Origin of the sequence: Robinsoniella sp. KNHs210 (assembly GCF_000686105.1) — a bacterium.
GTDB classification, from domain to species: Bacteria; Bacillota; Clostridia; order Lachnospirales; family Lachnospiraceae; genus Robinsoniella; species Robinsoniella peoriensis.
In genome coordinates this window covers 1231887-1289557 of the sequence record NZ_JMLZ01000002.1, presented here as the reverse complement: position 1 = coordinate 1289557, position 57671 = coordinate 1231887, and the positions used below count along the sequence as shown (strand labels likewise).

The window sequence follows — 57671 nt, the reverse complement described above, 5'->3', positions numbered from 1 at the left end:
TAAGAAATATCTATAAACGACTGGAGGTAAATTTAATGACATTAACAGAAAACTTTTTAATTCAATTTCTTCAAAGATTTGATGAATATCCCTTTTTAGTAAAGCTAAAAGAAGAAGAACATCTAATCGGTGACGGGACCCCCGCCTTTACGGTCAAATTGCAAAATGATATTCCAAAACAGGAACTGCTAACAAGCACTTCACTCGCCTTAGGCGAAGCATACATGCGGGGTGATCTCGATATAGACGGAGACCTGTTTGATGCACTGGACCACTTTTTGGGGCAGATGGGGAAATTTTCCACAAATCATTCTGCGCTGAAAAAACTAATCTTCTCTTCACACTCGAAAAAGAATCAGCAAAAAGAAGTATCTTCTCATTACGATATCGGTAATGATTTCTACAGCTTATGGCTGGATGACACCATGAGCTACTCCTGCGGCTATTTCAAAAACGCGAATGATACCCTGTACGATGCACAAGTAAATAAAGTTGATTACATTCTCGAAAAGCTTTACCTGCAAAAAGGTATGAGCCTCCTTGACATTGGCTGCGGCTGGGGATTTCTGCTAATTGAAGCTGCTAAAAAATATGGTGTATCCGGACTTGGAATTACACTCAGCAAAGAACAGCAGAAAAAATTTCAGGACAGGATCAAAGAAGAAGGCCTGACCGGGCAGATTTCTGTAGAATTGATGGATTACAGAGATCTGGCTAAGAGCGGCAGAACTTTTGACCGCGTTGTAAGTGTAGGCATGCTGGAGCACGTAGGACGTGACAACTACGAACTGTACATTAAAAATGTAGACTCCGTTTTGAAAAAGGGCGGGCTGTTCCTGCTGCACTATATCAGCGCGCTGCAGGAACATCCCGGTGATCCATGGATTAAAAAATATATTTTCCCCGGAGGTACTGTGCCAAGTCTGCGGGAAATGATTCATATCCTGGGTGATTATAATTTCTACACCCTGGACGTAGAAAGTCTCCGCCGTCACTATTTTAAAACCCTTCGCTGCTGGAGCCAGAATTTCAACGAACACCGTGATACGATCAACGAGATGATGGGCAGTGAATTCACCAGAATGTGGGATTTGTATTTAAATGCGTGCGCTGCCACATTCCACAATGGTATCATCGACCTGAACCAGATCTTAATCTCAAAAGGCATCAATAATGATCTTCCAATGACCAGGTGGTATTAGTCCATTCATAAATAGAGTGGCTATACCACTCTATTTTGCTTTTTACTGGATGCCTGTATTATTAATGATCTGATTACTGATTTCCTGCACAGTTGCTGATGGGGTATAGCTTTCCCCGCTGAATAAAAACTGATGAAGCTGAACAACATTATTTGCAAGATTTTTAGGAACCACACAGTCTCCCGCTGATGGAATATCCGCAGTATCTTTATCCATTGGAAAACCTGTGGTTTCTCCCATGTTATAACCGGATATACCTGTTGCCAGCTTTAATATTTCCGTATTAGAAAGGCTTGTAAGGACCATAGGCAGAATTGTATCGATCGCTTTATTTAATGTGAGCAAATCGGTTGTTTTTGCCTTCTGCATCAGCTGTTCTAATACTTTTCTCTGGCGTTCCGTACGTTCATAATCAAGTCCGATGTAACGGATACGGCTGTATGCCAGCGCCTGCATACCATTTAAATGCTGCATGCCCGGTCCCGGAACATCGGGTGTTTCTTTTCCCACAACTTCCCGTCCCTCAACCAGATAACCATTCAGCCACTGTACTTCACCTTCCGTCAACTCTATATCAACGCCGCCTAACAAATCAACTGCTTCTACAAGTGCCTGAAAATCAACGGTAATATAATCACTCAGATTCAAATCCAGGTTTTTGTTCAGCATATTTAAAGACTGCTTTGGTCCTCCAATGGAATATACTTCTGTTGCTTTCTGATATCCTCCCTGGGTATTATCCAGGTAACTGTCACGATAAACTGATGCCAGTTTGATTTCTTTTGTTTTATTGTTGATACTGCATATCATAATCGTATCGCTGTTTGCCCCTGAAGAAAGACTTCCTTCACGGGAATCCACACCAAAAAATGCAATATTGGTATAGCCGGACATATTTTTAAGTTCAGCCGGATCCAGATTTGTATTGATAACCAGATCCTCTTTCGGGATATCATTACGCTGGATCTTCGCAAATTTCACAAGAACAAACACTGCTGCTGCCCCAATGAGTAAAAGCAATACTAATAAAATAAACGGCCATATTCTTCTTTTCTTTTTCCGCTTAGGCATCCTGCCATTTTGCGGATATCCTCCATATTGGTTATTGTACTGATCTCTTGAATAACTCATAATTTTCTCCTCTCATAAAAGCGGATCATTCAATGCTAAAACTGATGTCTGTGGTATTATAACATTTTTTGACTGCATTCGCTGAGATTTAAAGAAAGATTAAGAAAGCTTAATGAAAATTACCGTTTCAAATGGTCAGCGTACAATCTGGCTTCCGTATGTGAAAATTGTGTTCAGGGCTTCGTTTAATTTTTCAGCTTCCGCCCGGTTTCGTGCCATACAATAAAGCTTATACCTAGTGTCATGATCCAAAAGGATATGCTGCATCACGCACAGCTTCTCCACCGGTTTCAATTTGTCCAGCTCCTGATAGAACTGTTCATGAATAAATAAATATTCATTATCATGTTCATCCATAATTCACATTCTCCCCATATCTTTTATTATTTGCAATAAATGATTATAAATTAATATTTTACTATAATGCTCATTATTTTTCAATTATGCTGGTAAAATTTGAAAAATAATCTTATATAATATCCATGTTTTTTTAAGATTCCTGTATCATTTGCACATGGTAAAAACCGAAAGCAGGGTATATAATAATTTTGCCAATTTTTACTACAGGGAGATGAGAAGATGAAAAAAAAGGTCAGCTTAACACTGGAAACAAATGTAATTAAAAAGCTACGGCAATTAGCTGATTCTGATGAGCGCTCTTTATCACAATACATTAACATTGCGCTCAAAGCACACATCAAAAATCTGGGTATCGATTGATAAAAAAAGGAACGGTACCGCTTTTCAGCTTTCCCGTTCCTTTCCAGATCTCATATTTAATTATAACGTTCTCATAGCCGCTTCCACCACATGTCCTACCAGAACGGAAGTTGTTACACTACCTACTCCGCCCGGAACAGGTGTGATTGCTTCTACAATCGGTTCTGCTTCATCGTATTTTACATCGCCGCAGAGCTTGCCTTCCTCATTCACATTGATTCCAACATCAATTACAGTCTGTCCTGCTGACAAATAAGAACCATCTACTACACCCGCACGTCCTGCAGCTACAATCACAATGTCGGCTTCTTTTACAACAGAAGGCATATCCACTGTTCTTGTATGACAGATCGTTACAGTAGCATTCTTCTTAATCAGCATCATAGCCGCGGGTTTTCCTACTACCAGGCTTCGTCCCACAACAACCGCTTTTTTACCGGTACAATCGATTTTATAGTGATCCAGTATTTCCATACATGCCTGTGGAGTACATGGAGGGAATCCCTGTTTTGTTCCGGCAAACACACCCACCATAGAACCATCTGTAATTCCGTCTACATCTTTCTCCGGATTCAAAGCTTTAATAACTGCATCTTCGTCTAAATGCTTTGGCAATGGACGGAAGATCAAAATCCCGTGGATTTTCTCATCTTTATTCACCTTATCTAAGGTTTCCATTAATTCTTCCTGTGATACATCTGCAGGAAGTAAGAATTTTTCATAAGATACGCCCAAAGTTTCACAGCGTTTTGTTGCACCTCTTTCATAAGAGACATCATCCGGTCTTTCCCCAACACGGATAATTCCAAGAGTAGGATTAATTCCTTTTCCTTTTAGCGCTTCTGCATCTGCTTTGATTTTTTCATTTAAAGCTGCCGTTACTTCTTTTCCAAGTAATTGTTTTGCCATTTTTATACCCATTGCATATTGCAGATTTCCTGCAATACTGCCACAATTAAAACAAGTTGAAAGAATTACAGCGTGGCTTCCTTTCTATTTCATAATTTTCTTCCAACTTTCTCTTTCTCCTATTTCAGTCTTCCAAGCACACTCTGAAAGATTTCGTCTGCAAGACTTGTATATTTCTCTAACATCTCATCTGCCTTTTTATTTAGTTCTTCGGCATACTCTCTGTTCTTCATCGATTTCGTATTAATATATACGTTTAAGCTGGCACCTTCTAATGCTGCTTTGCAAAATGCTGCGCCAACACCAGCATCACTGATGGCAAGTGTACTTCCTTTTGCTGCAAATTCTACAATAATATCAATTGCTTCACAGCATTTTTCCATGATTTCCATGGGTACGGAACAGGCATCTTTTAAAACAATTTCCATTACACGTGCTTTTTCTGCTTTTTCTTCTTCGGTTTCACGGGGCATACCGTATGCTTTGGAAAGGGGCTCAAAAACTTCCGCATCTCTCTCGATTAATGTTAAGAAATCTTTCTGAAGCTGGTCGGATTTTGCTTTTAACGCATACATTTCCTCTTCCACTTCTGCATACTTCTTCTTACCTACAGTTAAACTTCCCACCATATTTCCCAGTGCTGTGCCAATGGCACCCACTAATGCTGATGCTCCGCCACCGCCCGGAACCGGAGCTTTGGATGCTAATACTTCTACAAATTCATTACATGGTACAGTTGAAAATCCCATAATACCCTCCTACATGTTTTTTAATATGGGGCGTAATATATGAAATACTACGCCCCATTTCGGACTTATCAATATAAATTCCTGCAAATCAAAGCTTTTCCAAGCTTTATCCATTGATTCTAAAGATTGTCTGAAAATTGCTTTCTGTCAGCTGCGCGGAAATGAATTTTCAAACACGCTCTAGAACAATCCGGAAATCTTTCCTGTCTCGTCTACGTCGATTCTTTCTGCTGCCGGTACTTTTGGAAGTCCTGGCATGGTCATGATCTCTCCTGTGAGGGCTACGATAAAGCCTGCTCCTGCGGAGATCTTTAAGTTACGTACTGTTACTTCAAAGTCTGTCGGTGCGCCAAGCTTTGTCTGGTCATCTGTCAGACTGTACTGTGTCTTAGCAACACAGATCGGGCAGTTCCCGAATCCAAGGTTTTCCAGTTCTTTCGCCTGCTTCTGAGCATTTGCTGTGAGAACTGCTTTCTTTCCGCCATATACTTTCTGTACGATTGCATTTAATTTATCTTCGATACTTCCTTCTAATTCATAAGAATAGTGGAATTCGCTTGGCTCTTCTACCAAACGGATTACTTCTTTTGCAAGAGCTTCGCCGCCTTCGCCGCCTTTTGCCCATACTTCAGAAAGTGCTACGTTTACACCAAGTTCTTTACATTTTGCTTCTACCAGGTCTAATTCAGCCTTGGTATCAGTTGGGAATGCATTGATTGCCACTACGCATGGAAGTCCGTATACATTTTTGATGTTGCTTACATGTTTCAGTAAGTTTGGCATACCGTTTTCCAGTGCTTCTAAGTTTTCGTTATTCAAGTCAGCCTTTGGAACGCCGCCATTGTATTTTAATGCACGCACGGTTGCTACGATAACAACTGCGGAAGGGGTAAGCCCTGCCATACGGCATTTGATATCCAGGAATTTCTCTGCTCCAAGGTCAGCGCCGAATCCTGCTTCTGTGATTGCGTAATCACCCAGTTTTAATGCCATCTTTGTTGCAATTACAGAGTTACAGCCATGTGCGATATTGGCAAATGGTCCGCCGTGAACGATTGCAGGCACGTGTTCCAGAGTCTGAACCAGGTTTGGTTTCAGAGCATCTTTTAACAGTGCTGTCATAGCGCCCTGTGCATTTAAGTCGCCTGCGGTTACCGGTTTCTGCTCTGCAATTTTTCCATATGTATATCCAACGATAATCTTGGAAAGTCTCTCTTTTAAATCTGTGATATCTTTTGCCAGACATAATACTGCCATAATTTCAGATGCAACGGTGATATCATATCCGTCTTCTCTAGGCATTCCGTTTGTCTTTCCGCCCAGTCCGTCTATTACATTACGAAGCTGGCGGTCATTCATATCCACACATCTTCTCCAAGTGATCTTTCTTGGGTCGATGTTTAATGCATTGCCCTGGAAGATATGGTTATCCAACATCGCTGCCAGTAAGTTGTTGGCTGCACCGATAGCATGGAAATCACCTGTAAAGTGAAGGTTGATGTCTTCCATCGGAACTACCTGTGCATAGCCGCCGCCTGCTGCGCCGCCTTTTACGCCGAATACCGGTCCTAAAGATGGCTCACGAAGCGCAACCATAACGTTCTTGCCCAGTTTTTGTAAACCATCAGCCAGACCTACGGTAGTTGTCGTTTTTCCTTCACCTGCCGGAGTCGGGTTGATTGCTGTTACAAGAACTAATTTTCCGTTTGGAGCATCACTTTCTTTTAAAAGGTTGTAGTCAATTTTCGCTTTGTATTTACCATATTGCTCCAGATATTTTTCGTCAATACCTGCTTTTGCTGCAATTTCTGTAATTGGGGACATGGTAGTCTCCTGTGCAATTTCGATGTCTGATTTGTAACCCATAGAAATATCTCCTTTCAAAACTATCCGTCCAATGTTTTCCTGACACTTTAACGGATTTTAGATTTTTTTTAATGTGCCGATGGACACATCTCCAACAACTGCCAGATCCTCTGCTTCAAAGGATAGTGGAAAATTATCAGAAAATAGTATTTGGGATGACGGTGGAAACTCATCATCCCCAGCCCATAGAATAAATCGTACAAAATATCCATTTATGAATTCAAACTCGTAAGATACATCGCCAAGCTCTAATCTTACGGCGCCCACTTTTTCCATTTGTGCCTGAAAAAGTTCTAACTTTGAACCGTAGGAAAATGCCAGACGCATCAGGCATCTGCCCTGAAACTGTCTGAAATAAACCTCACCCCAGGGCACTTCACGATAAGTCAGATACTTTCCGGTTGTCTCAGATGCTGTGCCTTTTGTCAAAAAACGGATTGCAATAATCTTTGCAGATATTTCTTCCATAAGGGCACCATATGTCTCATCATCAGTCTCTGCTTTTTCCACACTGAATTCCGGATAAGATATCAGATAACTTTTCTGCATCATCCGCAGCGTAAATACCTGCTTTTCTTCATCAAAGGGAACTCCTGTGCGTCTGCTTGCTTCAATCGGATCTATTTTGCGATATTCTTCAAGGTAATGCTCGAACGGGATTCGTTCTTTGTTGTCTTTTTCGTACTCAATATTCATATGTATCCCCATTGCTTCCTTTCAATATCCCAATTTAGTTAGTCTTCAAATAGTGTCGTATCTGTATGCGGCAAGAAACATGCTGCAACAAACTCATCCATATACTGAGGGATTGCACTTAATTCCAGATAAGTCATATTTCTTGCAACTTCATATACTTTCCGCTCAGCCTGAGTAGAGCAAAGCATTGCATATGCCCCTGACAGGGATGAATTTCCAATATACTGGTACAATTCCAAAGGAACTTTCGGGAACATCCCAATATGAATTGCATTTTCCATATTGATACCGCTCCCAATGCCACCTGCTACATAAACATGTTCTATCATTGAAATATCAAAATCACAATAAGATAACATTGTCCGGATTGCAGAGAAAATTGCTCCCTTTGCACGGATAAAATTATCGATATCAACTTCTGAAATCTCCACATCCTTCACAGATCCTGCTTCTGACTCAAATGCCAGCACATAGCTGCCCATATCAAATTTATCGTGTCTTACGCGTTTTCCTTCACGGACAAATTTACCTTTAGGGTTAATAATGCCGCAACGGAATAACTCACTGATAATATCAATGATACCGGAACCGCAGATTCCAATCGGTTTCGTCCCCTCATCTCCAATTACAGAGAGATTTGGCTCCATTGTTTCTTTATCTATGGTACAAGCTTCAATTGCTCCATCTGTAGCCCGCATGCCACAGCTGATATCCCCTCCTTCAAATGCCGGTCCTGCTGAGCAGGCACAACTCATTAAAAAGTCAGAGTTACCAAATACAATCTCGCCATTGGTACCAAGGTCAATAAACAAGGAAAACTCCGGTTTATTCCACAGTGCACTTACAAAAGCACCTGCTGTTATATCTCCGCCTACATAGCTTCCAATATTTGGAGCTATAATAATATGGGAATCCGGATTAATATGAATTCCAATATCAGATGCATACAGTGAATTCGTTTTAAAGAAGGTTGGAATGTATGGTTCCATACGAAGAGGATCAGCATTGATACCCATTAATAAATGGTTCATAGTGGTATTACCTGCAATACACATACGATATATACTCATAGGATCCAGTTTCGCCTGTCTGCACATGGTCTGGATCAACGGATTAATCGTCTCTTCAATAACTGCTTTTTGCAGTCTCTCCTTGCCGCCTGGTTTTGCCGATTCAATTATACGATTAATTACATCGGCACCGTAACGGATTTGTCCGTTTCCGGAAGAACCTTTTGCAAGAATAGATCCGTCCAGCATATTAATCAGAATTGCTGAAACCGTTGTTGTTCCGATATCAATTGCAATTCCACCTACAATCACTTCTTCATTCTCCGGGAAAACATCATATACAAATATATTTGTTTCAATTTTTCTTACAATTATTTTGACACGAAAATTGCTTTCCCTAAGCACATCCGGCAATTTCTTCAAAACCGAATATGGAACACGGATCTTTTCAATACCGGTTATTGCCGTAATTGCGCGGGTAAACCGCTCATTGTCAGGCATGGTATCATCCAAAGTAGGCTCATCCATAGATACATTCAAAATCTCTAATGTATTCTTCAGTTCAATACCTGCTTCTAAAATCTGTTCTTTTGCATCGGAAAAAATCTTTAATTCTTCCGGCGAACTTAGATCTGCCACTTTCATACGGCTTCTGTAAGCAGAGGCAATATCCGGCACCAGTACTTCCACATCCGCATTTATGGTACTGACACAGGCGAGACGCCAGCCTTCGGCATAGTCCTCATCCGTAATATGACGCGTCTTTTTTGATTCTAATTCACCGCCAACGAGCTTTACTCTGCATTTCCCGCAAGATGCATTTCCTGAACACGGTGCATCGATAGCTACGTTTGTTTTTCTCGCTACCTCAAGAAGGCTTTCACCGAAAGCAGCGAAGACAATAATATCTTCGCTGTTTTCAAACTTAAAAGTAACTTTATGCATATATTAGATCTCCAGATAGGAATCCGCATATAAGGTATTGTTTTTAAATACATCACAGGATTTGATTGTTTCCATCAATCTTAAATCACAAGGATTTACGATAGCGGAAGTCAAACCATTCATCATAGCCATAGCTACTAAAGCAGAATCCATGATCGGACGGATATGTTTTGGCATACCGTTAGAGTTATTGGATAATCCACCTGTAGAGTTTAATCCCATATCGCTGAACATTTTAATTGCTTCTAAAACGTCCATCTGCTTGTCCTGCATTCCTTTAACAACAAGGAATAACGGGTCAAACCAGAGATCAGTAGGTTCCATGCCAAGTTCCAGACCTCTCTCTAACATGTTCTGGCAGTGCATCATACGTTCGTCATTATCAGATGGAACGCCTTCTGCGGAACATAATGCGATAACAATTGCATCATTTGCTGCAGCTAAATCGATATTTTCGATTCTGTCTCCGGCATCTGCAGAGTTAACGATTGGTTTTCCTTTTGAACGGTTATATACGGAAATACCAGCTTCAATCGCTTTTTTATTAGCGGTATCCAGTGCCAGCGGTACATTGTCGAATTCATTCTGAAGCAGCTGAACAGCCCATTTCATTAATTCTTCGCCATCGCTTTCAGCCGGTCCGATATTTACATCTAAGTAAGTTGCGCCTGCATCAAGCTGCTCTTTTGCACGCTGAATGATAGGAGCTCCGTCTCTTTCTGCCATTGCTTTACGGATAACTGGGGAAATACAGTGGATTCTTTCACCAATTGTTACGAATTTTGCCATTGTTTAATCTCCTTCTCTAATTGAAATTGTTGTAACATTTCAGACAGGTCTGCGCATTTACTGCGCCGACCGTATGAAAACCTGGAGCCTGCAGACATCCAGCCCTTCGCCGCAGGCGAATTTCAATGGGCTGGATGTGTAACAGTTCATGCTGTCTGAACTGTTACATATTGTTAGTAAAATCATTTACTGATTTCTGCCATACTATATTAGTATAGAGAAAATTACTGCATATCTTTTAAGAATTTCACAAGCTGTACAGCTTCATTTGGTCCTACAATGACATCCCATCCCGGAAGTTTCGCTTCTACTTCACCTTTTAAAACAGCTACTTTACCTGGAAGAATTAATTTTCTGTTTTTGATCTTGCCTTCGATATCAGCTTCTCCAAAATATTTAGCAATAGAACTTGCAGATAATTTACCTGCTGCCCATGCTGTCAGAACGGATAATCCGCCTGCATCACTGATAATCAGATTACAAGGAACTCCGGAACGCTCTAACTCGCCGGATACTACGAAATATGTAAGTGCAAAGTCTACAGTTGTAAGACAAACTGAATTCTCATCTGCTCCATTGATTGGGTAAATACCCGGTTCTACTTTCATTGGCTTCTGAGGATCTGTAAATACGTTCTGTCTTAAACCATATAACGGCAATGCCTGAGCATAAGTCATTTCTTCCATTACTATGATAGAGCCATATTTAATTGTAAACATAGATGCTAAAGCTGCCTGCATGTGGATATCTCCCTTTGCAAGTGCTGCTACATTTACGATTGACGGATAACCAAATGTTCTGTCACTGTCTTTAACTGCTGCTTTTCTCATCTGAACTGCTGTTGCAAATGCATCTTTAATGGATTTACATCCCGCATCCAGGATCAGGTTCTTGTTTCCAAGTCCTTCTAATTTAGCAACTGTATCATATAATTCATTTATATCTGCTCCACGAACACCAAGTACAACACCTGCTGCAACAGCTATTGCACTCATAGCTTCATAATTGGAAGCATCTGCTCCATTTAATACTGGTTTGCTGTCTTTGCATACTTCAAGAGCTGCTTTTGCAACTTCAACATCTGTACATCCTAAAATTAAAGTTCTGTTCAGAGCCGCTGCTTTTTTTACAAGCTCTACATAATCACTGACTCCATCAGCGCTGTAGTTAACATAGACCATCTCTACAAACATTCTTTCGCCGATACGTTCGTAATCAACCTTAGGAATTGCTGCAAGCTTAGCGTCAATTGCTGCTTCATCCATACAATTGCAAAGAGCAACTGCATATCTTGTCTTACTTACAAAAGTTTTTTCGTGTCTTTCAAGAACAGTTTCTCCGCCTAAAGTAAATTCATTTTCGCCTGTTCCGACTTTAATTGTTTTCATTGGTGGTGCAGTAGCCTCTGATAAAGTTGCTAATGCATCCGGTGAGAAATGCGGACATGCACTGATATCCATAGCGCCCTGTGCAACCTTCATTGAGAAAGCCATACATGTTGGGCATCCACACTCCTTACAGTTTTTCTTAGGTGATAATTTAAATATATCAAGACCTTTAAGTGCCATAATTCTTTTTCCTCCTTAAGCAGCAATTATACTAATTCTTTGACTAATTTTGAAATAGTTGCAACTGATACAGGATGTTTTAAAATAACTGCATTTGATCCGGAAACTAAAACTGCTGCTGCTGTCTCTACTTCCATATCAATACCGCGCTGTTCAACATCTCCCCATTCAGGCATATCAGCTTCTGAAGCCATTGATTCTTTTACGCCCCATGTTTCAGATGCTACCGGTGTTATAATCGGCATCTGTAACATTCCATCATTCTGAGATAAAGCTGCTGCTTTTACTCTCTGCATGGTGGAAACAACATATTCAAAACCATAACCTGCTGCTGCAGTACCTACGTTCATAACAACGTTAGAACTGCTGACACCTAACTGTGACAATAATACATTTAACTGTTTTGCAAGGTTGATATCAACTGCTGATTCAGCACCTACTACCTGCTTATAAGCCAGGCCTGCTGCTGCACCAACTGTCTTGTAGTTTTCTTCCTTTGCTGCTAAAAGCATTGCATTTCTGCCTTCCAGTACTTCGGCAGCTTTGCTTAAAAGTTCTGCATCTTTTTCAACGTTCTTGCATCCCGCAATAACAAGTGGCACGTCTACTGCTGCTGCAACATCTTTTACGATTTGAATTAATTCCTCTGTAGATTTGTCAGCTCCGTTGGGATCTCCGCCTTCTAATCTCAGGCAAAGGAAATCAGCACCTTCCATAGCTGCGGCTTTTTTAGCCATATCAGCTACAGTTGCACAGCCTTCATAATATTTCTGAATAAATTCCGGTTCATTTTCTAAACCGAAGTCTGTGATCTCAACACCTACTTTTGGTGCGTTTTCGATAGGAGCATCGAAGGTATAAAATGGTAATACATTTTCTCCGCCTATGGTAATTTTCTTGTCCCCGCATCCAATTTCAACAGTGTTAATATTTGCGCTGAACTTTCCTGATTTTGCATTAAATGGCATTTCTAATAAACCTCCTTCATGTTTTTAGACTGTTGTAAAACATAATTATATTTTACAACAGTCTGCCTTAAAAATCCATAAAATCTTTGTACTTCTTTAAGAACACTCCCATTAAAAACCCTTGAATTTACTGAATATTTATAGATATCTCCGGTATAAACAAAAGCTTTGGTGATTCTTAAATCAAATTACATCATTGGTTCCATGCTAAGTGCCGGATGACCTTTTTCTTCTAAGTATGCTAATAATGTTTCCGGATCTTCTGCTACTGTTTCATCACCGATCATATCAACAAAGTTATCGATATTATATAATTCTTTCGCGGTAGCATTTAACTTCTCAGCAACCTGATCTTTTAAGTCTTTTGGCATCCATACGATTCTGCCAACACCGCCTTCTGCTTTCATGAACTTCTTAGAAGCGATGAAGTGTTTACCATGTCCCATGAAACCTGGTGTCTGAACACCGCCGCCTGTCATGGAAGCTAATTCAGGGAATGTCATACCGATTGGTGTCATTCCTGCATATTCACGGTTCGCAATACATACACCATTGGATAATGGCTCAATACCACAGATACACTCAAAACATCCACAAGATGTCATAGGATCTTCAATGATAGAATATAAGGTTACTGTTTCAAGCGCACCCTGGGAATATTTCTTAACCGCATCGTTAACATCCTGGTAAGATCCGGTTCTTTCATCAATTAAGCCGCCTTTTGTGATAACCTGGCATGGTCCCTGAGGATCAAGTTCGTTGGTAGCCTTTGCATCCAGCCATGAAACAGCACCGCAAAGTCCAAGTCTTTCAGGTGTAACAACACATACGTGAGACGGTGAGAATGCCTGACACATAATACAGCTGTAGTATACGTCAACACCTTCATCTGTTAATGTACTAAGTCTTTCATCACGTTTGTCATAGCTTGGTACAGCCAGTTCTGAACGAAGTTTTGTACATTCCGCTGCATCCGTAATAACTTTAACCTGACATTTGTCAACAACTGCTGCAAATTCGCTCTTAATTTTAGCATACAGAACTTCACCGATATGTTTTGCTCTGAATCCGGCATTAAAGGTATCTTTGCTCACACGTACACGGATCATATCTCTCTGTCCGGTATGCATTACACCTTCGATACAGTTGATGTAGGAGTGGAATTTACGTTCAAATACAGGCTCGAAATCAGACTGCATGTTCTTTCCTGCAACTTCTACTATGTAAGCAATACTCTGTTTGCTTCCAACTTCGAATTCGTCAAAGTCCGGTCCGATTACTTCAATCTTATGATCTTCGATTTCTGTTGCTTCTTTTGCCTGTACTAATTCGAAACAGTCAACTCTGGAACCGTCGAATTCTACCTGCATATCACCACGGCGGATGATTTCACCTTCAAATGCAGATGCAAATGCAACCGGGATATCAATCTTGGTGATTTTAATCTTAATATCTCTTGCTTCCAGAGATGTTGCGTTGAATTTCGCTACATCTTCCTGAACGATTAAGCTCTTTGGTACGCGGAAGATATTTTCTGTTTCGTTTGTAACTACCGGGAAACCAAGTGCAATTGCACCAGCTCCACAGGCAACTACTACATCATCCAAAGGTCCGAAAGCATTTACAAATGCTGGAACTCTTTCAAATGTATATTTCATTAACGCGCCTGCATCTCCTGCTGTAATATTACCGAAGATCAGAGCAGCTCTGATTGCTACGGATACTACATGGATTACGCTTGTTACGTCTTTTCCTAACGGAATAACACGAACGTTAGCGCCTGTTTTATATCCTAATTCTGCACACTGGTCAATGATTCCGCCAACTAATGTTACCAGGATACCCTGTGCCTGATAGCTCTTAATCAGGTCAACACCTTCCTGTGCAGTTGGTGCAGTACCAAGGACTACAGCTACACCTGGGATATCTCCTGTAACAAGAGGAACGCCCAGCTCACGGATAATTGCATCGCTTAAATGTCCATAGCATGGATCTTCGTAAGGAGCAGCTCCGTCAATATATTTTAACACTTCAATAAACTCTGCACACAGAGCTGTAGCAACACCTGACATAAATGCATCATTCAGACGTTTTTCTCTGGTCATTAAAGATTTCACAACTCCGAGAGCTGTTTTTAAATCACCTAAATTAGCGATTTTTGTTCCTGTTACACCATAGTAACAAGGTAAGCTGTATGCTGTATTTGGAAAACTTACTGCTTTATCAGCGCCATGCTGTGCGATTGCACCGTCAATTGCCTGCTCTGTCAATCCGTATACGGCATCATTTCCACTAAATACTCTATCAAATAATGTCACTGTTATACCTCCAATCAGATACTTGTATTATCGATCTTTTCTTTTATTTTTCTTATCTCTTCTGTTGCGGTGTCGCTAAAATCAAAGGGGGATTTTCCCTGCCGGTCCGCATCGATCACTTCCGTGTTGTAGTGAATGAAGCCCAATAAATCTTCTGACGGAATTTTGGATTTTATAAACTCTTCGTCCTCTTCATTACGCACCTTGTTCGCCACAACCCGCACGTGCTTCACACCAAGGTCCGTTGCAAGACGCTTTACATTCTTGTAGGTTTGGATGCTTCTTGCACCGGGTTCAATTACAACCACAAACTGATCCATTCCCTCGGTAGTTCCCCGTCCCAGATGTTCCAGGCCCGCTTCCATATCCAGGATTACCACATCATCGCTTCTTAAAACAAGATGATTGATAATCCTTTTGAGCATTACATGCTCCGGACATACACAGCCGCTTCCAGCCGTATCAACGGTGCCAAGAACCAGCAGTTTTACGCCGTTTGCTGACTTTGCAAATTTATTCGGGATATCGTCTACTTTCGGGTTGATCTTATAAAACTTATTGTCGTCATTTGCACCGGTACGTTCCTGCACCAGCTTACGCATTTTGGTAATCGGTACGATCTGATCTAATTCTTCATCAGAAAAACCAAGGGCTAATCCTAAATTTGCATCCGGATCCACATCCGCCGCCAGGACATTCTTCCCTTCCTGTGCATATAATCTGGCCAAAGTGGCCGCAAAAGTTGTCTTTCCTACTCCGCCTTTTCCGGTAACTGCAATTTTCATTTTAACTCCAATCTGCTGCCAATAGCAGCGTTCTCCCGATTAGATACCAAGAGCCGCTCTCTTTTCTTCAATTCTGTCAATCATAGCATCTACAAGCTTATCTATATCTTTTTCAACCGTATATGCTGCTTCAACCCATTCTCTTACGCCGCTTGTCAGTAACTCTGCAACTTCACTGGAACCGGATACATAAGGATCAACTCCAAGGAATGTATCGATACCGGTAGAAACTACGTAGTTACCAATGGATACCGCTTTTTCAGACATCCACTCAGGAGCACATCCCACAACCGGAAGCTGAGAAATATTAAGTCCTGAATCTTTTGCAAGTTCAGATGCAAGAATCATCATACGGCTGATATCAACACAAGATCCCATGTGTAATACTGGAGGGATATCAGCTAATTCACAAACTCTCTTAAGACCTGCACCGCAAATATCTTTTGCAGCTTTGTCCATAAGTCCTGCCTTAGCAGCCGCCTGAGCAGCACAACCGGATGCAATGACTACGATATCGTTTGCGATTAATTTTTTCATTAATTCGATGTGAGCAAGGTCAGGTCTGATCTTCGGATTGTTACATCCAACCATAGCAACAGCACCACGGAGTACACCGGATGTAATACATTCCAGTAATGGTTTTGTTGTTCCTGTCTCATCTACCTGTGAATTTGTAACGCCATCCAACACTTTAACAATTGCTTCTACAGAATAACCAACAGTAGCTTTCTGTTTCATATCCGGGATGTAGATCAGATCCGGATTTCTGTTTTCGAAGTTGTCAATAGCAGCTTTTACAATCGCTTTTGCATTCTCGCCTGCTGTATGAGCATTGAATCTGATGAATTCAGAATCCGGCATCTGAGCGATCGGAGAAGTTGTGATGAATTTTGTATGGAAACATTTGCTTAAAGGACCAAGTGCCGGGAAAATACACTGTACGTCAACTACAATCGCTTCACAAGCTCCTGTAAGTACTACGTTTTCCTGCTGTAAGAAGTTTCCTGCCATCGGGATACCACGACGCATAGCAACTTCATTGGAAGTACAGCACACACCGGATACGGTAATACCTTTAGCACCTTTGCTTTTCGCATAAGCAATTAATTCAGGATCATCCGCATATTCACAGATCATTTCTGAAAGTGATGGATCATGTCCGTGAACAACGATATTTACGTTTTCCACTTCCATAACACCAAGGTTTGCCTCTGTATCAACCGGCTTCGGTGTTCCAAAGAGAACATCAGAGAATTCCGTTCCCATCATGGATCCACCCCAACCATCAGAAAGACCTGCTCTGAATGACTGTCTGATCAGCGCTTCCGGTTTGGAGGAACATCCCATATGAGCCATATGTAAAGAACATGAAACTTCACGGTCAATTGCTCTTGGTGCAATTTCTTCTCTTTCCCAGATTTCCTGAGTATGTTTTGGTGCTCTCTTTAAAAATCTCTGAGTTCCGAATGGCTTACCATATTCCATCATACCCATTTCAGCGATTTCGTGAGCCAGATCGTAGATATCTTTTCCTTCGGTCTCTACACCCCACTCTTTAGCAATACGAAGTAATTTTTCCGGATCTTTTACTTTGTAGTTGCCATCCGCAGCTGATTCATAAAGTGTATGGCAGATTTCACGACCATGATCGGAATGTGTAGCAGATCCGCCTGCTGTAAATTTAAGGTAATTTCTTCCTACGATACCATGTACGTCACATCCACAGATTCCTTTTGGAGCCTTTGGAGTAATACGGCAAGGTCCCATAGCACAGATTTTACAGCAGACACCTGTCTCGCCGAATTTACAGTGTGGTGTCTGGTTTTTTACTCTGAACTGCCAGGCATCAGCACCAACCTTTGCGCCTGTCTCCAACAATCTGGCTGTAGCCGCTTCAAATTCTTCTACTGTTGTTAATTTAAAGTTTCCCATTATAAACCTCCTTTAAAATTGGGTTGTTTTCCCGGGGCTGTTTTATCCCAACATACGAAATTCATTTCGTATTATCCGCCCCCACGGGATATTTCTCTTTAAAATTAATCCCCCTGGTGTCTGGTAATTCCTTCCATCAAGGGGAATTAATAACTCATAATATTAAAGACCTAATGCATCCACAATATCTCTTATCGCTTTTTTCACCGGTGAATCCTCAGGAAGTTCAACTGTAGGCTTTCCATCGCAGTCAAATTCGTATACATCCGAGTTCTGCGGAACGACTCCTAAAAGCTTTAAACCCTGTTTTTCAATTTCTTCACGGGTTCCTTCGTTCAGTTCTCCATTTGGAGCACGATTGATAATCAATCCCATATCTTTCGGATTCATCTCACAGTCATTTACAAGCTTTGCAATCCGCCCTACAGCCTGTACTCCTCTTCTGGAACAGTCGCTTACCAGAATCATGGTATCAACTTTGGGCAGGACGCCTCTGCTGATATGTTCCATCCCCGCCTCATTATCCATCACCATGTATTTATAATTCGGCAGCAATTTTGTAAGCTGTGTCTGCAGCAGTCCGTTTACAAAACAATAGCAGCCTTTTCCCTGGGTTCTTCCCATAACAAGTAAATCATAATCATCTTCTTCCACCATACAGCGGTTGAACATAATTTCCATATAGTCTGCTTTAGACATACTTGCCGGAATAGGGTTCTTTACACTGTTTTCCGCACGTGCCACTTCTTCTCTGATATCGCCCAGAGTCATATCTACTTCCACTCCGAGAACTTCATTCAGGTTTGAATTCGCATCAGCATCTACTGCCAAAATCGGTCTTTTTCCCTTTTCACAGAGATACTGAATAATAAGTCCGCAAATTGTGGTTTTTCCCACTCCGCCTTTTCCTGCAACTGCAATTGTATGTGTCATAACGGGTGCCTCCTGTCATTTCCCTATAGTCTATTCTGCTTTTGTTCTGAGTCCGGATCTTGTTAAGATTTCGGAAACTGCAGCAGATTTGTTTAATGCATATAAATGTATACCTTCTACACCTTCGCCAATGAACTGGTATAACTGGTGTACGGTATAATCGATACCTGCTTCTTTAAATCCTTCCGGATCATTGTAATATTTACTGATTACTTCAGCAAGGTCTCTTGGAATTGAACATCCGTTCATGGACAATGCCATACGGATTGTAGCGTCTTTGTTTAATACAGGCATTACACCTACATCGATAGGAAGTGTAATTCCGGCATTTCTGATCTGATCTACCCATCTCTTAAACTGCTCAATATCAAAGCAAAGCTGAGTCATAATATAATCAGCGCCTGCATCCTGTTTCATTTTCAGATGCGCAATATCTTCTTCAAAGGTTGGACATTGAATATGTTTTTCAGGATCTCCGGCCATGGCGATGGTAAACTGATCACCAAATTCTGCTCTGATGAATGCTACCAGTTCATTTGCATAGTTGAAATCTCCGCGTGTTCCTTCCCAGCCTGCCGGTAAGTCTCCGCGAAGTGCCAGAATATGGTTTACACCATTATCCAGGTATGCCTGTAACTCAGCTTTCATTTTTTCTTTTGTGTTTCCAATACATGTAAAATGAGTTACTGCTCTGTGTCCGCTGTCCGCAATAGCTTTACAAATTTCCACATTACGCCCTGCATTAGAACCGCCGGCACCATATGTACAGCTGATGAAATCCGGATCAAACTGATAGAGTTCGTCCAGTGTGTTTAATAATGGTTCCATTGGCTGTTCAGCCTTTGGAGGGAATACCTCGAAAGAAAATGATGTTCTCTCCTTCATAATGTCGATTACGCTTTTCATCTAACTAATACCTCCGTTTTTTTAGTTTTATTTTAATTGTCCTTCCTAATCAGGACAATTAATTTTAACAACTCCGCCGGTCAGGTCCACCATAGCGATGGTTCCTTCCACGACTTTTCGTTCCCCCATTACATCAGTCAGAGTGATGTTCATGCCTTCCACTTCGATCATACTAACATATTGTAAAATAATACTGTCTTCTTTATTGATATTATATGCCGTAGCTAAGCACATCTCTATGACCTCCTATTGCTGCTCCTTGACCATTGCAAGTGCAACTCCTAAATACATGTTTCCTTTCTGAAACTCATCTACTGCTTTCTTGATCTGTTCTGCTGCGCCTTCGGCACCGGCTGTTCTTAACTTAGCCGCCATCTGATCCAGCTCTGCCGCATGATGTTCATTATGCTGTAACATGTAGGTTAATAACGCAATATTTTCTTTGTTGGGGTTTTCTTCCCCGGAACCACATCCGCATCCACAACTGCTCTCATTGCAGGATGTACTGTCGCAGCTGCAACTTCCATCATGAGAATGCTTATGTTCCTCTTCGTGGCCATGCTCATGGTCATGTGCATGGTTGTGTTCGTAGGTATGGGTGTGAGGATGGACATGTTCATGCGCATGCGCACAAATGTTACCATTTTCATCTTTAACTAAATGCACTGTTATCCACTCTCCTTTCCTCTTATTTGTTAAAAGCTTCACAGAGTCATATATCATAACCCTTAGATGGGGATATTATAACATACAATATATGAATTCTCAACAATGAGTATTGTATTTTTTTAAATAATTTTAGAAGATTCACTAATACTTACTAATATATAACATCACTTCGACTCACTAAACTGCTGCATTGCCAAATAATTAACATCCTCATCATGCTGTCCGAAATCCATATTATATTCATGTCTAACAGAACCCCTGCATTGCATAACCTGCGCCTCATTCCCCGCCTTACTCATTAAACATACAATTTACGAAAGGATAATTTTAAAAATAAAAAATGCTAATTTTATAATAAATCATTATCATAAAATTAGCAATCTTTTCCATTAATTTTTTCACAATTAAGCCAAAATCATTCGGTCGTTGGCAAATTCTCCGCCACTTTCCATTTCAAATTTTTTCAAAAGGTCTGCCACCTGCAGATTTTTCTTCTCCTCACCGGATACATCATAGATAATATGTCCGTCATACATCATGATTAACCGGTTGCCGATACGGATGGCATCCTTCATGTTGTGCGTAACCATAAGTGCAGTCAGATTGTGGGTGTCTACAATCTTAACCGTGAGATCAAGTACTTTTTTGGCTGTCTTTGGATCCAGTGCAGCCGTATGTTCATCCAGCAGCAGCACTTTTGGACGCTGTAGTGAAGCCATGAGCAGTGTCAGCGCCTGACGCTGGCCTCCTGATAATAGCCCGACCTTGGAAGTCATGCGGTCCTCCAAACCTAAATCCAGTGACTTAAGGGCAGTCTGGAATATTTCCTTCTCTTTTTTGGTAATTCCCCAGCCCAGACCTCTTTTCTTGCCTCTTCTGTAAGCAAGTGCAAGGTTTTCCTGTATTTCCATACTGGAAGCCGTTCCCATCATGGGATCCTGGAAGACCCTCCCCAGATTTCCGGCTCTCTGATACTCCGGTTTTTTGGAAATATCGTCCCCATCCAGCACAATGCTTCCGGAATCAATGGGGTATACACCGGCAACCATATTTAACATCGTAGATTTACCTGCACCATTACCGCCTATAATTGTGATAAAATCCCCAGGATTGACATGCAGATTCAGCCCCTGAAGTGCTCTTTTCTCATTAATTGTCCCGGGATTAAATGTCTTATATACCTCTTTTATTGTCAACATATCTGCTCGCCTCCTAATTCTTAACTACCAGTTTTTTAGAAAATACCGGAACGGCCAGAGCAATTGTTACAATAACCGCTGTTAACAGTTTCATATCATTGGAATCCATACCTAACTGAAGAACTACTGCTACAATTACACGATACAGGATAGATCCTAAAATAGCAGAGCCAAGCTTTCCTGCAAAGTTCAGACGTTTTCCCATAACAACTTCACCTATTACAATAGATGCAAGACCGATTACGATAGTACCGGTTCCCATACCTACGTCCGCAACCTTCTGCGCCTGCACAACTAAAGCACCTGACAGTCCGACAAGGGCATTTCCGATAACCAGACCGAATATTTTCATTTTGTCTGTATCCACACCCAATGCCCGGATCATAGCTTCGTTATTTCCGGTAGCACGCAATGCACTTCCGATCTCTGTTCCGAAGAGCCAATAGAGCAAGACGATTGCGGCAATTGCTATAATCAGTCCGATAAAACAGACTACGATGGTATTGATATTTGTATTTTTCTGAAGACTGTCCGGCAGCAATTTTACAAGCATTGTTACTATGGTGTCAGTTCCTTTTTCTCTGGTATTAATAGGCGTATTTGCCTGCCCCATAATTCTCAGGTTAATTGAGTAGAGAGAAATCATCGTCAGTATTCCCGATAATATAGCCGGAATCTTAAGCTTTGTATGGAGTATGCCAGTAACTGCTCCTGCCAATCCTCCTGCAGCCAGTGCAAAAAACAGGGTCAGAAATGGATTCATATGCAGCTTAACGCAAAAAACCGCACTGATACATCCGCCCAGTGCAAAACTACCATCGCATGTCATATCTGCGAAGTCCAATATTTTAAATGTTATGTATACCCCCAGTGCCATAAGGCTCCACAATAATCCCTGGGACACTGCCCCAAATATTGCCATTAAAATGTTCATCTCTACCTCCATTGTTATAAAATGGCCGTTTCAAAATACCTTTTGAAACAGCCACTTTTCTTATTCTTCTGTCGCAGAAGTCTCCTCTGAAGAAGCCTCTGTTGTTGCAGCCGGAGTTTTAACAAACTCCTGTAAGTCAGCCGGAATCTCAAGTCCCAGTTCTTCTGCTGCATCTTTGTTGATTACGGTATCAACATCTTTTAAATACTCGATAGGCATAGCCGCAGGATCACTTTCGCCGGCTAAAATTTTAGCAGCCTGTGCCCCTGTCTGTTTACCCAGATTGAAGTAATTAATACCTCTGGTTGCAAGGCCTCCGTTATTCACCATTCCTTCTTCACCGCAGATGATCGGAATACCAGCCGGATTTGCTACCATAGAAACAGTCTGCATTCCTGCTGCAATCATATTATCAGTAGGCGCATAAATAGCATCTACTTTACCAACCAGGTTCTGAACTACCTGCTGGATCTCGTTAGAGTTAGAAACGGTTGCATCCTGTGTCTCCAATCCGATTGCTTTTGCAGCTTCTTTTGCCATATCAGCCTGGATCTTGGAATTGGTTTCACTGGAGCAGTAAAGGATTGCAATTTTCTTTGCATCCGGCAGCATTTCCTTTAATAAGTCCATCTGCTCTTTTACCGGTGTCAAATCAGATGTTCCGGTAATATTTGCACCCGGCGCTTCGTTTGATTCAACTAATCCGCTTGCTGCAGGATCTGTAACTGCTGTAAGTACAATAGGAATCTGCTCTGTTGCATTTGCGCATGCCTGTGCTGCAGGTGTTGCAATTGCAAGGATTAAATCTGACTGGTCATTAACCAGTTTGGACGCAATGGTACTGCAGTTTGACTGGTCGCCCTGAGCATTCTGGTAATCAATCTGGATATTTTCTCCGTCTACGTATCCAGCTTCCTTCAAGCCCTCTACAAACCCTTCATAAGCCGCATCCAAAGCATCATGCTGCACCAACTGACAGACACCAATCTTATAGACCCTATCCGTATCTGCTTTTGCTGCACTTGCTGTTTCTGCAGCATCCGTGTCTCCTGCTGCGTCTGTGGCAGCGCCTTCTGCAGAGGCACCCTCTGTAGAAGCTGCGCTTGTCTCTTTTGATGCTGAAGTCTCAGTGCTTCCACTATTTGAACCGCATCCAACAGCCATAGAAACAACAAGACCCATTGCTAATAACATAGATAATGCTTTTTTCATAATATCCTCACTCCTATTTTCTTTTCCGAATCAACGCTTTCTCGCATTAAAGCGTCATGTTCATAAATGTGACTATACACTATTTCAAGAAAAAGGTCAATATATTATATGAAAAAATTCAATAAATCCCACTATTTTTTGTAAAATGTACCATAAAGTTTTGACATAGTAGAGGATATCGCTCCCGTAGGACAGGATTTTTTGCATTTCCCGCAGCGGATACATTCTGCACTGTTTGGCGTCTCATATACCGGTATATTCATTTCACATACTTTCTGGCATTTTTTACAATTTATACATTTTTTATCATCCACTTTATAGCGGTAAATGGACACTTTGTTAAAGCATCCGTATATTGCACCTAATGGGCAAAGATATCTGCAGAATGGGCGGTATATTACGATTGACAGCACTATGATTAAAATCAGGATTCCCATCTTCCAGTTAAACAGAAAGCCGATCGCTTCCTGCAGCGGAGGATTGGCTGATACCAGCGGTATACCGCCAAAGAGTGTTCCCGAAGGACAAATCCATTTACAGAACCAGGGGTCTCCATTTCCCAGAAGATTTACCGCAAACATCGGTAGTATGATAACAAATACAACCAGAATTATGTATTTCAGATACTTTAAAAACTTATCACCCGGAACCTTCCGTATTTTTACCGGAAACGGAATCTTATGAAGCAAATCCTGAACAAGTCCAAAAGGACACAGCCACCCGCAGATAAAGCGGCCGAAGAAAGCTCCGAATGCCATCAGAAAACCAATTACATAGAAAGAGAACTGGTATTTCCGGCTGCCCAGCACCGCCTGAAGCGAACCAATGGGGCAAGACCCCAATGCTCCCGGACAAGAATAGCAGTTCAAACCCGGCACACAGAGATTTTTTGTACTTCCTTTAAAAATGGTCCCACCCAGAAATCCATTCACATAACCATTTGAAACAGCTGTAAATGCAATTTGTACAACGAGACGTATGTGATTCCTTAATTTTGTCAATATTCTCATCTTACGCCTCCTTATCCGATCCCAATGCATTCCAGGCATATATTGGTTGCCTTTTGGAACACCGTTGCTGCTTCCCCGTTAAACACGCCTACAATGAGGAATACTGCGGCTGAGCATATGATAACAAGGGCTGCTTTGTTTTCTTTTAAAAATTTTACCATCTGTTTTCCTCCAATTTGATTAATTGCGGCAGTTTAAAACACGTTTTAGTATAACATTCCCGGGAAAAAGTTGCAAGCGAAGACAAAACCAGGGGCATCTGTGACCGATGCCCCTGGTACTCTTGCCCATTATTTATATGACGTAAACCCGATATCCTTCATGGAAAGGCCTGTCTGGCTTCTCAGCAGATAATCCCAGTTCATAAACGATAACTGCAGTCCCAAATTAGCTGTTTCCTGTATGCCACTCTCAGTCACTATCCCTGAATAATTGCTTATTGTAAAGTAAACCTTAGAATTCCTCTTATATTTCGATGCATTAAATTCCGCAGTTGCCCTGAACCCGGCATATGAATTGTTGACCGAAAAAATAAGTTCAGGTTTGATCAAATCAGATCTGACCGTTTCTACCTTCATGGAAAACCCCAGGCTTGCTTCGCTTTCATCAAATACACTTAAAAAACTAAACCTGTCATATGCACTCTCATATACGATGCCAAATGTATAGCCTGAACGGGCATCTGTTTGTTTGATAAACCTATTTCCGGAGCTGTTTCTTTCCCCATAGGAGAGAATGAAATTTTTTAATTTAGTATGGCTTGCGGAAATGGATTTATCAGGTGAATCTGTTTTTGCAATTACCTTAATGGTGCAGGTAAATTTCTTTCCGGCCACTTTAGCAGTTATGGTTGCTCTCCCAGTCTTTTTCGCTTCTACCTTACCTTTTTTTGTTACTGTTGCAACGGAGTTTCTTGAACTGCTCCAGGTAACCTTCTGCTTTGTTTTTTCCAACTTCAGATTATAAGCCTGTCCCACCTTAAGGGTCTTACTTGCGGCACTTAATTTGGGAACTTCTACCCTGACGCTGCCTTTATATTTCTTGCCTCCGACATTTGCCGTTATATTAGCCGAACCACCGGACTTTGCGACCAGTGTTCCATCTTTTTTGACCTCTGCAATTTTCCTATTGCTAATAGACCAGGTAACTTTTTTCTTTGTTCCTGTCACCTTCAGCTTTTTTCGTTGTCCCTTAATCAAGGTAACATTCTTTGGTACAATTTTTATGCCAGCCGCCTTTACCATGGAAACATTCTGAGTAAGCGGTAATACATCCGGGACTACACTAAAAAATACCAGCGCCGCCGCTACTCCCAATAACAATCTTTTTACTTTACTCCCTGCTCCGCACATAACTTTCCTCCTAAATTCATGGACAACATTCCTCTGTTTTCAGGTTGCTGCCCGATTGTCGCACCAATCACACTTTGTCAATCAAATACATCTGTCTGCTTACGATATCATTTGTAATAATGCGAATTCTTTTCTGCATGTCCACTTTGGCTATTTCCTCACAAATGCTATAATCGCCCGGATTTACTACATAAATCGCATCCAGATCCGGTGTGGCTCTAACCAATTCACATAAGACAGCCTTTGGGTATCTTCCATATCAAGATTCATAAAAACTATGGGTACGTTTTTTGCATCCATTTTTTTATGAAAACTGCTATCGACTCCATCTGCAGCGGCAGTATCGCAATTCCGTCCGGCGCATCCGCTTCTACCTGTGCAAGCAGGGGCTCAATAGCCCGGTCCGACAACTCCTTGATCAGATATAAATTTACACTGACTCCAAAAGCCTCCAGTTCTTTCGCCTTTTCACGTGCTGCTTTATAGCGGTTATTGAGTACCCTGTCTACCGTTCCTCTTGAGACACCGGCTATTTCAGCAATCTTACTAATTGTCACCATTCATTATCTATTCCTCATCAGTATTTAGAATTACGGGAATACGAAAGTTCAGAACGATCCGTATATATGATAATAATTATAACATCATTTCTAACTTGTGTTAATACAAATTTAAATTATTTTCTCAAAATCCAGAGTGCCATAGTACTTCTCCAGGCTATCGAGATTGTATATTGCCATCGCATTTACTAAACCATTACAGGTATCGTTATCATCACCCTTATTCTTTGCCGCCGCACCAGAAATTTCACTGTATTCTGTATCAGCCATACGGATGTCATAAATCCTTCACATTGTATGCCCGGCATTGCATAATCATACATAATTCCGGGAGTGGACAACCCTTGCTGCATCCCCCTGGTTACTATTTTCCCCAGCAACGCCAGTTTTTCATCCCTGCTATATCCTGCAATCTGCATTAAATCAGGAATCACCTCCTGAAACGAACAGTCTCCGCAAAGCAGGTCCACATCTTTATTCTCCTCATACACGGCCAACATGCTTCTCATAGCAAACATCACACTTGTTGCGTCAATCTTGACTTACCTATGAGTTATGATAATGTTCTGGATATAGACTATTTCCTACCTATTTTCCTTTAAAGCAAAAAAAGACTTCATGCCAGTCTCCATCGGAAACAAACATAAAGTCCTGTTCTCACAATTATTTAATCTGCCTTACTCGTCCCAGTTATGGTATACATTCTGTACATCATCGTCTTCATCCAAAAGGTCTAAGGTTTTCTGCAGATTCTTAACCGCAGTTTCATCCGTCAATTCCACATAATTTTGCGGAATCATGGTTACTTCTGCTTCCGCCATCCGGATGCCTTCTTTTTCCAACGCTTCACGCACGTTACTGAATTCATCAGGATCTGTAATGATCTCATAACTGTCCTCTTCTTCCTGGAAGTCCTCTGCGCCTGCATCCAAAGCAATCATCATTAAATCATCTGCGTCCATTTCACATTCTTCTTTGTCAATAATGATCTGTCCTTTTTTATCAAAACTATAGGACACACATCCGGGTGTTCCGATGCTTCCGCTTCCTTTTGTAAAAGCACTTCTTACATTGGCAGCTGTACGATTCTTATTATCGGTAAGTGCATCTACAATGATAGCAATACCGCTAGGACCATAACCTTCATAGGAAACATATTCATAATTAACTGCATTTGCATCACCGGCAGCTTTTTTAATCCCACGGTCTATGGTATCATTTGGCATGTTATTGGCTTTCGCTTTTGCAATTACATCACGAAGTCTGCTGTTATTATCCGGATCAGCTCCGCCTTCTTTTACGGCAACAGCGATTTCTCTTCCAATTATGGTAAAGATCTTACCTTTCGCAGCATCATTTTTTTCCTTTTTGTGTTTAATATTGGCAAATTTTGAATGTCCTGACATCTTGATTACTCCTTTTATCTTTCTTTATTCTTTTGTTATTTCTTTCGGAATCTCTTCCTCTGATTTGCTGACTCGTACTTTTTGTATAGTTTTGTTGGCAACGTTTAATATCTTAAACGCATAACCGTCTACTATAATTTCTGAGTCTTCTTTTTCGTCCGGTATTTTATCCAGACGGTAAATCAAATATCCATTTAATGTTTCAAAATCATCTGACTGAAGCTCTATATGAAGTATTTCTTCTACATCTTCAAGGGGCGTCATACCATCCATAATATATTTCCCGTCCGGCAGTTCCTCGATCAGCATCTCATCCAGATCATATTCATCCATAATATTCCCAACGATCTCTTCCAGGATATCTTCTAATGCGATTAAGCCTGCTGTCTGGCCATACTCATCTGCAACGATTACCATCTGAAGCTTTTTGGACTGCATACTCTGGAACAAAAGATTAATGTTCCTGGTCTCCGGAATAAATATGGCCGGCCGGATTAATTCGGGTATATCTTTGATTGCCCAATTGTCATATCCTTTTCTGGTATGAAAACGCATGGCATCTTTTAAATGCAGAATGCCGGTAATATTATCGATATTATCCTCAAATACCGGAAATCTGGAATTCGTACTGTCCAGCATAAACTGCAGGCTTTCCTTGAGGGTTTTTTCCTCATTTACCGCTATAATATTCTTCCTGTGGGTCATAATATCCTGGGCTTCTTTATCCCGGAATTCAAATATATTATTAATCATCTCCGCTTCACTTGCTTCCAGGACTCCCTGTTCATGGCCTTCGTTTACCATAGAGATAATTTCCTCTTCCGTTACATCATCCTGCAATTTCTTCGGATCAATTCCAAAAAGCCGGATAATTACATTTACAACTGATGTAAATAAATATGTAACGGGACTAAACAGAACCACGATTGTATGCACAAGCGTTACCTGTCCAAATGCCCATTTCCTGCAATAATGCGCTCCCAGTTTTTTCGGGAGCAGTATGCCAAATGTATACAAAAGAAAAAGCATACAGACAACTGCCAAAAACGCATTTATAAAAAGATAAACACCCATCGGCAATATTTGTCCGAGACCGGTTCTATCCAGGACCCGCTTCCATAAAGCAGTTGCCGGATGCATCATTACTCCGCCCGTCAGCATACAGACAAGTGTTGTTGTGACCTGAATTGTGCTAATCAGCCGGTCTGGAGCCTCCTTGGCGCGCAGAAGCATCCTGGCTTTACTGCTGCCCTGTGCCTCTTCCCGCTCCAATTCGCCTTCATTCAGTGCCTGAACGGCAGATCCAAATCCAAATAATACTGCATCCAGCAATATAAATATTAAAAAAACGATGAATCCTGTCGCAGGACTCCCACCACTATCCATTTGTAAAAATACTCCTTCTTGTTGTACTGTTAAGTGCGAAAGAAAATCACTTTCAAAGTTACCCTATTCAGGGGTTTAACAATGAAACAGTTACATATCAATAGAAAATATATCATCTTCCCGGGAATTAGTCAAGTTATGTAGATAATTCCAGACTGATTTTAAGTGCCCGGTCTACCTGACGTAAGATTTCCATATCCAGATGACACACTCTGTCTTTTAATCGTTTTTTATCGATGGTACGAAGCTGTTCCAGAAGAATGACCGAATCTTTAACGATCGCATATTTTCCAGCATCTATTTCCACATGGGTTGGCAGCTTCGCCTTATTCATCTTCGATGTAATGGCAGCACAGATCACTGTTGGGCTGTGCTTATTTCCAATATCATTCTGAATAATCAGAACAGGCCGGATTCCCCCTTGTTCGGACCCAATTACCGGCCGCAGGTCCGCATAAAAAATATCTCCACGTTTAATAATCACACATTTCACACTCCGATTCATACGTTATTGCTAATTAAAGATTAACTCTAGTATTTCCATATTCTTCATGAGTATGCATCTTTGTGTTCATATTCTTGCGGCATCGGCCCAAACGGACAAACTTGATGTCCGTCCGGCGAATGCCGCAAGGATCCAATACCCTGCAGCAAGCTGCAGGGTATTGAACTTACCGGGCATTATTCGTTAAAATAATCCCTCGTCAACACAATCTCCCCTTTGTGGACATATACCCTGGGTATCCGTTTACCAATATCACAGACAAATTCATATGGAAAACGTCCGCAGATACTGCTTAAGTCTTCTACCGGCAGGATTGCCCCCTCGCTCTCCCCAAACAGCGTAACTTCATCCAATTCCTTTGCTTCATCGATTTCACTGATATCCACCATAAACTGATCCATGCAGACTCTCCCCAGAATCGGCGCTTTTTTTCCATGAATCAAAACCCATCCTTTACCTGACAGGCTGCGTGGATAACCATCTCCATATCCCACCGGAATCGTAGCCACCTTTGTTTTCTTTTCTGTAACAAACGTGCCACCATAACTGACAGGAATTCCTGCTTCTAATTCCTTTATGTAAACAATATGGCTCTTGAGCTGCATTACAGGCTTAAGCGGAACACTCTCCTTCTTTACTTCCTGGGAAGGATAAATTCCGTAAATACTGATGCCGGGACGCACTGCGTCCATATTCGCTTCCGGAAGATCGATAATCCCTGCACTGTTGCTGCAATGTTTGAGGGGAATCCTAATCCCTGCTGCCGACAATTTTTCCAAAAAGTCCTGACAGCGCGCAAACTGCCCCCATGCACTGGTTTTATCTGCTTCATCCGATCTGGCGAAGTGGGTAAACAGCCCTTCTATCTTAAGGTTTGGTAATTTAGCAATTTCCAGGATCACTTCAATACTCTCTTTTGTATCTGTAAATCCAATCCTGCTCATTCCCGTATCTAATCCCAGATGAACATAAATCGTCTTTCCCTGTCTTCCCGCTTCCTCCGACAGGGCTATAGCCGTATCCAATTTGAACACGACCGGTCGTATATCAAGCCTTACCAGCATTTCAAAATGTTCTTCAAACGTATAGCCTAAAATCAGAATAGGCTTTTGGATTTGGTTCCTTTTAAGAATCTGAGCCTCTTCCGCAGTTGCAACGGCAAATCCCCAGATATAATCATAATCTTCCACAAGCTTTGCCACAGGAACTGCCCCATGTCCGTATCCGTCGGTTTTTACCACTGCAATCATCCTGGTTTCCGGATTTGTATTTGCTCTCATGTTCTTAAAGTTTTCTTCTACGGCATCCAGGCTGATGACAGCGCAGACCCTGCTATATTTCTGCATGTTCCTTTTCTCCTCTGATAAGTATTTCCTGTAATCCTTCAATGATATCGGTTGCCAGCATGGCATATGTACCACATCTGTCCCGTGCTGCATCACCCGCCAGGCCGTGCAGATATACCCCTAGTCTGGCCGCCTGGGCTTCCGGCATTTTCTGAGCCATCAACCCTGCTATAATACCCGTAAGCACATCCCCGGAACCACCCACTGCCATTCCGTTATTTCCACTCTGGTTCACATAGATTTTCTGCCCGTCTGATACAATTGTCCTTGCATCCTTTAATACACAGACCACTCTCTGTTTAGATGCATAAGTACACGCTGTTTGTAATAGGTTATCCAGAATATCTTTTTTTTCTGCATGACAGAGTCTGCTCATTTCGCCCACATGAGGCGTCACCACTGCCGGACGTTTCCGTTCGCCCAAAGGCTGTGGATTTTCTGCCAGCAGATTCAGACCATCTGCATCAATCAAAAGCGGCTTATCCTGTACCTTTATAAGAAGTTCCAGCATTCTGCGCTTTTCTGCTTTCTTTCCAATTCCGGGTCCAAATACAATCACATCTGCCCATTCTGCTGCTTCTTCCAACTGCTCATGCCTGTAATCACAGGTATCATAAGTGGTAAGAATTGCTTCCGGCAGCATAGTCTGGAGCATGGTACGGTTACTCTCTTCCGTGAAAATCCGCACCAGTCCTGCCCCTGTTTTATAGGCTGCCTTTGCTGATAGAAAAGCTGCCCCGCACATATTATAAGTTCCGGCCACTACAAGAACCCTTCCGTAAGTGCCCTTATTGGAATACGCAAATCTGGGAGGCAGCTGCTGCAGATCCCTTTCTGTGTAAGAGACGACTCCAGGCAGCTGATTTCCAAAACCATCCACGGTAATTCCTATATCCTTCACAATGACGCCCCCTGCATACTCTGTTCCGGGATATAAGACGTGGCCGATCTTTTTAAATGCAAACGTTACTGTTTTTATTGCCCTTACCGCCGTTCCCATCACTTTCCCGGTGTCCGCACTGATTCCGGAAGCTATATCCACCGCCAGAACAGCTGCCTCTGACTGATTCATATAACCGATCACATCCGCATAATGGCCTTCGATATTTCTGGATAGACCTACTCCAAACATAGCGTCTACTATACTAGTATATTCACCTACCCCCAACTTACTTACAAAAATCACACCATATTTTTCGCAGATATTCTTCTGCAATCTGGTTTCTTGTGTACAAGATGCCTCATTTCCCGCAAAATATACACAAACAGCTATCCCTCGCAGATGCAGCAGCCTTGCAATGGCAAAACCATCGCCACCATTATTGCCGCTTCCACACACCACCAGTACATTTTCAAGGTTAAAACTGCCGTCCACCAGCTCTTCCACACATGCCAGGGCTGCCCGTTCCATCAAAACCATGGATGGTACCCCTATCTTTTCTATTGTTGTCTGATCGCAGCGCTTCATTTCTTCTGCTGTTACCAGGTACTCCATATCTTTCACCCACTTTCAAACGCAAAACAACGCGTAAAAATATCTTTCTGATATCCTCCTACGCGTTATTTTGTCCACTTACTTATTCTTTAATTTCATGTTCTCTTTCATAACGGTTAATGTTATAGGATAACTGCATCAGGCTCTCTGAAAGATGTACATTTTCTACAATTACATCCTCCGGCAGGCGCAGATCAATATGAGCAAAATTCCAGATTGCCTTCACGCCGTTCTCAATCAGCAGGTTCGCCATCTGTTCAGCGTTCTCCTTAGGCAGGGTAAGCGCTGCAATTTTAATCTCATTATCTCTGACAAACTGCGGAAGATCATCTGTCATCCGAATCGCAATTCCACGTACCGTCACGCCCTGTAGCCTTGGATTTACATCGAAGATACCTTTAATCCAGAACCCGCGCTTTTCAAACTTCACATAGTTTGCCAATGCCTGTCCCAGATTGCCGGCTCCTACAATAATCATATTATAAGTTTTATCCAGACCCAAAATCTTTCCTATTTCATTGTAAAGATACTTCACGTTATAACCGTATCCCTGTTGTCCAAAACCACCAAAGTTATTTAAATCCTGCCGAATCTGAGATGCTGTCACCTGCATGCGGTCGCTTAATTCGTTCGAAGATATCCGCTCCACACCATCCTCCAGCAAGTCTCCCAGATAACGGTAATAACGAGGCAGCCTTTTTATGACGGCTTTTGAAATTTCCTTTTCCTCCACAATACCATCCTCCAAATGCATAATCTCGTTTACTCTATCGTATAAACATTATAACGAATTGTGAATTTCATGTCAAACTATTATGGCAGAAAATACAAAATTTCCTGTTATACAGGCATTTTGGCACATTCATACCGATAATGGGGACAGGTGAATCGATGTTAGAGCTGGATTGTAACGAAAATATCGTAAATAGCTTTAATCGCCGTCTCAAAATCTTCATTACGTACACCAATAATAATATTTAATTCACTTGATCCCTGATCGATCATTTTTACGTTAATATTTGCATGGGCAAGCGCTGAGAAAATTCTTCCTGCAGTGCCTCTTGTAGAACGCATTCCTCTGCCTACTACTGCGATCAATGCAAGATCGGATTCTAAATCAATATAATCCGGATGAACATTTCGCTGGATTCCCTGAAGTACCTTCTGTTCTTTTTCTTCAAATTCTGACTGATGTACAAATACGGTCATGGTGTCAATTCCGGAAGGCATATGTTCGAAAGAAATATCATTTTCTTCAAACACTCCAAGCACTTTGCGTCCAAATCCAATTTCCGCATTCATCATATCTTTTTCAATATTGATGGCTGCAAAACCTTTTTTACCGGCAATACCGGTAATCGTATATTTCGGTTTATGACAGGTATGAGCCACGATCAGAGTTCCCTTTTCCTGAGGAGCATTGGTATTTTTAATATTAATGGGGATTTCCGCTTTGCGAACCGGGAAAATAGCATCCTCGTGAAGTACAGTGGCCCCCATATATGCAAGCTCTCTTAATTCACGGTATGTAATGGTCTCGATTACCTCCGGATTTTCAATGATCCGCGGATCTGTCACGAGAAAGCCGGATACATCTGTCCAGTTTTCATATAAATCAGCCTGAATTGCTTTTGCAACAATGGAACCCGTTACATCGGAACCGCCTCTTGAAAATGTTTTAACAGATCCGTCCGGTTTTGCACCGTAAAATCCGGGTACGACCGCCCTTTCCGTGTCTTTTAATCTGTTTGCAAGTTCTTTATCTGTTTTAACTTCATCAAAGTTTCCGGCTTCATCAAAGAAAATTACTTCAGCGGCATCTACAAACTCATAGCCCAGATAGTTTGCCATAATGATACCATTCAAATATTCTCCTCTGGAAGCTGCGTAGTTGCTGCCTGCTTTGTTCTCAAAATTTTCATGAATTACTTCAAATTCATGATCCAAAGAAAGGTCCAGTTCCAATCCTTTGATAATTTCGTTATAGCGCTCTTTTATTTTATCCAGCTTCGCGGTAAATTTTTTACCGGATTCTGCAATGTCATAGCATTCATAAAGCATATCTGTAACTTTAATATCACTTGAGAAGCGTTTACCCGGTGCGGAAGGAATTACATATCTTCTTGCTTCATCTGCACGGATAATGTCGGCTACCTTTTGAAACTGCTCTGCGTTTGCTAATGAACTGCCGCCAAATTTTACTACTTTCTTCATTACCAATTTCCTCCTCTTGTATATCCATAAACGTAACAATATCCCTATATTATCGCAAATCATGCATAAAGTCCAGTATTTTTGAAGAAATCTATTTGCAAAACCCGGATTATCTATTATAATAGTTTCTGATAAATATGAGAAAGATTGGGTGAATTACTTATGATACTTGCATGTCAGAACATAAGCAAAGCATTTGGAACAACTGAAATTATTAAGAATGCTTCCTTCCATATAGAAGATCGTGAAAAAACAGCAATCGTGGGAATTAACGGAGCCGGTAAATCTACCCTCCTGAAAATTATCATGCAGGAAATGCCTGCGGATTCCGGTGAAGTGATAATCACCCGCGGAAAATCCATCGGCTACCTGGCACAGCATCAGTCTGTTACAAATGAAAATACGATTTATGAAGAACTTTTGGAAGTAAAACGGGATGTAATCGAACTGGAACAGCGGATCCGAACCATGGAACAGGAAATGAAGATCCTGGAAGGTGCCAGACTTACCGAAATCCTGGAAACCTATAACCGGCTAACAATGGAATTTGAACACAAAAACGGCTATGCCTATAAAAGTGAAATCGTAGGGGTTTTAAAGGGTCTTGGCTTTACCGAAGACGAATTTGACAAACCCATCAATACACTCTCAGGCGGCCAGAAAACCCGTGTGGCTCTTGGTAAACTGCTTCTTTCCAATCCGGACATTATTCTCCTGGATGAGCCTACAAACCACCTGGATATGAACTCCATTGCATGGCTGGAAACCTATCTTCTGAACTACAACGGTGCCGTAATCATCGTAGCGCATGACCGCTATTTCTTAAACCGTGTGGTAACGAAAGTAGTAGAAATTGACAATGGTGAGGTTACCACCTACCTAGGGAATTACACGGATTATGCGCAAAAACGGGCGATGATCCGGGATGCAAAGTTAAAAGCATACCTAAATCAGCAGCAGGAAATCAAACATCAGCAGGAAGTTATCACCAAACTAAAATCCTTTAACCGGGAAAAATCTATCCGCCGGGCGGAAAGCCGTGAAAAAATGTTGGATAAGATTGAAGTTCTGGACAAACCGGTAACACAGACCTCTGAAATACACATAACGCTGGAACCAAAAATTCTGAGCGGAAATGATGTACTGACCGTGGAAGGACTCAAAAAATCTTTTGATGGAAATACCTTATTTCAGGATCTGGATTTTGAAATCAAGCGGGGAGAAAAAGTTGCAATTATCGGTAATAACGGTACCGGAAAAACAACGATCTTAAAGATTATCAACGGTGTTATTCAGGCAGATGCCGGAAAGTTTACACTGGGAAGTAAAGTCCACATCGGATATTACGATCAGGAGCACCATGTTTTACACATGGAGAAAACTTTATTTGAAGAACTCTCCGATGCTTATCCCAACCTTACCAACACAGAAATCCGTAATATCCTTGCAGCATTTCTATTTACCGGAGATGATGTGTTTAAACGAATCAAGGATTTAAGCGGTGGAGAAAGAGGACGTGTTTCCCTGGCTAAACTTATGCTCTCCAAAGCTAATTTCATCATCCTGGATGAGCCTACCAACCATTTGGACATTGTTTCGAAAGAAATTCTAGAAAATGCACTGAATCAATATACCGGTACTGTCCTTTATGTATCCCATGACCGTTATTTTATCAACCAGACGGCAACTCGTATCATGGATCTTACCGGCAATACTTTAGTTAACTATATCGGCAATTACGATTATTATCTGGAAAAGAAAGATGAGCTGACCCGGATTTATGCTGCAGCTTCCACTGCTACTGCTGAGGGTACATCGGAAGATGACAACCACGCAAAACTGGATTGGAAACAGCAAAAAGAAGAACAGGCACGTATCCGCAAACGTCAGAATGACTTAAAAAAGACGGAAGACCGCATCCACCAACTGGAAACCAGAGATGGCGAAATTGATGAACTGCTGACAAAAGAAGAGATTTATACCGACGTTGAAAAATGTCTATCCTTAAACACAGAAAAAGCCGCTGTTCAGGAAGAACTGGAAACACTTTATGAAGCCTGGGCGGAACTGGCTGAATAGCCTGCGTGGAAATGATAAATCAAAAACCCCATACCATAATATACCTGTGTGTCTGCACAGATGATTATAGTATGGGGTTTTTATCGTAACAGGTTATTCCAGTCTGCTGCCGCTCAATCAAACAAGCCAGTATATTTCCACTCTACAGATCGAATAATGAGAGTTGTGTATACTGGGGCTGGTTCATCTTCTCTTTCATTAATTTAGAATAACTGCCGGATAAACCGTATTTTTCTTTTAATTCATTTACCATCTGATAAAGTTGGTTTTTATATGTCTTTGGTGCTCCCCCTGTTTGATACAGCGTTTTCAGCGGCTCATACAAATTGGGATATTCTTTAGAAATAAAGTCAAAAAATACATTCCGCGTCTTTCCCCTAAGATATAGCGTTCCGGGTAATACATACCCCACTTCACTCTCTTTTGCCAGCTGGTAAAGAGCATCCACATTTTGGCGGCTGTCTGTCAAATAAGGAATAATCGGCATAAAATGAAGTCCTGTAGATGCATTGGTTTTGGAAAACTCCTTCAGCATCTGAAACCGCTTTACGGATTCTGCCCCGTTTGGTTCTATTTTTTTCCGTATTCCTTCATCCATACAAGTGATAGTTGCCGCTACATTTACATATGTGATCCCTGCCAGTTCAGCAATTAAATCATAGTCGCGCAGGATCAGATCAGATTTTGTAGAAATAATGCAGGGCGTTTTATACCTGATCATTAATTTAAGGATATCCGGCATCTGTTTATAGATACTTTCTGCAGGCTGATAGCTGTCTGTAACCCCTCCGATATTTACAACTTCCCTTTTCCAGTTGGGAGAACTCAGTTCCTTTTCCAACTGCTCTGCAATATTAGTTTTGACATATATTTCTTCAAAATAATCTCCTGAGCCCAGATACTCATTGGAATACATGGCATAGCAATATCTGCATTCATGTTCGCAGCCACGATAAATATTCAAATCCCAGCCATAGGGAATTTTGCGTTTTAATTTATTACAAGCTGATGCACAGGTAATTTCTTTGTAAACTGCCATTTTTCACCTCCAAAAAAGGCATATCAAAATTCAACAAATTCCGTTATGCCTTTCCGATACTTATACTAATGATCATTAAATTTCCCACATATACTTTCTTTTAATAACATATTTAACACCAAAAAGAATAGCAATTAATATTGCAAGTAATATCAGGACAAATACCTGTATGTTAATGATAGATGAACCCGCCACAAAAGTTGATGAATTTTGTTCTGTAAGAAAACGCAATATCCTTCCCCCTATTCGAACAATATAACTCAATTTTATCATCGTCAGGATAAATTGGCATCTAAAGAACTGCTGCTTAGATACTCAAAAAGCATATCAAAACCAATCTGATTCTGATATGCCCTGCATAAATATTTTTTATTTAAATCTCCAGTTCAGCACGTACTGCTTTAATGAAATCTTCGCTGTTTAATACAACCGGGTTTGGAGTACTGGTAATCAGCGCTAAGTCTTTTGTCATTTTGCCATCTTCGATGGTCTTTACCGTAGCTTTTTCCAGTTTGTCAGCAAACTCCATTAATTCTTTATTATCATCCAGTTCACCGCGTTTACGAAGTGCACCGGTCCATGCAAAAATGGTTGCAACGGAATTTGTGGAAGTTTCTTCGCCCTTTAAGTGTTTGTAATAATGTCTCTGTACGGTACCGTGGGCAGCTTCGTACTCAAAGAAGCCTTCCGGAGATACTAATACAGAGGTCATCATAGCAAGAGAACCAAACGCAGAAGAAACCATATCACTCATTACATCTCCATCATAATTTTTACAAGCCCAAATGTAACCGCCTTCTGATTTCATAACACGGGCAACCGCATCATCAATCAGTGTGTAGAAATAAGTAATGCCTGCTTCTTCGAACTTTTTGGCATACTCTGCATCAAAGATCTCCTGGAATATGTCTTTGAATGTATGGTCATATTTTTTAGAAATGGTGTCTTTTGTAGCAAACCAAAGATCCTGCCTGGTATCAAGTGCATAGTTAAAGCAGCTTTTAGCAAAGCTTTCAATGGAATCATTTACATTATGCATACCCTGAAGGATTCCTGCTCCTGTAAAATCATGAATCAGCTCTCTGGATTCATTACCGTCTGTATCTGTATAGACAAGCTCTGCCTTACCTGCTCCCGGAATTTTCATTTCTGTAGCTTTATATACATCTCCGTATGCATGTCTGGCAATTGTGATTGGCTTTTTCCAATTTTTCACACATGGCTCAATTCCTTTTACGATAATCGGAGTACGAAATACCGTTCCGTCTAAGATCGCACGGATAGTGCCATTAGGGCTTTTCCACATTTCTTTTAAATTGTATTCCGGCATTCTGGCAGCATTTGGCGTAATGGTCGCACATTTCACTGCTACACCGTATTTCTTGGTTGCATATGCACTGTCAAATGTCACCTTGTCATCTGTCTCATTGCGGTGTTCCAGTCCTAAATCATAGTATTCAGTATTGAGTTCAATAAAAGGATTCAGTAATTCATCTTTGATCATCTGCCAAAGAATCCTTGTCATTTCATCTCCATCCATCTCTACCAACGGTGTCTTCATCTGAATTTTGCTCATGCTTGTCCTCCATTTTCATCTAAAATGTTTTCTATCTTGTAATGATTCATATTATGTATCGTATTCATAATATGCAGCGTAGCCAGTTCATCTGCCTTATCCGGATTTCGTTCACGGATTGCTTCTAATATCTGTCGGTGTTCATAAGTCGACTTTTCTGCCCTTTCCTGATGCTTCAGCGCCAGCTTACGGGCCCTTTGTACATAATGGTGGAAATCCGACAACAAATGTTCCAGCATTTTACTCTGACAGGCTTCATATAAAGTTTCATGAAACTTGCTGTCTAACGAAAATAATTGCTCATAATGCTTCTGTTTCTCATGGAATTCCGCTAACATTATGATTTCTTCCAAATGCTCCAGCTCTTTTGGAGTGATGGACTCTGCAGCCATTCTGGCACATAATCCTTCCAGCCTTGCACGGATCATATAAATATCCTTGACGTCTGCGGGGGTAATTCCGGTCACATAAGCACCTTTATTTGGAACGATCTTTACCAGACCTTCCAGCTCCAGCTGTCTTAAGGCTTCCCGCACCGGAGTCCGGCTTACACCTAATTCTGCACCGATAGCAGTTTCCCGCAATTCTTCTTCCTGGCGGTATCTGCCATTTAAAATATCTTCCCGTATGGTATGGAACACCCTTCCACGAAGCGAATATTTATCATTTACTTCTTTAAGCATTTCATGATTACTCAAAATGATTCCTCCTGCCCTGCCTACTATACTAAAACATAATTCAATTTTTTGCAACAGTCATCAATGACTTTTATCAGTTCATTATCAGTAATTACTGTTATACGACCATCTTCATACTCTTTATCCACCCAATTTTTCACCATTTCAACAAGTGGCGCATCCTTTGACAGGCGCTTTTCTTCCGGCAGGCGATAGTATGTATTAATCCAATGTGCAATTCCAGCCAGCCCGGACGTATTGGAAACAGCAACCAGTACCGGACGGTTCAGGAACTTTTCTGTATCAAAAATATTATAGATTTCTTCATTTTTCAATAAACCATCAGCGTGAATACCTGCTCTCGTCACATTAAAATTCTGCCCTACAAATGGTGTTCTGGAAGGGATGTGATACCCGATCTCTCTCTGGTAATAATCTGCCATTTCCGTAATAACAGTTGTATCCATACCATCCAGTGTACCCCGAAGCTGTGCATATTCAAATACCATCGCCTCAATCGGAGTATTTCCCGTACGTTCTCCGATTCCAAAAAGGGAACAGTTTACGCCTGCCGCTCCGTAAAGCCATGCAGTTGTGGAATTGCTGACTGCTTTATAAAAATCATTGTGCCCATGCCACTCAATTAGCTCAGAAGGCACACCTGCATGTGTCATAATACCATAAATAATTCCCTGTACAGACCTGGGAATTACAGCACCGGCATAGTTTACGCCATACCCCATGGTATCACAACAGCGCACTTTAATTGGAATCTGGTATTCTTCCATCAATTTCATTAATTCTACGCAGAATGGAATTACATATCCATAAATATCTGCACGTGTGATATCTTCCAGATGGCATCTTGGACTGACACCGGTCTCCAGACATTCCTTAATTACACTGAGATAATGTTCCATTGCCTGCTTTCTTGTCATCTTCATCTTGTAGAAGATATGGTAATCCGAGCAGCTTACCAGAATTCCGGTTTCCTTCATCCCCAAATCTTTAACTAATTCAAAATCCTTTTTACTGGCACGGATCCAGCTGGTGACTTCCGGAAATTTATAGCCTCGTTCCATACATTTATAGACAGCGTCCCTGTCCTTTTTGCTGTATAAGAAAAATTCGGATTGACGAATCTTACCGTTTGGTCCGCCCAGTTTATGAAAATAATCAAATAATGTCACAATCTGTTCTGTGGTATAAGGTGCGCGGGACTGCTGCCCATCACGAAACGTAGTATCTGTAATCCAGATCTCTTCCGGCATATGGTGCGGCACAATACGGTCATTGAAGGCAATCTTCGGTACTTCATCATAAGGAAACAGGTTACGGAAAACATTTGGCGTTTCTACGTCAACTAAATGATACATATGCTCTTCTAACTGCAGCAAGTTTGTGTGGGAATCCATTTTAACGCGTCGATTATCCATGATTCAATCTCTCCTAAGGGTTTATTTTGTATCATTGTATACAATCATACACGTATTGTCAATAGGGAAATGGGAATTTTTTGTAGAATCAACACTTTGATGTTATAAGCTGGGTAAGGAAGCAGGCGGCAGAAGTAGGTGGCAATGACTGGACGCTTGGGTTTAGCTGATTAAGACGCTTTGTAAATGCTAGGTAGTGTACAGAAAGATGGGTGTGGGAAACTGGCATGGGCTCCGTCAGCTGGCCGCAGAACTGGAATTTTCTAACCTTTCCGAAGCGCTTTTTGGCGGCACGCGGGCATTCGCTCCGAAATCCTGATGCATTTCGCAGCTCACTGCCCGCTTAGTATCCGATGGGAGCCAGTCGAATACTATCCACCAAAAAACACTTCGAAAAGGTAAGTAAATACTCAGCTCTGCTCTACGCTTCCTCCGCCCATACCAGTTTCCCACACCCATCTTTCCGAGATAGCATTTGTTGATACAAAGCTGGTTTTCTCAGCAGGTGGGAACCCCTGGGTTGTTGCAGGCTGTTCTTTATTGGATACTGCGCAGTATGTTTCGGCTGTTTGCGTAAAAGAAGAAGAAAGTTTGCTCCTTTTTCTGGTTACAGAATGAAAAACAAATTCCATTCTCAAGATCAGTTGATTTACGCCAATCGCGTCCGCATGCCACAACCCCGGGGTCCCATCATGCTGAGAAAACCGAGGCCACTGAAAAAGTGAAAGCCAAAGTAATATTGCGTAAAAGGTTAAAATTTTATAGTTCTCTACTCTCCAAGGAACGTGATAGATTCGTTTGTTAATGTCCTATAACAAACATAAAACTAATATTTATTTGTGTAATATGACAAACAATTTTTAAAATAGGAACTTTTCAGTGGCCTCGAGAAAACCAGCTTTGTATCAACGAATGCTATCTCGGAAAGAGAAGGGGGCGGACCAGGACATTGGTTTGGAATGCGTATAGCAGAGCTGAGCATTTACTTATCTTCCCGGAGTGCTTTTTGGCGGATACAATTCGACTAGTACTGCATTGCAAAATGCAGTACTTCTCCCATCGGATTGTAAGCGGGCAGTGAGCTGCGAAATGCATCAGGATTTCGGAGCGAATGCCCGTGTGCCACCAAAAAGTGCTCCGGGAAGGTTAGAAAATGCCAGTTCTGCGGTAAGCATTCCAAACCAATGTCCTGGTCCGCCCCCCTTCTCTTTCCGTACACTACCTACATCTACAAAGCGTCTTAATCAACAAAACCCCAAATTTAAGCTGAATTTGTTCGCTGCAATACTAGTACCAGTACCTCAACCTACTCTTCCTTCGCCCATCCAAACGCATACTTCACGGCCTTGTCCCATCCTTTAATCTTCTTAAGCCGCTCCTTTTCCGCCATTGCCGGTTTGAAGACACGGTCAACCTGCCAGTTTTGGATAACGGATTCTTTGTTATTCCAATATTCTACTGCAAGTCCTGCCAAATATGCTGCTCCCATCGCCGTTGTCTCTACACAGTCCGGGCGATGTACAGGCGCTCCTATGATATCTGACTGGAACTGCATCAAAAAATTATTTGCACTTGCCCCTCCATCTACTTTCAGCGCTCTTACCTCTATGCCAGAGTCAGCTTCCATGGCTTTTAAGACATCGTTTACCTGATAAGCCAGAGATTCCAGGGTTGCCCGAATGATATGGTATTTGTTGACACCTCTGGTGATTCCCACAATACTGCCCCTGGCATATTGATCCCAATATGGTGCACCAAGTCCGGTAAAAGCCGGCACTACATAACAGCCATTGGTATCCTTCACTTTTCCCGCCATATATTCGGAATCCGAAGCAGAGTCTATGAGGTGCAGTTCATCCCGCAGCCATTGTATTGCTGCTCCTGCCACGAAAATGGATCCTTCCAGCGCATAATTGACGGTGCCGTTTAATCCCCATGCTATGGTAGTAACTAAACCATTGCTGGAAAAAACAGGGGTTTCCCCAGTATTCATCAGCATAAAGCAACCCGTTCCATATGTATTTTTGGCTTCTCCCGCCGTAAAACAGGTCTGCCCAAACAGTGCTGCCTGCTGATCTCCCGCCGCTCCCGCAATTGGTATTTCTCCTCCAAAATAAGATGCATCTGCCATTCCGTATACACAGCTTGAAGGTACTGGATTCGGAAGCATATTTTCCGGGATCTGAAGTTCTTCCAGAATCTCCTCATCCCATTTCAGGTCTTTAATATTAAAGAGCATGGTCCTGGACGCATTGGAATAATCCGTCACATGAATTCTGCCTTTCGTAAGCTTCCATATAAGCCATGTCTCTACCGTTCCAAATAGAAGTTCCCCTTTATCTGCTCTTTCCCTGGCCCCTTCCACATTGTCCAGAATCCATTTGATTTTCGTCGCCGAAAAATAAGCATCAATAATCAGGCCTGTCTTTTTCCGGTAAACTTCTGTCAGACCTTTTTCTTTTAATGTATCACAGTATTCCGAAGTTCTCCTGCATTGCCACACGATTGCATGATAAACAGGCGATCCTGTTTTCTTGTCCCAGACAATTGCTGTCTCCCTTTGATTCGTAATACCAATCGCAGCAATATCTGCGGCAACTGCTCCAATTTTGGACATTGCCTCCACGGCAACGCCAAGTTGGGAAGACCATATTTCATCGGCATCATGTTCAACCCATCCCGGCTTTGGAAAATACTGTGTAAACTCCTTTTGGGCAACACTGCATACCTCACCTTTTTCATTAAATAATATGCAGCGGTTGCTTGTAGTCCCAGCATCCAATGCCATAATATACTTTGCCATATCCATTACCTGCACATTTGCAATTTCAAATGTTCCCTTCTGTTATCAATTCATATTTTTAATTTTAACATACTGATTATTACGATTCAAGCGACATTCATGGAAGTCGGGGCAAAACTATAAAGGTATGTAATTTGGGGAATATCTTTTCTAGACATATACAAAAAGACGGCCACAGCATTTACAATGCCGCAGCCACCCTCTTTTTTTACACTATTGAAAAATTATTTCAGTAACGTCTCAATGTTAATCTGCCCCCAGCCCTGTTGGTAGCGTGGGCGTCCTATATCATCACAGGTCTCTTTCAGCTTCATTTTCACTTCTACATTTGTCATGCCAGGAGACCTGGATAAAAGAAGCGCTACTGCTCCGGAAACGATAGGCGTGGCCATGGAAGTTCCGCTTTTTGTGCAATAGTAGCCTTTACTACTCACATTAATGCTGTTACAGGATATGATTCTGGAACCGGGAGCTACAACATCCGGCTTACAGACGCACTCTTTTGTAGGGCCTCTGCCCGAATAATACAGTTTTTCATTGTTATAGCTTCCCACCTTCATAAAATCATCTGAAGAGCCCACCGTAATAACTTTTTTACTGTTTCCGGGTGCCGTAATAGACATTGGATCCGGACCCATATTTCCGGCTGCAACTACCACCACCAGCCCGGCATCCCATGCCCGCTCCACGCTGTCAACCAACTTAAAATCCGCGTCATCCCCTTCCCGCTCTGTTCCCACGGAAATGTTTAATACTCGAATATTATATAACTCTTTATTTTGGATTACCCAGTCAATTCCATTTAATACATCTTTTCTATTTCCGCCGCCTTTGCGGTCCAATACCTTTAATGACATTACGTGGCATGCAGGAGCAATACCCCTGTATCTGCCACCGGACATTTTTCCATTCCCAGCAACGATCCCAATAACGTGGGTTCCATGGGAACAATCGTCATACATCGATGCTCTTCCTCCCACGAAATCACGAAAACTACAAATTCTATCTCTGAAATCCGGGTGCGGATATGCCCCCGTATCTAATACCGCCACACCAATTCCCTGGCCTAAAATGCCTCTGCGATGAACATTTTCTACATTTACTGACAATCTGGCACGATTCATTTCGCTCTAACCCTTTTTTACCAGTATACGTAAAAATAAAAAGGTGGCTACTGTTCTTTCTTTTTTCGATGTGTTACAAAATACATCATTCCTACTCCGAATGCTACCATAAAGATAGAAATAAACTGTGATGTTGACAGCATCCCTACATTACCTCTTGGATCATTTCGGAAGATTTCTACAATAAATCTGCCCACACCATAGAGAATCAGATACATACTGATAACTTTACCATCTTTCTTTTGCTTTCCGGCATACCAGATTAAAAATCCCGCAATCGCAAAATCTCCCAGGCTGGAAAAAATCTGGGTTGGAAGCAGAGAAACTCCGTTTGGCGCAAATTCAGAGTTATGAAATACAATTCCAATAGGACAATCTGTCTCCCGTCCATAACAGCAGCCCGCCAGCAGACAGCCGATTCTTCCAAATCCCTGACCTATGGAAACGGACGGAACAATCAGGTCCATATATTGTAAAAAGTTCAGCTTTTTAAACCTGCTGTATACATAAAGAATAAGAATTCCTCCGATAATGCCTCCATATACAACAAATCCGTAAGCCAGGTCTGACCACAGGTTCCTGGAATGAATAATGTTATTCCATTCTGTAATAATAAATAAAATTTTAGCACCCAGCATACCGCCCACAATGCAGAGCAAACCCATATTAAAAACGATATCCTTATCTAATCCGTGTTTCTCTGCCCGTTTCATTCCGATCAGTATCGCAGCTAAAAATCCAATACCTATCATTAAACCATAGCCGTGAATGGTGATTGGTCCGATTGAAAATAAATCCGGTCTCATTTGTCCTACCTCTTTTCTGTTTCAGTATAAATATTAAACCATGCACAATATTATTAGTATAACATAGGAATCACTATTTTCCCATATCTTATTAAAAAACATTAGAATTGGAGGTCATATGCCCAAAAACGAATTACAAAACAAAATATACTCAAACGACTTTTATGATCTTGTCGTTTCCTATCAGGGGGCAGAAGAAAATCTTTCCAGGGACTTTCCTTTACTGGGGTCTCAGACCGTGGGCGGGGGCTATGCAATTTTACACGTAGACAAGACATTATTTCCCAGCAGTATCCTCTCTACTGTAGGATACACCACGATCCCGAAATTGTATACCACTTTGGATACCACCAGTCTGGAGGTTTCCGGAATTTTAAGGACACAGAATCAGCCTATTTTGAATCTGAAGGGTGAAAATATTCTGCTGGGTTTTATCGATACCGGAATCGACTATACATTGGATGCCTTCCGAAAATCTGATGGTTCCAGCCGGATTCTCGGCATCTGGGATCAGACAGAGCGAACGGATGATCCGCCGGATGAGCTATTCTATGGAAAAATATATACCAGAGATGATCTAAACACCGCACTTGCTTCCGATAATCCCCTAAGCATCGTTCCTGAAACGGATGAAAACGGACATGGTACCTTTGTAGCCGGTGTCGCCGCCGGGAGTGAAGATCCGGAACAGGATTTTGTAGGAGCAGCCCCAATGAGTGACATTGCTGTTGTAAAATTAAAACCTGCCAAGAAGTATTTGAAGGATTTCTTCTTTGTTGCTGAAGATGCGCTGGCATTTCAGGAATCCGACATCATGACGGCGGTCTACTATCTTTATAATCTTGCAATTGACAACAACCTGCCCCTTGTAATCTGCATTGGACTTGGCAGCAATCAGGGAGACCATTCCGGTGCGTCCTTCCTGGACAGCTTCGTGTCCTACTATTCCAACTACACCGGCATCTACTGTGTGGTAGCTGCAGGTAATGAAGCCGGAATGGGACATCATTTCTACGGTAAAATTGCTGCTGAAAACGAATACCAGTCAGCAGAAATTCTGGTGGATAAGGATACCAAGGGGTTCTCTCTGGAAATTTGGGCCCAGGCTCCGGAGCTTTATTCCGTATCTGTCACCTCGCCTTTGGGGGAAACCATACCCGCCGTGCCTGCCAGACTGGGGCAAAGTACGGTAGAACGCCTGGTCTTAGAGAAAACAGTCATCTACATTGATTATGAAATTGTAGAATTCACAACGGGCAGCCAATTAATACTGATACGATTTGAAAACCCCACACCGGGTCTTTGGAATATCAGTGTCATTAATAATATTTTCATAAACGGTATCTTCCATATGTGGCTGCCAATTACAGGGCTTATCCCACCGGGAACTGTATTTTTAACTCCAAATCCGGATACCACGCTGACATCCCCTTCCCCAGCGGAGTCTGTGATTACCGTCAGTACTTATAATGCCTATGATAAGAGTCTCTTTATCAATTCCAGCCGCGGGTATACCCGCACAGGAGCCATTAAGCCGGATATTGCCGCTCCAGGCGTCAATGTATATGGACCTGACGGATCGGGACGCTATATGCCAAGAACAGGTTCCAGCCTTGCCGCGGCACTGGCTGCAGGGTCGGTTGCCCTATTGATCAACTGGGGGCTGACCAGATATACACCTCATGTCCTCAGTACCCGGGAAGTTAAAAATTTTCTGATCCGTGGTGCCGAACGCTCGGAAAACCTGCTCTATCCCAATCGTGAATGGGGATACGGCACCCTGAATGTATACCGAATTTTTGAGATTCTAAGATAAATAAAAAAATTTTTTTAAATATTGTAACCCAAACAAGCCTCCAGACATATCATGAAGTGTAATCAAAATTATCGGAGGAAGATAAATGAGTGATTTAGCAGCAACAAATTGTGGATGTGGATGTGAAGAAAGAAATTGTGGATGCAACAACGGATGTGGCGGCGGATTCGGTGGCGGTTCTTGCCTGTGGATCATTATCCTTCTGTTCTGCTGTGGCGGAAACGGTGGATTCGGCGGCGGTTGTGGCGGATGCGGCAACGGTTGTGGCGGCGGATGCGGCGACAACTCCTGTATCTTAATCATCTTATTACTGCTCTGCTGTGGCGGATGTGGATCTCTTTGCTAATTTCCACAAGAGCCCCCTTTATGGGGGCTTTTTTCTATTTATATTGCAGCAATCGAAACAGAAAAATCCTGGAGGCTTCAAGATTTTACACTTTCCAATACTTAAAACCTCCGTTATCATTAGTGGACTATTTTTCAGAATCTTCTTTGTTTGTTTTCTTTTCCGCCGTAACCTTTTCTTTCTTTACTTTATTAAACACCTCTTCCTTTCTTCCTTTCATACATTCATCATCTACTTCGTAAAATGCATTACCATCTATAACAATATGACGCGACATTTTGTATCCTCCTTAATGAACTATACATATAATATATGAGAATTTGCCCCCATCTGTCATACTTCCCTGGTTTTACACATATATTTTTTCAAAACACATTGGCAGGAAAATATGGAAGAATATGCTGCACCGCCTTTAACAGCCATCGACCAGATCGCAAATGGAAACCAACTCCAGATGTTAAAAGCCATCATACCATATGTAGAATTCAAGAATCAAAAATTTCTGGCGTTATATATTAAGGTCATGGAACTGGGAAACATCCTTACATTTTATGAAGATTCCGATTCTCCTATGAAAGCGTGTTCGATGGAGAATACTTCATTTTCTCCAAAAGATATGCTAAATGACATGCGAAAATATTGTAGCAGTTCCCAAAGAGAAATGCTGGATACATGCCTGAATCTCCTGAATACCATGGAACTTTTCGAAACCTATAAAGAAATGTTCAGTCAGAGCGATAATGGTGGTGACGGAGAAGGACAAAGTCAGAATCCTATGGATTTTGTCATGAACATGCTCTCTCCGGAGCAGCAATCGATGTTTGAAACCTATAACACAATGTTTGATTCAGAAGGAAAGTGAGGATTTTATGAATAGTAATGATTGGATGAATAACCCGGCACTCAAAGATATTGATAAGTCAAAATTGGAGATGTTCATGGCACTTGCAGATCAGTCTTCCGGAAAATCGCCGAAAGAGCTGCTGCCATTTCTGTTAGCGGCCGCATCACGGACAAAGTCTCAGGGAAATAGTTTTGCTCCTGAAGAAGTAGATCTAATAATCGAAGTCATGAAACAGGGAAAACCAAAAGAAGAAATCCAGAATATAGAAAAATTACGTAATATGATGAAGATGATGCATTAACACATTATCAGGGACATAAGCTTTGTGATTATCGGGAAACGGAGGCTTTACGGTCTTGGTGATAAATAGAAACATAAAGAAGCGGGCAGGGAATATAAAGTTTCCCTCCCGCTTCCGGCTTATGCAGTGTCAATTTTAATTTGGTGTTGGTGGTTTATCTTCTCTCATCCACCGATTTGTACATATAATCCTGTAGTTCTGGCAACCTGTGCCAGAGTCTCCATATGCTCATTATCAGGAGGTACTATATGTTTTAAAGTATAATCACGATCCAGTCCCTCATATTTATCCTGTCCCAGCCTATGATATGGCAGCAGGTGAAGCTGTTCAATTCCCGGCAGGGTTCTGGCAAACTGGGCAATCCCCAGAATTTCCTCCGAAGTATCGTTAAACGTAGGGATTACCGGAACACGGATAATCATTTTCTGACCTTCGGCAGCGATTTTTCTGGCATTTTCAAGGATTAATTCATTGGGCTGTCTGGTAAACAGCTTGTGTTTGGCACTGTTTATATGTTTAATATCCATTAAAAACAAATCCAGATATGGCAGTATTTTTTCTTTAATCGTCTCAAATTCAGCAAATCCGGTTGATTCAAGCGCTGTATTCATTCCGTAATACTGAGCTGCCTGAAAAAGTGCGGAAGCAAAATCAGGCTGAAGCAGCGACTCTCCTCCGGACAGCGTTAGTCCTCCCTGGGAACGTTTATAATGATAAGTGTCTTTTAAGACCTCTTCCATTACCTCTTCTACGGTAACATCCCTGCCTGTTACTTTCTCTTTGCCGTTTTGTATCATAGTCTGTATCTGGAAACTCTGGGATTCCGGATTACAGCACCACTTACAGCGAAGGGCACATCCCTTTAGGAATACAATTGTCCGTATTCCTGGTCCGTCATGGATAGAAAATTTCTGAATATCAAAAATACGGCCTGTCTGTTTTAAAAATTCTTTTTCCATATTAAAATCCCTGCATCGTTCTGTTAATAATGTCATCCTGAAGCGCTCTGGACAGCGTTGTGAACAGGGCACTGTAACCTGCAACCCTTACCACCAGGTTTTTATAATTTTCAGGATGTGCCTGTGCGTCCAGCAGAGTCTCGCGGCTTACTACATTAAACTGCATATGCATTCCCTTCTGATCAAAAAATGCCCGGATCAGGGAAGTGAATTTCTGAAGTCCAGCCATACCGCTCAGTGCAGAAGGATGAAATTTCTGATTAAACAAAGTCCCGTTGGATGCTATAAAATGATCCAGGCGTGCAACTGAATTGGCTGTTGCCGTAGGACCGCTGATATCTTTTCCTGCTACCGGCCCCACTCCATCCGCAATTGGTGTCTGAGCAAGCCTTCCGTCCGGTGTAGCGCCTGTCTGGGCACCGAGCGGTACATTTGCCGAAACAGGGTATAATCCGCCCTGATATTGCCCTCCACGGGGATTTCTATATTTTTCAAGAGGTTTCGTATAGGTATAGGCTACATCTCTTGCAAAAAGGTCGATGCTCTCGATATCATTACCATACTTTGGAAGTTCATCGATCATGGATAAAAGTGCGTCATATTTCTGCTTTTTAGCAGGTTCTGTTCCGGTCTGTCTAACAGTTTCTGCGATTACACGGATTTCAGAAGCACCGACTTTCTGACCGGCATTTTGCAGTTCTTTTGCAATTTGTATCGTTAATGCTTCTACTCTGGACTGGCTCAGCCCTTTTCCAAAATTGTCATCCAAAGCCTGCCTGTATTCAGCCAGCGTAAGTTTTTTATCTTCAAATACCAATTTTTTCACTGCATACAATGCATCCGTAACATTTGCGATTCCAAAGCCCTGTGGACCTGTAAAGTTGTATACTGCCCCGCCTTCCTGTAAAGACTTTCCTTTTTTAATACAGTCATCAATCATACTTGACTGATAAGGAAGCGGACATCTCTGGGCATGTGCCACGTCTATGGAATTATCCGCATTGACCATTAATTCAATAAAGTATTCCATCTGCTGTTTATAGGCATCATAGAATTCCTCAAAACTATGCATATCGCTGATGTCTTTGGTTTTCAGTCCCACTTGTTCGCCGTCTTCCATGCCGGCGGTAAACACAAGCTCCAGGGGCCTGCACATATTGAAAAATGCAGCGTCATGCCAACCATCGGTTTTGCCGTGAGCCTGGGGCTCGACACAGCCGATAATATTATACGTACGGGCATCTGCAAGGGCTACTCCCCTGCTGACCATTGCCGGTATGATAACTTCATCATTGTAATAAGCCGGAAGACCGATACCTGTTCTGGTAAGTTTGGCCGCCTTAATCATCAGTTCATCCGGCGTCTTATTCCAGACACGAACCGAAAGAGACGGTGCCGGTAAAAATACATGCATAGATGCCTCAATGCACATAAAGGATAATTCATTGGTTACGTCATTTCCTTCCTCGTCCTGACCGCCTACAATCAGGTTCTGGAACAGACTGTAGCCCGCGAAACCTTCCGCACTTGCCGCATCCCTGCATTTATTCAGGTCATTTAATTTAACCCAGATGCAGTCGATCAGTTCCTGTGCTGATTCTCTTGTTAACTTGCCGGCTTTCATATCCGCTTCATAATATGGATACATATACTGGTCAAATCGTCCCGGAGAAATGGAATGGCCCGAGGATTCTGTCTGCAGCAGCATCTGTACAAACCAGAATGACTGACAAGCCTCATAAAATGATTCCGCCGGTTTACCCGGTACCTTTGCACAGATTCTGGCAATTTCCAATAACTCTAATTTTCTGCGGTTATCCTGACATACCGCAGCTTCTTCCAACGCCAGGAGCGCATAACGCTGGGCATAATGAATTGCAGCGGTACAACTGATAATAACAGATTCCAGAAAAGCAGAACGAGTCTGGTAATCACCATCCGTTACTTTGCATTTTTTTAATTCGTCTTTTGCATTGGCAATAATGCCTTCATAACCAATTGTCAATACTTCTTCATATTTTACTGTAAAATGTCCGATACCATTATAAAAATAATTGCCGGGCGTAAAGATATTATGCCTCATTGCCAGCAGCGTTTCTTCAGTCATATAAGAAGTTGCAAGTTCACTGGTGGTTTTTCCTTTCCAGTATGAATAAACTTCATGAAGTTTTTCTTTTGTATCTTCTGAAATATAGAAAGGATCTGCACTTCTATGTTCTACCGTATCAAATTCGTCTTCCAGCCAGGAAAAGGAATATTCCGGGAATACCTGACATCCACGGGCTGTCTTTGTGTTACTTCCCACAATCAGTTCTTCCGGACGAATCGTAATCGGAAGTTCATGACAGATCTTTGCGAATGCCTTTCCTCTCCTCAGAATCACTGCCTCTCCTTCTGTCTCTTTATAACTCTCTGTTAAAATGACAGCACGATCTGCCTCGATAACCGGCATATGATCGTACAGGTCTTCGATCAATTTCGGAATTCTGGAACTCTTTTCTATTTCACCATCATAAAAATTCTTCACGTTCACTTCTCCTTTATGTATCCGATTTGCAAAGTCAAAAGTCCTGCACCTACGCTTCCACATAGACGCAGGACTTTTTTATACGTTTATTATACGCTATTCGTCCTAACAAGTCAATAAAACCCTGCACAAAAAAACATAAATCCAACAAATACAACATCAATCTTTCTTTGCTGATTTCTCTGTATCTGCAATAATGCATTCCCGTAACAGGATCAGGGCATTTACCACCGAACTTTCTCTTACCTTATTACGCTCTCCCTTAAAATGGAACTCTCTTACCGTCACCTGGTTATTATATGAGCAGGCAATGTAGACCAGTCCAACCGGCTTCTCATCCGTCGCCCCTCCAGGCCCTGCAATACCTGTGATAGAAACACAGACATCTGCCCCGGTAATGAATGCGCCGTTTTTCGCCATTTCCTTCGCCGTTTTTTCGCTCACTGCACCGTTTTCTTTCAGCGTATTTTTCTTTACTTCCAAAAGCTTGCGCTTCGCACGGTTGCAGTAGGTTACAAGCCCCTGCTTGAATACATCCGATACTCCCGGTACATTTGTCAGCCTTGCAGCCAGAAGTCCTCCTGTACAGGATTCAGCAGTTGTCAGGGTCAGTTCCTTTTCTTTCAGAAGACGGATAATGGTTTCTTCCAGAGTATCCTGTTCTTCTGTAGTATAAATATGGTTGCCAAAACGGCTGCGCAGCTCTTTTACCACAGGCTTAATTAATTTCTTTGCTTCTTTTTCATCCGCTGCCTTAGCTGTGATACGCAGATGCACCTCTCCGGTCTTAGCATAAGTAGCAATGGTAGGATTGGTTTGTTTTTCAATCAGGTCTGCAATTTCTGTCTCTACAAAGCTTTCACCTAAGCCGCAGAGCTTCACCATCGTAGAACATATAATTTCCGGCTGCAGTTTATTTAAGTATGGGAATATATCGTGGTTAAACATCGGAATCATTTCATTTGGCGGGCCAGGAAGCAGGATTACGGATTTACCTTCTTTTTCCAGAATAAGCCCCGGTGCTGTGCCGTTTTTATTATCGATGACAATTGCACCTTCCGGTATTAATGCCTGTTTCCAGTTATTGTCGGTTATGATCTTAAACTGACTGTTCTTGAAATATTCCTGTATCCGTTCTTTGCTGTGTTTATCTTCTACCAGTTTCATGTCCAGGACTTTCGCTGCAACCTCTTTTGTCAGATCATCCTGTGTAGGGCCAAGTCCACCGCTTAAGATAACCACGTCAGAGCGGTTCATCGCTGTCTGAATGGTATCTGCAAGACGTTCCTCATTGTCTCCCACTACCGTCTGATGATACATAGATAATCCCAGCAGCGCACATTTTTCTGCCAGAAAGGCCGCATTTGTATTTACAATGTTCCCAAGTAATATCTCCGTCCCAACGGAAATCAGTTCTACTACCATTTTTCATCCTCCAAAGTAATCTTACTTTTGCATGCTTAATACGTTGATGTTCTTCGCAATATAATCAATTAATGATATAATGGTCAGAACCAGTGCCAATAAAACGAATAAATTTTCTAATGTATTAAAAAATCCACCCAGGTCTGCAATTAATAAAATTGTCATGATCATCTGCGCAATGGTTTTGGATTTTCCCCACCAGCTAGCAGCAATTACAATTCCATTATCCGATGCCACCAGACGGAAGCCGCTGATAATAAATTCACGGCTGATAATAATTATAACAATCCAGTCGGCAAGACGGTTCATCTGAACCAGGCATATCATTGCAGAGCACACCAGGAGCTTATCTGCAAGAGGGTCCATAAATTTACCAAAGTTCGTTACCTGATGGTTTTTTCTTGCCAGATATCCATCCAGGCTATCCGTGAGGCTGGCGATAATATAAATAGCAAGCGCTATATATTTTCCTGCGCCGCCCAGATCAGATTTCATAAAAATCACAAAAAAAGGGATTAAAATAACTCTTAATATGGTCAAACTATTCGGCAAATTCATCTTCAATCTCTCCAATCAAATCATATTCCAGCGCACCTGTAATTTTTACCCTGACAAAGTCCCCTGACATAAGTGTCTCACCTGTATTAATAAACAAATATCCGTCTATATTAGGTGCATCTGCATAAGTACGGGCTACATAAGCATTTTCATCTGCTACTTTACCTTCCACCATAGCAATTACACTGCGTCCAACCATCTGCTGTGCTTTATCAAAAGCGATGTCCTGCTGAAGTTCCATCAGCTCATCTCTTCTGTCTTCTTTGATCTCTTCTTCAATCTGTCCATCCATCTCTGCTGCCGGAGTATCCTCCTCAGGAGAATAGGTGAACACCCCAAGTCGCTCAAATTCCATCTCATCTGCAAATTCCATCAGTTCTTCGTGCTGTTCCTGAGTCTCGCCTGGAAAACCCGTAATCAAGGTTGTCCGAAGCGCAATATCCGGAATCTCGCTGCGCAGTTTAGACACAATAGCCTTAAGCTGCTGTTTATTCGTTCTTCTTCCCATCTTCCTCAGAATATCATCACTGGCATGCTGAATGGGAAGATCCAGATAATGGCATACCTTCTTCTCTTCTTTCATAACCTGTATCAGTTCATCATAAATTTCTTCCGGATAACAATAGAGTATACGAATCCACCGGATTCCTGAAATTTTACATAACTCTTTTAATAAGACATGAAGGCTCTTTTTCCCATAAAGATCCTTTCCATAGAGCGTAGTCTCCTGCGCAACCAGAATCAATTCCTTAACACCCTGTTCTGCCAGGTCTTTTGCTTCTTCAATAAGCTGTTCCATAGGAACACTTCTATAATTTCCACGGATCTTCGGGATAATACAGTAAGTACAATGCTTATTACAGCCTTCGGCTATTTTTAAATGGGCATAATGTCCTCCAGTAGTTAATACACGTCCTGCTGATTTTGCCGGAAGGGCATCAATATCATGGAACTCTAACAGCTGCTGCCCATTCAGCGCCGTCTGTACCGCTTTAATGATTTCATCGTACGTTGTGGTGCCAAGTACGGCATCAACCTCTTCTATTTCATCCACAATTTCTTTTTTGTACCGCTGTGCCAGACATCCTGTCACAACCAATGCCTTGCATTTACCATTTTTCCTGTGCTCTGCCATCTCCAGAATCGTCTGGATGCTCTCTTCCTTTGCATCATTGATAAAACAACAGGTATTCACTACAATAATATCGGCCTGTGTCTCATCATCTGTAAGGACATATCCATTTTTAGCAAGCAGCCCCAGCATCACTTCCGAATCCACCAGATTCTTGTCGCATCCCAGGGATACAAATAATACGTTCATAAATTACTCCTCATTTTTAGTATCGTCCAAAAGCAAAATTGCTCTTTGATGTTTATTGTACTATTTTCGTCTTAAAAGGTCAATAAAATACTTGAGAATGTGCAAAGTTCTCAAAACCACAATTTCACCCGTTCCAATTTTTATTGTCCTTTTTTATATATTATCCCAGAAAAATCTCATTCACATCTACTGACTTCTGCATGAAATCGACAAATTAACCAAAATTATTACAATAGTTTCTAACATCTTACCATTTCCTACCGATGCACTTGCTGATATAATAATGATATACATGAGAGGCACTGATTAAAACTATGAAAACAGTCAATGATTATGTATATAAATGACAACCAAAGGAGGTAACAGAAATGCATAGTCATGAAATTGATTCTTATCTTCGCAATAAAAATTGGAAATTGAAGCCAAACGAATATGTAAACATTATTAATGTTAACTCCTGTCCGGAGCTGGATCATATTGCTTATAACTCCCAAAATAATGACTACAATGTCTGGACAAAAAATGGTTATGCCTGGACAATAAAAATTGAATGTTGAGAATTATTTTATAGGCTTCGCACCCGCAACCGGGTGCGTTTTTTTGTTCAGATACTTGCTTTTCTTGAATTTTCCTGTATAATCAAATCGATAACTATAATTACTAAGGAGCTAATACAGCAATGAGCATTTTAAACGTTGAGCATTTAAGTCACGGTTTTGGTGACAGAGCGATTTTCCATGATGTTTCCTTCCGTCTGCTAAAAGGTGAGCACATCGGACTGATAGGAGCAAATGGCGAAGGAAAATCTACTTTTTTAAATATTGTAACCGGAAAATTACAGCCGGATGAAGGCAAGGTGGAATGGGCTAAAAATGTCCATGCCGGATATCTGGACCAGCATGCGGTTCTGGAAAAAGGGCTGACCATCCGTGATGTGTTAAAAGGTGCTTTTGCACAGCTGTTTTCTCTGGAAGAAAGAATGAACGTCATCTGTGATTCTATGGGTGATGCATCGGAAGAAGAATTGAATCAGATGATGGAGGAACTGGGCACCATCCAGGACACTCTGACCATGCATGATTTTTATATTATTGATTCTAAAGTAGAAGAAATCGGCCGCGCCCTGGGTCTTGAGGATATCGGCCTGGATAAAGATGTAACGGAACTCAGCGGCGGGCAGCGTACAAAAGTACTGTTGGGTAAACTGTTGTTGGAAAAACCGGATATCCTCCTCCTGGACGAGCCTACCAACTACCTGGATGAGCAGCATATTGAATGGCTGAAACGCTATCTGAATGACTATGAAAATGCGTTTATTT

At 41.7% G+C, this 57671-nt stretch carries 57 protein-coding genes (1 of these 57 only partly in view); 10 read left to right on the top strand and 47 right to left on the bottom strand.

The window, feature by feature from the left end:
* Positions 1 to 35 precede the first annotated feature (35 nt).
* The gene (locus CD03_RS0112540) at positions 36 to 1202 is read left to right on the top strand and encodes an SAM-dependent methyltransferase (RefSeq protein ID WP_027293940.1); all 1167 of its coding nucleotides are present in this window, start codon (positions 36 to 38) and stop codon (positions 1200 to 1202) included.
* Between the two features lie 42 nt (positions 1203 to 1244).
* Here the strand turns inward: CD03_RS0112540 and CD03_RS0112535 are convergent, their stop codons facing one another.
* A complete protein-coding gene (locus tag CD03_RS0112535; RefSeq protein WP_242849088.1) occupies positions 1245 to 2333 on the bottom strand; it encodes an LCP family protein in 1089 nt (362 codons plus the stop codon).
* Positions 2334 to 2468: 135 nt separating this feature from the next.
* A complete protein-coding gene (locus CD03_RS0112530; protein WP_027293938.1) occupies positions 2469 to 2690 on the bottom strand; it encodes a hypothetical protein in 222 nt (73 codons plus the stop codon).
* 222 nt (positions 2691 to 2912) lie between these two features.
* Between CD03_RS0112530 and CD03_RS0112525 the strand changes: the two genes are divergently transcribed.
* Positions 2913 to 3053, top strand: coding sequence for a DUF6364 family protein (locus CD03_RS0112525; RefSeq protein WP_027293937.1), 141 nt, complete (start codon positions 2913 to 2915; stop codon positions 3051 to 3053).
* Between the two features lie 60 nt (positions 3054 to 3113).
* Here CD03_RS0112525 and CD03_RS0112520 read toward each other — a convergent pair whose 3' ends face one another.
* The 31 genes from CD03_RS0112520 to CD03_RS0112360 all read right to left on the bottom strand — a co-directional run bounded on the left by CD03_RS0112520 (position 3114) and on the right by CD03_RS0112360 (position 34715).
* Positions 3114 to 3962 (bottom strand): bifunctional 5,10-methylenetetrahydrofolate dehydrogenase/5,10-methenyltetrahydrofolate cyclohydrolase, encoded by an 849-nt coding sequence (locus CD03_RS0112520; RefSeq protein ID WP_027293936.1) that lies wholly within the window; start codon positions 3960 to 3962, stop codon positions 3114 to 3116.
* 119 nt (positions 3963 to 4081) lie between these two features.
* Entirely contained in the window at positions 4082 to 4711 is a 630-nt protein-coding gene (locus CD03_RS0112515; protein ID WP_027293935.1) for a cyclodeaminase/cyclohydrolase family protein, read from the bottom strand.
* 180 nt (positions 4712 to 4891) lie between these two features.
* On the bottom strand, positions 4892 to 6577 hold the full coding sequence (locus CD03_RS0112510; protein ID WP_027293934.1) for a formate--tetrahydrofolate ligase: 1686 nt from the start codon (positions 6575 to 6577) through the stop codon (positions 4892 to 4894).
* Between the two features lie 57 nt (positions 6578 to 6634).
* Positions 6635 to 7273: a DUF3786 domain-containing protein gene (locus CD03_RS0112505; protein ID WP_044289334.1), complete on the bottom strand. Its 639-nt coding sequence runs from the start codon at positions 7271 to 7273 to the stop codon at positions 6635 to 6637.
* Between the two features lie 38 nt (positions 7274 to 7311).
* Entirely contained in the window at positions 7312 to 9228 is a 1917-nt protein-coding gene (acsV, locus tag CD03_RS0112500; RefSeq protein ID WP_027293932.1) for a corrinoid activation/regeneration protein AcsV, read from the bottom strand.
* 3 nt (positions 9229 to 9231) lie between these two features.
* Complete coding sequence (gene acsE, locus CD03_RS0112495; RefSeq protein ID WP_027293931.1) at positions 9232 to 10017, bottom strand: carbon monoxide dehydrogenase/acetyl-CoA synthase methytransferase subunit; 786 nt, start codon at positions 10015 to 10017, stop codon at positions 9232 to 9234.
* A gap of 224 nt (positions 10018 to 10241) precedes the next feature.
* Positions 10242 to 11585, bottom strand: coding sequence for an acetyl-CoA decarbonylase/synthase complex subunit gamma (gene acsC / locus CD03_RS0112490; RefSeq protein WP_027293930.1), 1344 nt, complete (start codon positions 11583 to 11585; stop codon positions 10242 to 10244).
* Positions 11586 to 11611: 26 nt separating this feature from the next.
* Complete coding sequence (gene acsD / locus CD03_RS0112485; protein ID WP_027293929.1) at positions 11612 to 12553, bottom strand: acetyl-CoA decarbonylase/synthase complex subunit delta; 942 nt, start codon at positions 12551 to 12553, stop codon at positions 11612 to 11614.
* Positions 12554 to 12741: 188 nt separating this feature from the next.
* On the bottom strand, positions 12742 to 14871 hold the full coding sequence (acsB, locus tag CD03_RS0112480; protein WP_027293928.1) for an acetyl-CoA decarbonylase/synthase complex subunit alpha/beta: 2130 nt from the start codon (positions 14869 to 14871) through the stop codon (positions 12742 to 12744).
* Positions 14872 to 14885: 14 nt separating this feature from the next.
* Positions 14886 to 15656, bottom strand: coding sequence for an ATP-binding protein (locus tag CD03_RS0112475; protein ID WP_027293927.1), 771 nt, complete (start codon positions 15654 to 15656; stop codon positions 14886 to 14888).
* Between the two features lie 39 nt (positions 15657 to 15695).
* Positions 15696 to 17588 carry an anaerobic carbon-monoxide dehydrogenase catalytic subunit gene (gene cooS, locus CD03_RS0112470; protein ID WP_027293926.1) on the bottom strand — a complete coding sequence of 631 codons (1893 nt, stop codon included), beginning with the start codon at positions 17586 to 17588 and terminating at the stop codon, positions 15696 to 15698.
* Between the two features lie 162 nt (positions 17589 to 17750).
* Positions 17751 to 18521: an ATP-binding protein gene (locus tag CD03_RS0112465; RefSeq protein WP_027293925.1), complete on the bottom strand. Its 771-nt coding sequence runs from the start codon at positions 18519 to 18521 to the stop codon at positions 17751 to 17753.
* A gap of 30 nt (positions 18522 to 18551) precedes the next feature.
* Positions 18552 to 19427, bottom strand: a complete 876-nt coding sequence (locus tag CD03_RS0112460) for a methylenetetrahydrofolate reductase (RefSeq protein ID WP_027293924.1) — start codon at positions 19425 to 19427, stop codon at positions 18552 to 18554.
* Positions 19428 to 19472: 45 nt separating this feature from the next.
* A complete protein-coding gene (locus CD03_RS0112455) occupies positions 19473 to 19661 on the bottom strand; it encodes a CooT family nickel-binding protein (protein WP_027293923.1) in 189 nt (62 codons plus the stop codon).
* Positions 19662 to 19673: 12 nt separating this feature from the next.
* The gene (locus tag CD03_RS0112450; RefSeq protein WP_027293922.1) at positions 19674 to 20093 is read right to left on the bottom strand and encodes a hypothetical protein; all 420 of its coding nucleotides are present in this window, start codon (positions 20091 to 20093) and stop codon (positions 19674 to 19676) included.
* A 407-nt stretch (positions 20094 to 20500) separates the two neighbouring features.
* Positions 20501 to 21295, bottom strand: coding sequence for an ABC transporter ATP-binding protein (locus CD03_RS0112440; RefSeq protein WP_027293921.1), 795 nt, complete (start codon positions 21293 to 21295; stop codon positions 20501 to 20503).
* Positions 21296 to 21308: 13 nt separating this feature from the next.
* Positions 21309 to 22229 carry an ABC transporter permease gene (locus CD03_RS0112435; protein ID WP_197041661.1) on the bottom strand — a complete coding sequence of 307 codons (921 nt, stop codon included), beginning with the start codon at positions 22227 to 22229 and terminating at the stop codon, positions 21309 to 21311.
* Positions 22230 to 22289: 60 nt separating this feature from the next.
* Positions 22290 to 23441 (bottom strand): ABC transporter substrate-binding protein, encoded by a 1152-nt coding sequence (locus tag CD03_RS33345; protein ID WP_063837243.1) that lies wholly within the window; start codon positions 23439 to 23441, stop codon positions 22290 to 22292.
* Between the two features lie 131 nt (positions 23442 to 23572).
* Complete coding sequence (locus CD03_RS0112425; RefSeq protein ID WP_027293919.1) at positions 23573 to 24451, bottom strand: 4Fe-4S binding protein; 879 nt, start codon at positions 24449 to 24451, stop codon at positions 23573 to 23575.
* A gap of 11 nt (positions 24452 to 24462) precedes the next feature.
* Positions 24463 to 24612, bottom strand: a complete 150-nt coding sequence (locus CD03_RS33340; RefSeq protein ID WP_044289333.1) for a CD1871A family CXXC motif-containing protein — start codon at positions 24610 to 24612, stop codon at positions 24463 to 24465.
* Positions 24613 to 24741: 129 nt separating this feature from the next.
* On the bottom strand, positions 24742 to 25803 hold the full coding sequence (locus CD03_RS36015; RefSeq protein ID WP_052377779.1) for an Ig-like domain-containing protein: 1062 nt from the start codon (positions 25801 to 25803) through the stop codon (positions 24742 to 24744).
* 67 nt (positions 25804 to 25870) lie between these two features.
* A complete protein-coding gene (locus tag CD03_RS37815) occupies positions 25871 to 26029 on the bottom strand; it encodes a hypothetical protein (protein ID WP_156042883.1) in 159 nt (52 codons plus the stop codon).
* A 49-nt stretch (positions 26030 to 26078) separates the two neighbouring features.
* Positions 26079 to 26363, bottom strand: a complete 285-nt coding sequence (locus CD03_RS39950; RefSeq protein ID WP_027293918.1) for a LacI family DNA-binding transcriptional regulator — start codon at positions 26361 to 26363, stop codon at positions 26079 to 26081.
* 188 nt (positions 26364 to 26551) lie between these two features.
* Positions 26552 to 26872 (bottom strand): hypothetical protein, encoded by a 321-nt coding sequence (locus CD03_RS0112400; protein ID WP_156042881.1) that lies wholly within the window; start codon positions 26870 to 26872, stop codon positions 26552 to 26554.
* A 168-nt stretch (positions 26873 to 27040) separates the two neighbouring features.
* Positions 27041 to 27769 carry a YebC/PmpR family DNA-binding transcriptional regulator gene (locus CD03_RS0112395; RefSeq protein ID WP_027293916.1) on the bottom strand — a complete coding sequence of 243 codons (729 nt, stop codon included), beginning with the start codon at positions 27767 to 27769 and terminating at the stop codon, positions 27041 to 27043.
* 24 nt (positions 27770 to 27793) lie between these two features.
* On the bottom strand, positions 27794 to 29155 hold the full coding sequence (locus tag CD03_RS0112390) for a hemolysin family protein (protein ID WP_027293915.1): 1362 nt from the start codon (positions 29153 to 29155) through the stop codon (positions 27794 to 27796).
* A 136-nt stretch (positions 29156 to 29291) separates the two neighbouring features.
* Complete coding sequence (locus CD03_RS0112385) at positions 29292 to 29639, bottom strand: type II toxin-antitoxin system PemK/MazF family toxin (RefSeq protein WP_027293914.1); 348 nt, start codon at positions 29637 to 29639, stop codon at positions 29292 to 29294.
* A gap of 197 nt (positions 29640 to 29836) precedes the next feature.
* Positions 29837 to 31006: an alanine racemase gene (gene alr, locus CD03_RS0112375; protein ID WP_027293913.1), complete on the bottom strand. Its 1170-nt coding sequence runs from the start codon at positions 31004 to 31006 to the stop codon at positions 29837 to 29839.
* Positions 30993 to 32501, bottom strand: a complete 1509-nt coding sequence (locus CD03_RS0112370) for an NAD(P)H-hydrate dehydratase (protein ID WP_027293912.1) — start codon at positions 32499 to 32501, stop codon at positions 30993 to 30995. The genes alr and CD03_RS0112370 overlap by 14 nt, the downstream gene beginning before the upstream one ends.
* An 82-nt stretch (positions 32502 to 32583) precedes the next feature.
* Positions 32584 to 33234 carry a redox-sensing transcriptional repressor Rex gene (locus CD03_RS0112365; RefSeq protein ID WP_027293911.1) on the bottom strand — a complete coding sequence of 217 codons (651 nt, stop codon included), beginning with the start codon at positions 33232 to 33234 and terminating at the stop codon, positions 32584 to 32586.
* A 161-nt stretch (positions 33235 to 33395) separates the two neighbouring features.
* Positions 33396 to 34715 (bottom strand): aspartate kinase, encoded by a 1320-nt coding sequence (locus CD03_RS0112360; protein ID WP_027293910.1) that lies wholly within the window; start codon positions 34713 to 34715, stop codon positions 33396 to 33398.
* A gap of 162 nt (positions 34716 to 34877) precedes the next feature.
* Here CD03_RS0112360 and abc-f point away from each other — a divergent pair, with 162 nt between their 5' ends.
* Positions 34878 to 36794, top strand: coding sequence for a ribosomal protection-like ABC-F family protein (gene abc-f / locus CD03_RS0112355; RefSeq protein ID WP_027293909.1), 1917 nt, complete (start codon positions 34878 to 34880; stop codon positions 36792 to 36794).
* 142 nt (positions 36795 to 36936) lie between these two features.
* On the opposite strand, the gene CD03_RS0112350 is transcribed toward abc-f, so the two are convergent.
* The 4 genes from CD03_RS0112350 to CD03_RS0112330 all read right to left on the bottom strand — a co-directional run bounded on the left by CD03_RS0112350 (position 36937) and on the right by CD03_RS0112330 (position 41522).
* Entirely contained in the window at positions 36937 to 37833 is an 897-nt protein-coding gene (locus CD03_RS0112350; RefSeq protein ID WP_027293908.1) for an SPL family radical SAM protein, read from the bottom strand.
* Positions 37834 to 38206: 373 nt separating this feature from the next.
* Positions 38207 to 39409 carry an NADP-dependent isocitrate dehydrogenase gene (locus CD03_RS0112340; RefSeq protein ID WP_027293907.1) on the bottom strand — a complete coding sequence of 401 codons (1203 nt, stop codon included), beginning with the start codon at positions 39407 to 39409 and terminating at the stop codon, positions 38207 to 38209.
* Positions 39406 to 40107 carry a GntR family transcriptional regulator gene (locus CD03_RS0112335; protein WP_027293906.1) on the bottom strand — a complete coding sequence of 234 codons (702 nt, stop codon included), beginning with the start codon at positions 40105 to 40107 and terminating at the stop codon, positions 39406 to 39408. Before CD03_RS0112335 ends, CD03_RS0112340 begins: the two co-directional genes overlap by 4 nt.
* A 23-nt stretch (positions 40108 to 40130) precedes the next feature.
* Positions 40131 to 41522 (bottom strand): hypothetical protein, encoded by a 1392-nt coding sequence (locus CD03_RS0112330; RefSeq protein WP_027293905.1) that lies wholly within the window; start codon positions 41520 to 41522, stop codon positions 40131 to 40133.
* Positions 41523 to 41718: 196 nt separating this feature from the next.
* Here CD03_RS0112330 and CD03_RS38855 point away from each other — a divergent pair, with 196 nt between their 5' ends.
* Entirely contained in the window at positions 41719 to 41841 is a 123-nt protein-coding gene (locus tag CD03_RS38855) for a hypothetical protein (RefSeq protein WP_255348078.1), read from the top strand.
* Between the two features lie 91 nt (positions 41842 to 41932).
* Here CD03_RS38855 and CD03_RS0112320 read toward each other — a convergent pair whose 3' ends face one another.
* The 4 genes from CD03_RS0112320 to CD03_RS0112305 form a co-directional block, all read right to left on the bottom strand.
* Positions 41933 to 42154, bottom strand: a complete 222-nt coding sequence (locus CD03_RS0112320) for a hypothetical protein (protein WP_027293904.1) — start codon at positions 42152 to 42154, stop codon at positions 41933 to 41935.
* A 674-nt stretch (positions 42155 to 42828) separates the two neighbouring features.
* Positions 42829 to 44325: a glycerol kinase GlpK gene (gene glpK / locus CD03_RS0112315; RefSeq protein WP_027293903.1), complete on the bottom strand. Its 1497-nt coding sequence runs from the start codon at positions 44323 to 44325 to the stop codon at positions 42829 to 42831.
* 224 nt (positions 44326 to 44549) lie between these two features.
* Positions 44550 to 45449: a S8 family peptidase gene (locus CD03_RS0112310; protein WP_027293902.1), complete on the bottom strand. Its 900-nt coding sequence runs from the start codon at positions 45447 to 45449 to the stop codon at positions 44550 to 44552.
* A gap of 47 nt (positions 45450 to 45496) precedes the next feature.
* The gene (locus CD03_RS0112305) at positions 45497 to 46255 is read right to left on the bottom strand and encodes a prolipoprotein diacylglyceryl transferase (RefSeq protein ID WP_027293901.1); all 759 of its coding nucleotides are present in this window, start codon (positions 46253 to 46255) and stop codon (positions 45497 to 45499) included.
* A 118-nt stretch (positions 46256 to 46373) separates the two neighbouring features.
* Here CD03_RS0112305 and CD03_RS0112300 point away from each other — a divergent pair, with 118 nt between their 5' ends.
* Both CD03_RS0112300 and CD03_RS0112295 read left to right on the top strand, forming a co-directional pair.
* Positions 46374 to 48071, top strand: a complete 1698-nt coding sequence (locus CD03_RS0112300; protein ID WP_027293900.1) for a S8 family peptidase — start codon at positions 46374 to 46376, stop codon at positions 48069 to 48071.
* Positions 48072 to 48156: 85 nt separating this feature from the next.
* Positions 48157 to 48417 carry a hypothetical protein gene (locus CD03_RS0112295; protein ID WP_081820235.1) on the top strand — a complete coding sequence of 87 codons (261 nt, stop codon included), beginning with the start codon at positions 48157 to 48159 and terminating at the stop codon, positions 48415 to 48417.
* Between the two features lie 127 nt (positions 48418 to 48544).
* Here CD03_RS0112295 and CD03_RS38250 read toward each other — a convergent pair whose 3' ends face one another.
* Complete coding sequence (locus CD03_RS38250) at positions 48545 to 48694, bottom strand: hypothetical protein (RefSeq protein WP_176731078.1); 150 nt, start codon at positions 48692 to 48694, stop codon at positions 48545 to 48547.
* Positions 48695 to 48805: 111 nt separating this feature from the next.
* Here CD03_RS38250 and CD03_RS0112285 point away from each other — a divergent pair, with 111 nt between their 5' ends.
* On the top strand, positions 48806 to 49279 hold the full coding sequence (locus CD03_RS0112285) for a hypothetical protein (RefSeq protein WP_027293898.1): 474 nt from the start codon (positions 48806 to 48808) through the stop codon (positions 49277 to 49279).
* A gap of 7 nt (positions 49280 to 49286) precedes the next feature.
* Positions 49287 to 49562, top strand: coding sequence for a hypothetical protein (locus CD03_RS0112280; protein WP_027293897.1), 276 nt, complete (start codon positions 49287 to 49289; stop codon positions 49560 to 49562).
* Between the two features lie 164 nt (positions 49563 to 49726).
* Here the strand turns inward: CD03_RS0112280 and CD03_RS0112275 are convergent, their stop codons facing one another.
* The 5 genes from CD03_RS0112275 to rimO form a co-directional block, all read right to left on the bottom strand.
* Positions 49727 to 50521 carry a glycyl-radical enzyme activating protein gene (locus tag CD03_RS0112275; protein ID WP_027293896.1) on the bottom strand — a complete coding sequence of 265 codons (795 nt, stop codon included), beginning with the start codon at positions 50519 to 50521 and terminating at the stop codon, positions 49727 to 49729.
* A gap of 1 nt (position 50522) precedes the next feature.
* The gene (locus CD03_RS0112270; protein WP_027293895.1) at positions 50523 to 53048 is read right to left on the bottom strand and encodes a glycyl radical protein; all 2526 of its coding nucleotides are present in this window, start codon (positions 53046 to 53048) and stop codon (positions 50523 to 50525) included.
* Positions 53049 to 53207: 159 nt separating this feature from the next.
* Positions 53208 to 54473, bottom strand: a complete 1266-nt coding sequence (locus CD03_RS0112265) for a competence/damage-inducible protein A (RefSeq protein ID WP_027293894.1) — start codon at positions 54471 to 54473, stop codon at positions 53208 to 53210.
* A 21-nt stretch (positions 54474 to 54494) separates the two neighbouring features.
* Complete coding sequence (gene pgsA / locus CD03_RS0112260) at positions 54495 to 55031, bottom strand: CDP-diacylglycerol--glycerol-3-phosphate 3-phosphatidyltransferase (protein WP_027293893.1); 537 nt, start codon at positions 55029 to 55031, stop codon at positions 54495 to 54497.
* Positions 55015 to 56352, bottom strand: coding sequence for a 30S ribosomal protein S12 methylthiotransferase RimO (rimO, locus tag CD03_RS0112255; RefSeq protein ID WP_027293892.1), 1338 nt, complete (start codon positions 56350 to 56352; stop codon positions 55015 to 55017). The genes pgsA and rimO overlap by 17 nt, the downstream gene beginning before the upstream one ends.
* Before the next feature lie 368 nt (positions 56353 to 56720).
* On the opposite strand from rimO, the gene CD03_RS0112250 reads away from it, so the two are divergent.
* Together CD03_RS0112250 and CD03_RS0112245 are read left to right on the top strand one after the other, a co-directional pair.
* A complete protein-coding gene (locus CD03_RS0112250; protein WP_027293891.1) occupies positions 56721 to 56909 on the top strand; it encodes a hypothetical protein in 189 nt (62 codons plus the stop codon).
* Between the two features lie 122 nt (positions 56910 to 57031).
* Positions 57032 to 57671, top strand: partial view of an ABC-F family ATP-binding cassette domain-containing protein gene (locus CD03_RS0112245; protein WP_027293890.1) — the 5' portion only. 917 nt of this gene lie beyond the right edge of the window; the window shows 640 of its 1557 coding nt (coding positions 1-640); the start codon lies at positions 57032 to 57034; its stop codon lies off the right edge, out of view.

Excerpts from the sequence above, each read along its gene's own strand:
- CD03_RS0112370 (WP_027293912.1), bottom strand. The coding sequence starts at position 32,501 with ATGGAGTACCTGGTAACAGCAGAAGAAATGAAGCGCTGCGATCAGACA.
- glpK (WP_027293903.1), bottom strand. The coding sequence starts at position 44,325 with ATGGCAAAGTATATTATGGCATTGGATGCTGGGACTACAAGCAACCGC.
- acsV (WP_027293932.1), bottom strand. The coding sequence starts at position 9,228 with ATGCATAAAGTTACTTTTAAGTTTGAAAACAGCGAAGATATTATTGTC.
- rimO (WP_027293892.1), bottom strand. The coding sequence starts at position 56,352 with ATGAACGTATTATTTGTATCCCTGGGATGCGACAAGAATCTGGTGGAT.
- CD03_RS0112350 (WP_027293908.1), bottom strand. The coding sequence starts at position 37,833 with ATGGCAGTTTACAAAGAAATTACCTGTGCATCAGCTTGTAATAAATTA.
- CD03_RS0112505 (WP_044289334.1), bottom strand. The coding sequence starts at position 7,273 with ATGAATATTGAGTACGAAAAAGACAACAAAGAACGAATCCCGTTCGAG.
- CD03_RS0112390 (WP_027293915.1), bottom strand. The coding sequence starts at position 29,155 with ATGGATAGTGGTGGGAGTCCTGCGACAGGATTCATCGTTTTTTTAATA.
- CD03_RS0112320 (WP_027293904.1), bottom strand. The coding sequence starts at position 42,154 with ATGGAATTTGTTTTTCATTCTGTAACCAGAAAAAGGAGCAAACTTTCT.
- CD03_RS0112530 (WP_027293938.1), bottom strand. The coding sequence starts at position 2,690 with ATGGATGAACATGATAATGAATATTTATTTATTCATGAACAGTTCTAT.
- CD03_RS0112285 (WP_027293898.1), top strand. The coding sequence starts at position 48,806 with ATGGAAGAATATGCTGCACCGCCTTTAACAGCCATCGACCAGATCGCA.
- CD03_RS39950 (WP_027293918.1), bottom strand. The coding sequence starts at position 26,363 with ATGGTGACAATTAGTAAGATTGCTGAAATAGCCGGTGTCTCAAGAGGA.
- CD03_RS0112440 (WP_027293921.1), bottom strand. The coding sequence starts at position 21,295 with ATGTTGACAATAAAAGAGGTATATAAGACATTTAATCCCGGGACAATT.
- CD03_RS0112520 (WP_027293936.1), bottom strand. The coding sequence starts at position 3,962 with ATGGCAAAACAATTACTTGGAAAAGAAGTAACGGCAGCTTTAAATGAA.
- CD03_RS0112460 (WP_027293924.1), bottom strand. The coding sequence starts at position 19,427 with ATGAAAAGCGTAATCGACATTATGAAGGAGAGAACATCATTTTCTTTC.
- CD03_RS0112265 (WP_027293894.1), bottom strand. The coding sequence starts at position 54,473 with ATGGTAGTAGAACTGATTTCCGTTGGGACGGAGATATTACTTGGGAAC.
- CD03_RS33345 (WP_063837243.1), bottom strand. The coding sequence starts at position 23,441 with ATGAAAAAAGCATTATCTATGTTATTAGCAATGGGTCTTGTTGTTTCT.
- CD03_RS0112540 (WP_027293940.1), top strand. The coding sequence starts at position 36 with ATGACATTAACAGAAAACTTTTTAATTCAATTTCTTCAAAGATTTGAT.
- CD03_RS0112400 (WP_156042881.1), bottom strand. The coding sequence starts at position 26,872 with ATGAGAAGCATGTTGGCCGTGTATGAGGAGAATAAAGATGTGGACCTG.
- acsD (WP_027293929.1), bottom strand. The coding sequence starts at position 12,553 with ATGCCATTTAATGCAAAATCAGGAAAGTTCAGCGCAAATATTAACACT.
- CD03_RS0112250 (WP_027293891.1), top strand. The coding sequence starts at position 56,721 with ATGCATAGTCATGAAATTGATTCTTATCTTCGCAATAAAAATTGGAAA.
- CD03_RS0112435 (WP_197041661.1), bottom strand. The coding sequence starts at position 22,229 with ATGAACATTTTAATGGCAATATTTGGGGCAGTGTCCCAGGGATTATTG.
- CD03_RS0112330 (WP_027293905.1), bottom strand. The coding sequence starts at position 41,522 with ATGGATAATCGACGCGTTAAAATGGATTCCCACACAAACTTGCTGCAG.
- CD03_RS0112515 (WP_027293935.1), bottom strand. The coding sequence starts at position 4,711 with ATGGGATTTTCAACTGTACCATGTAATGAATTTGTAGAAGTATTAGCA.
- CD03_RS38250 (WP_176731078.1), bottom strand. The coding sequence starts at position 48,694 with ATGTCGCGTCATATTGTTATAGATGGTAATGCATTTTACGAAGTAGAT.
- CD03_RS0112310 (WP_027293902.1), bottom strand. The coding sequence starts at position 45,449 with ATGAATCGTGCCAGATTGTCAGTAAATGTAGAAAATGTTCATCGCAGA.
- CD03_RS0112360 (WP_027293910.1), bottom strand. The coding sequence starts at position 34,715 with ATGAAGAAAGTAGTAAAATTTGGCGGCAGTTCATTAGCAAACGCAGAG.
- CD03_RS0112300 (WP_027293900.1), top strand. The coding sequence starts at position 46,374 with ATGCCCAAAAACGAATTACAAAACAAAATATACTCAAACGACTTTTAT.
- acsE (WP_027293931.1), bottom strand. The coding sequence starts at position 10,017 with ATGGCAAAATTCGTAACAATTGGTGAAAGAATCCACTGTATTTCCCCA.
- CD03_RS33340 (WP_044289333.1), bottom strand. The coding sequence starts at position 24,612 with ATGGTAAAATTTTTAAAAGAAAACAAAGCAGCCCTTGTTATCATATGC.
- alr (WP_027293913.1), bottom strand. The coding sequence starts at position 31,006 with ATGCAGAAATATAGCAGGGTCTGCGCTGTCATCAGCCTGGATGCCGTA.
- CD03_RS0112455 (WP_027293923.1), bottom strand. The coding sequence starts at position 19,661 with ATGTGCTTAGCTACGGCATATAATATCAATAAAGAAGACAGTATTATT.
- CD03_RS0112475 (WP_027293927.1), bottom strand. The coding sequence starts at position 15,656 with ATGAAAATTGCAGTTACCGGAAAAGGCGGAGTAGGAAAGACAACTTTT.
- cooS (WP_027293926.1), bottom strand. The coding sequence starts at position 17,588 with ATGGGAAACTTTAAATTAACAACAGTAGAAGAATTTGAAGCGGCTACA.
- CD03_RS0112525 (WP_027293937.1), top strand. The coding sequence starts at position 2,913 with ATGAAAAAAAAGGTCAGCTTAACACTGGAAACAAATGTAATTAAAAAG.
- CD03_RS36015 (WP_052377779.1), bottom strand. The coding sequence starts at position 25,803 with ATGTGCGGAGCAGGGAGTAAAGTAAAAAGATTGTTATTGGGAGTAGCG.
- CD03_RS0112280 (WP_027293897.1), top strand. The coding sequence starts at position 49,287 with ATGAATAGTAATGATTGGATGAATAACCCGGCACTCAAAGATATTGAT.
- CD03_RS0112295 (WP_081820235.1), top strand. The coding sequence starts at position 48,157 with ATGAGTGATTTAGCAGCAACAAATTGTGGATGTGGATGTGAAGAAAGA.
- CD03_RS0112465 (WP_027293925.1), bottom strand. The coding sequence starts at position 18,521 with ATGACACATACAATTGCAGTTGCAGGAAAAGGCGGAGTGGGAAAAACC.
- CD03_RS0112510 (WP_027293934.1), bottom strand. The coding sequence starts at position 6,577 with ATGGGTTACAAATCAGACATCGAAATTGCACAGGAGACTACCATGTCC.
- CD03_RS0112340 (WP_027293907.1), bottom strand. The coding sequence starts at position 39,409 with ATGAGCAAAATTCAGATGAAGACACCGTTGGTAGAGATGGATGGAGAT.
- CD03_RS0112275 (WP_027293896.1), bottom strand. The coding sequence starts at position 50,521 with ATGGAAAAAGAATTTTTAAAACAGACAGGCCGTATTTTTGATATTCAG.
- abc-f (WP_027293909.1), top strand. The coding sequence starts at position 34,878 with ATGATACTTGCATGTCAGAACATAAGCAAAGCATTTGGAACAACTGAA.
- acsC (WP_027293930.1), bottom strand. The coding sequence starts at position 11,585 with ATGGCACTTAAAGGTCTTGATATATTTAAATTATCACCTAAGAAAAAC.
- CD03_RS0112395 (WP_027293916.1), bottom strand. The coding sequence starts at position 27,769 with ATGTCAGGACATTCAAAATTTGCCAATATTAAACACAAAAAGGAAAAA.
- pgsA (WP_027293893.1), bottom strand. The coding sequence starts at position 55,031 with ATGAATTTGCCGAATAGTTTGACCATATTAAGAGTTATTTTAATCCCT.
- CD03_RS0112305 (WP_027293901.1), bottom strand. The coding sequence starts at position 46,255 with ATGAGACCGGATTTATTTTCAATCGGACCAATCACCATTCACGGCTAT.
- CD03_RS0112425 (WP_027293919.1), bottom strand. The coding sequence starts at position 24,451 with ATGAGAATATTGACAAAATTAAGGAATCACATACGTCTCGTTGTACAA.
- CD03_RS0112535 (WP_242849088.1), bottom strand. The coding sequence starts at position 2,333 with ATGAGTTATTCAAGAGATCAGTACAATAACCAATATGGAGGATATCCG.